The sequence below is a fragment of the Shewanella psychropiezotolerans genome, assembly GCF_007197555.1.
GTDB classification, from domain to species: Bacteria; Pseudomonadota; Gammaproteobacteria; order Enterobacterales; family Shewanellaceae; genus Shewanella; species Shewanella psychropiezotolerans.
In genome coordinates this window covers 5,183,475-5,241,145 of sequence record NZ_CP041614.1, presented here as the reverse complement: position 1 = coordinate 5,241,145, position 57,671 = coordinate 5,183,475, and the positions used below count along the sequence as shown (strand labels likewise).

54 protein-coding genes and 3 pseudogenes (2 of these 57 cut by a window edge) are annotated in these 57,671 nt (G+C 44.8%); 26 read left to right on the top strand and 31 right to left on the bottom strand.

Translation table 11 applies throughout. The annotated features are described in order from the left end of the window. From FM037_RS22985 to lptD, 7 genes and pseudogenes are all read right to left on the bottom strand, one after another. Positions 1-23: the 5' portion of a methyl-accepting chemotaxis protein gene (locus FM037_RS22985; RefSeq protein ID WP_144047922.1), read on the bottom strand. Its footprint begins 2,005 nt before the window's first position; 23 of the gene's 2,028 nt are visible here — the first part of the coding sequence; its start codon is at positions 21-23; its stop codon lies beyond the left edge, outside the window. Positions 24-159: 136 nt separating this feature from the next. Beyond that, positions 160-984 (bottom strand): symmetrical bis(5'-nucleosyl)-tetraphosphatase, encoded by an 825-nt coding sequence (locus tag FM037_RS22980; RefSeq protein ID WP_144047921.1) that lies wholly within the window; start codon positions 982-984, stop codon positions 160-162. Positions 985-1,003: 19 nt separating this feature from the next. Beyond that, positions 1,004-1,384, bottom strand: coding sequence for a Co2+/Mg2+ efflux protein ApaG (apaG, locus tag FM037_RS22975; protein ID WP_144047920.1), 381 nt, complete (start codon positions 1,382-1,384; stop codon positions 1,004-1,006). Positions 1,385-1,481: 97 nt separating this feature from the next. Then, positions 1,482-2,300, bottom strand: coding sequence for a 16S rRNA (adenine(1518)-N(6)/adenine(1519)-N(6))-dimethyltransferase RsmA (gene rsmA, locus FM037_RS22970; protein WP_144047919.1), 819 nt, complete (start codon positions 2,298-2,300; stop codon positions 1,482-1,484). A gap of 11 nt (positions 2,301-2,311) precedes the next feature. Next, positions 2,312-3,298, bottom strand: coding sequence for a 4-hydroxythreonine-4-phosphate dehydrogenase PdxA (pdxA, locus tag FM037_RS22965; RefSeq protein WP_144047918.1), 987 nt, complete (start codon positions 3,296-3,298; stop codon positions 2,312-2,314). Between the two features lie 5 nt (positions 3,299-3,303). After that, a pseudogene (gene surA / locus FM037_RS22960) lies at positions 3,304-4,607 on the bottom strand (peptidylprolyl isomerase SurA). A gap of 124 nt (positions 4,608-4,731) precedes the next feature. Further along, complete coding sequence (gene lptD / locus FM037_RS22955) at positions 4,732-7,056, bottom strand: LPS assembly protein LptD (RefSeq protein ID WP_144047917.1); 2,325 nt, start codon at positions 7,054-7,056, stop codon at positions 4,732-4,734. A gap of 153 nt (positions 7,057-7,209) precedes the next feature. On the opposite strand from lptD, the pseudogene FM037_RS22950 reads away from it, so the two are divergent. From FM037_RS22950 to FM037_RS22915, 8 genes and pseudogenes are all read left to right on the top strand, one after another. Then, positions 7,210-8,228, top strand: a pseudogene (locus tag FM037_RS22950) (aminoglycoside phosphotransferase family protein). Further along, a complete protein-coding gene (gene murU / locus FM037_RS22945) occupies positions 8,225-8,911 on the top strand; it encodes an N-acetylmuramate alpha-1-phosphate uridylyltransferase MurU (RefSeq protein WP_144047916.1) in 687 nt (228 codons plus the stop codon). Before FM037_RS22950 ends, murU begins: the two are co-directional and overlap by 4 nt. Positions 8,912-8,976: 65 nt before the next feature. Beyond that, the gene (gene djlA / locus FM037_RS22940; protein WP_144047915.1) at positions 8,977-9,756 is read left to right on the top strand and encodes a co-chaperone DjlA; all 780 of its coding nucleotides are present in this window, start codon (positions 8,977-8,979) and stop codon (positions 9,754-9,756) included. 61 nt (positions 9,757-9,817) lie between these two features. Further along, on the top strand, positions 9,818-10,447 hold the full coding sequence (locus FM037_RS22935; protein WP_144047914.1) for an outer membrane beta-barrel protein: 630 nt from the start codon (positions 9,818-9,820) through the stop codon (positions 10,445-10,447). Between the two features lie 38 nt (positions 10,448-10,485). Then, positions 10,486-11,457, top strand: a complete 972-nt coding sequence (locus tag FM037_RS22930) for a D-2-hydroxyacid dehydrogenase (RefSeq protein ID WP_144049093.1) — start codon at positions 10,486-10,488, stop codon at positions 11,455-11,457. Positions 11,458-11,767: 310 nt separating this feature from the next. Beyond that, positions 11,768-12,160 carry a DUF3302 domain-containing protein gene (locus FM037_RS22925; RefSeq protein ID WP_144047913.1) on the top strand — a complete coding sequence of 131 codons (393 nt, stop codon included), beginning with the start codon at positions 11,768-11,770 and terminating at the stop codon, positions 12,158-12,160. Between the two features lies 1 nt (position 12,161). Further along, on the top strand, positions 12,162-13,298 hold the full coding sequence (locus FM037_RS22920) for an HlyD family secretion protein (RefSeq protein WP_144047912.1): 1,137 nt from the start codon (positions 12,162-12,164) through the stop codon (positions 13,296-13,298). Between the two features lie 108 nt (positions 13,299-13,406). Next, a complete protein-coding gene (locus tag FM037_RS22915) occupies positions 13,407-14,876 on the top strand; it encodes an AAA family ATPase (RefSeq protein ID WP_144047911.1) in 1,470 nt (489 codons plus the stop codon). A 240-nt stretch (positions 14,877-15,116) separates the two neighbouring features. On the opposite strand, the gene FM037_RS22910 is transcribed toward FM037_RS22915, so the two are convergent. Beyond that, on the bottom strand, positions 15,117-15,656 hold the full coding sequence (locus FM037_RS22910; RefSeq protein WP_144047910.1) for a DUF4136 domain-containing protein: 540 nt from the start codon (positions 15,654-15,656) through the stop codon (positions 15,117-15,119). Positions 15,657-15,826: 170 nt separating this feature from the next. On the opposite strand from FM037_RS22910, the gene FM037_RS22905 reads away from it, so the two are divergent. Beyond that, positions 15,827-16,138: a DUF1289 domain-containing protein gene (locus FM037_RS22905; protein WP_144049092.1), complete on the top strand. Its 312-nt coding sequence runs from the start codon at positions 15,827-15,829 to the stop codon at positions 16,136-16,138. Positions 16,139-16,148: 10 nt separating this feature from the next. On the opposite strand, the gene FM037_RS22900 is transcribed toward FM037_RS22905, so the two are convergent. The 5 genes from FM037_RS22900 to FM037_RS22880 all read right to left on the bottom strand — a co-directional run bounded on the left by FM037_RS22900 (position 16,149) and on the right by FM037_RS22880 (position 20,560). Beyond that, on the bottom strand, positions 16,149-17,429 hold the full coding sequence (locus tag FM037_RS22900; RefSeq protein WP_144047909.1) for an ATP-binding protein: 1,281 nt from the start codon (positions 17,427-17,429) through the stop codon (positions 16,149-16,151). Positions 17,430-17,468: 39 nt separating this feature from the next. Then, entirely contained in the window at positions 17,469-18,182 is a 714-nt protein-coding gene (locus FM037_RS22895; RefSeq protein ID WP_077754570.1) for a response regulator, read from the bottom strand. Further along, positions 18,182-18,595: a DUF3019 domain-containing protein gene (locus tag FM037_RS22890; protein ID WP_229380991.1), complete on the bottom strand. Its 414-nt coding sequence runs from the start codon at positions 18,593-18,595 to the stop codon at positions 18,182-18,184. The genes FM037_RS22895 and FM037_RS22890 overlap by 1 nt, the downstream gene beginning before the upstream one ends. Before the next feature lie 23 nt (positions 18,596-18,618). Then, entirely contained in the window at positions 18,619-19,500 is an 882-nt protein-coding gene (locus tag FM037_RS22885) for a MipA/OmpV family protein (protein ID WP_144047907.1), read from the bottom strand. Between the two features lie 220 nt (positions 19,501-19,720). Next, complete coding sequence (locus FM037_RS22880; protein ID WP_144047906.1) at positions 19,721-20,560, bottom strand: LysR family transcriptional regulator; 840 nt, start codon at positions 20,558-20,560, stop codon at positions 19,721-19,723. 165 nt (positions 20,561-20,725) lie between these two features. Here FM037_RS22880 and FM037_RS22875 point away from each other — a divergent pair, with 165 nt between their 5' ends. The 3 genes from FM037_RS22875 (at position 20,726) to FM037_RS22865 (ending at position 25,322) form a co-directional block, all read left to right on the top strand. Further along, positions 20,726-21,901 carry an acyl-CoA dehydrogenase gene (locus FM037_RS22875; protein WP_144047905.1) on the top strand — a complete coding sequence of 392 codons (1,176 nt, stop codon included), beginning with the start codon at positions 20,726-20,728 and terminating at the stop codon, positions 21,899-21,901. Between the two features lie 72 nt (positions 21,902-21,973). Further along, positions 21,974-24,217, top strand: coding sequence for a dehydrogenase E1 component subunit alpha/beta (locus FM037_RS22870; protein WP_144047904.1), 2,244 nt, complete (start codon positions 21,974-21,976; stop codon positions 24,215-24,217). A gap of 1 nt (position 24,218) precedes the next feature. Further along, complete coding sequence (locus FM037_RS22865; protein ID WP_144047903.1) at positions 24,219-25,322, top strand: ACP S-malonyltransferase; 1,104 nt, start codon at positions 24,219-24,221, stop codon at positions 25,320-25,322. Positions 25,323-25,426: 104 nt separating this feature from the next. On the opposite strand, the gene FM037_RS22860 is transcribed toward FM037_RS22865, so the two are convergent. From FM037_RS22860 to FM037_RS29755, 4 genes are all read right to left on the bottom strand, one after another. Further along, entirely contained in the window at positions 25,427-26,641 is a 1,215-nt protein-coding gene (locus FM037_RS22860; RefSeq protein ID WP_144047902.1) for a response regulator, read from the bottom strand. Continuing rightward, positions 26,631-26,978, bottom strand: a complete 348-nt coding sequence (locus FM037_RS22855; protein WP_144047901.1) for an Hpt domain-containing protein — start codon at positions 26,976-26,978, stop codon at positions 26,631-26,633. Before FM037_RS22855 ends, FM037_RS22860 begins: the two co-directional genes overlap by 11 nt. A gap of 69 nt (positions 26,979-27,047) precedes the next feature. After that, positions 27,048-28,178, bottom strand: coding sequence for a response regulator (locus FM037_RS29760; RefSeq protein ID WP_229380990.1), 1,131 nt, complete (start codon positions 28,176-28,178; stop codon positions 27,048-27,050). Then, entirely contained in the window at positions 28,166-29,362 is a 1,197-nt protein-coding gene (locus tag FM037_RS29755) for a PAS domain-containing protein (RefSeq protein WP_229380989.1), read from the bottom strand. Before FM037_RS29755 ends, FM037_RS29760 begins: the two co-directional genes overlap by 13 nt. A gap of 656 nt (positions 29,363-30,018) precedes the next feature. Between FM037_RS29755 and FM037_RS22845 the strand changes: the two genes are divergently transcribed. Beyond that, positions 30,019-30,318: a GNAT family protein gene (locus tag FM037_RS22845; protein WP_144047900.1), complete on the top strand. Its 300-nt coding sequence runs from the start codon at positions 30,019-30,021 to the stop codon at positions 30,316-30,318. 30 nt (positions 30,319-30,348) lie between these two features. On the opposite strand, the gene FM037_RS22840 is transcribed toward FM037_RS22845, so the two are convergent. After that, positions 30,349-30,819, bottom strand: coding sequence for a YcxB family protein (locus FM037_RS22840; protein WP_144047899.1), 471 nt, complete (start codon positions 30,817-30,819; stop codon positions 30,349-30,351). 140 nt (positions 30,820-30,959) lie between these two features. On the opposite strand from FM037_RS22840, the gene FM037_RS22835 reads away from it, so the two are divergent. The 3 genes from FM037_RS22835 to FM037_RS22825 all read left to right on the top strand — a co-directional run bounded on the left by FM037_RS22835 (position 30,960) and on the right by FM037_RS22825 (position 32,193). Beyond that, positions 30,960-31,262, top strand: coding sequence for a DUF1971 domain-containing protein (locus FM037_RS22835; RefSeq protein WP_144047898.1), 303 nt, complete (start codon positions 30,960-30,962; stop codon positions 31,260-31,262). Between the two features lie 194 nt (positions 31,263-31,456). Continuing rightward, the gene (locus tag FM037_RS22830) at positions 31,457-31,792 is read left to right on the top strand and encodes a DUF1971 domain-containing protein (RefSeq protein ID WP_144047897.1); all 336 of its coding nucleotides are present in this window, start codon (positions 31,457-31,459) and stop codon (positions 31,790-31,792) included. A 152-nt stretch (positions 31,793-31,944) separates the two neighbouring features. Then, positions 31,945-32,193 carry a hypothetical protein gene (locus tag FM037_RS22825; RefSeq protein WP_144047896.1) on the top strand — a complete coding sequence of 83 codons (249 nt, stop codon included), beginning with the start codon at positions 31,945-31,947 and terminating at the stop codon, positions 32,191-32,193. A gap of 98 nt (positions 32,194-32,291) precedes the next feature. Here the strand turns inward: FM037_RS22825 and FM037_RS22820 are convergent, their stop codons facing one another. Together FM037_RS22820 and FM037_RS22815 are read right to left on the bottom strand one after the other, a co-directional pair. Continuing rightward, on the bottom strand, positions 32,292-32,717 hold the full coding sequence (locus FM037_RS22820; RefSeq protein WP_144047895.1) for a VOC family protein: 426 nt from the start codon (positions 32,715-32,717) through the stop codon (positions 32,292-32,294). A 61-nt stretch (positions 32,718-32,778) separates the two neighbouring features. Next, a pseudogene (locus tag FM037_RS22815) lies at positions 32,779-33,398 on the bottom strand (NAD(P)H-dependent oxidoreductase). 141 nt (positions 33,399-33,539) lie between these two features. Here FM037_RS22815 and FM037_RS22810 point away from each other — a divergent pair. The 3 genes from FM037_RS22810 to FM037_RS22800 all read left to right on the top strand — a co-directional run bounded on the left by FM037_RS22810 (position 33,540) and on the right by FM037_RS22800 (position 36,072). Continuing rightward, a complete protein-coding gene (locus tag FM037_RS22810; protein ID WP_144047894.1) occupies positions 33,540-34,181 on the top strand; it encodes a helix-turn-helix transcriptional regulator in 642 nt (213 codons plus the stop codon). A gap of 10 nt (positions 34,182-34,191) precedes the next feature. Then, on the top strand, positions 34,192-34,902 hold the full coding sequence (locus tag FM037_RS22805; protein ID WP_144047893.1) for a pseudouridine synthase: 711 nt from the start codon (positions 34,192-34,194) through the stop codon (positions 34,900-34,902). 597 nt (positions 34,903-35,499) lie between these two features. Continuing rightward, entirely contained in the window at positions 35,500-36,072 is a 573-nt protein-coding gene (locus FM037_RS22800) for an acetate uptake transporter (RefSeq protein WP_144047892.1), read from the top strand. An 82-nt stretch (positions 36,073-36,154) separates the two neighbouring features. Here the strand turns inward: FM037_RS22800 and FM037_RS22795 are convergent, their stop codons facing one another. After that, positions 36,155-37,687: an MFS transporter gene (locus tag FM037_RS22795; protein WP_144047891.1), complete on the bottom strand. Its 1,533-nt coding sequence runs from the start codon at positions 37,685-37,687 to the stop codon at positions 36,155-36,157. Positions 37,688-37,986: 299 nt separating this feature from the next. Between FM037_RS22795 and FM037_RS22790 the strand changes: the two genes are divergently transcribed. Next, the gene (locus tag FM037_RS22790) at positions 37,987-38,550 is read left to right on the top strand and encodes a GNAT family N-acetyltransferase (protein ID WP_229380988.1); all 564 of its coding nucleotides are present in this window, start codon (positions 37,987-37,989) and stop codon (positions 38,548-38,550) included. A gap of 312 nt (positions 38,551-38,862) precedes the next feature. Then, positions 38,863-42,654, top strand: a complete 3,792-nt coding sequence (locus tag FM037_RS22785) for a methyl-accepting chemotaxis protein (RefSeq protein ID WP_144047890.1) — start codon at positions 38,863-38,865, stop codon at positions 42,652-42,654. A gap of 80 nt (positions 42,655-42,734) precedes the next feature. On the opposite strand, the gene amrA is transcribed toward FM037_RS22785, so the two are convergent. Both amrA and amrB read right to left on the bottom strand, forming a co-directional pair. After that, positions 42,735-43,355 (bottom strand): AmmeMemoRadiSam system protein A, encoded by a 621-nt coding sequence (gene amrA, locus FM037_RS22780; protein WP_144047889.1) that lies wholly within the window; start codon positions 43,353-43,355, stop codon positions 42,735-42,737. Next, positions 43,333-44,151: an AmmeMemoRadiSam system protein B gene (gene amrB / locus FM037_RS22775; RefSeq protein WP_144047888.1), complete on the bottom strand. Its 819-nt coding sequence runs from the start codon at positions 44,149-44,151 to the stop codon at positions 43,333-43,335. Before amrB ends, amrA begins: the two co-directional genes overlap by 23 nt. Positions 44,152-44,216: 65 nt before the next feature. Between amrB and amrS the strand changes: the two genes are divergently transcribed. Next, the gene (gene amrS / locus FM037_RS22770; protein ID WP_144049090.1) at positions 44,217-45,329 is read left to right on the top strand and encodes an AmmeMemoRadiSam system radical SAM enzyme; all 1,113 of its coding nucleotides are present in this window, start codon (positions 44,217-44,219) and stop codon (positions 45,327-45,329) included. 172 nt (positions 45,330-45,501) lie between these two features. On the opposite strand, the gene FM037_RS22765 is transcribed toward amrS, so the two are convergent. From FM037_RS22765 to FM037_RS22750, 4 genes are all read right to left on the bottom strand, one after another. Then, the gene (locus tag FM037_RS22765; protein ID WP_144047887.1) at positions 45,502-48,417 is read right to left on the bottom strand and encodes a valine--tRNA ligase; all 2,916 of its coding nucleotides are present in this window, start codon (positions 48,415-48,417) and stop codon (positions 45,502-45,504) included. Positions 48,418-48,432: 15 nt separating this feature from the next. Next, positions 48,433-48,903 (bottom strand): DNA polymerase III subunit chi, encoded by a 471-nt coding sequence (locus FM037_RS22760; RefSeq protein ID WP_144047886.1) that lies wholly within the window; start codon positions 48,901-48,903, stop codon positions 48,433-48,435. 251 nt (positions 48,904-49,154) lie between these two features. After that, the gene (locus FM037_RS22755; protein ID WP_144047885.1) at positions 49,155-49,874 is read right to left on the bottom strand and encodes a substrate-binding periplasmic protein; all 720 of its coding nucleotides are present in this window, start codon (positions 49,872-49,874) and stop codon (positions 49,155-49,157) included. 671 nt (positions 49,875-50,545) lie between these two features. Next, the gene (locus FM037_RS22750) at positions 50,546-51,442 is read right to left on the bottom strand and encodes a LysR family transcriptional regulator (RefSeq protein WP_144047884.1); all 897 of its coding nucleotides are present in this window, start codon (positions 51,440-51,442) and stop codon (positions 50,546-50,548) included. 147 nt (positions 51,443-51,589) lie between these two features. Between FM037_RS22750 and FM037_RS22745 the strand changes: the two genes are divergently transcribed. Continuing rightward, positions 51,590-52,195, top strand: coding sequence for a short chain dehydrogenase (locus FM037_RS22745; protein ID WP_144047883.1), 606 nt, complete (start codon positions 51,590-51,592; stop codon positions 52,193-52,195). 129 nt (positions 52,196-52,324) lie between these two features. On the opposite strand, the gene FM037_RS22740 is transcribed toward FM037_RS22745, so the two are convergent. After that, positions 52,325-52,528 (bottom strand): hypothetical protein, encoded by a 204-nt coding sequence (locus FM037_RS22740; RefSeq protein WP_077754540.1) that lies wholly within the window; start codon positions 52,526-52,528, stop codon positions 52,325-52,327. A 284-nt stretch (positions 52,529-52,812) separates the two neighbouring features. On the opposite strand from FM037_RS22740, the gene FM037_RS22735 reads away from it, so the two are divergent. Together FM037_RS22735 and FM037_RS22730 are read left to right on the top strand one after the other, a co-directional pair. After that, complete coding sequence (locus tag FM037_RS22735; protein ID WP_144047882.1) at positions 52,813-53,202, top strand: DCC1-like thiol-disulfide oxidoreductase family protein; 390 nt, start codon at positions 52,813-52,815, stop codon at positions 53,200-53,202. 105 nt (positions 53,203-53,307) lie between these two features. Further along, the gene (locus FM037_RS22730; RefSeq protein WP_144047881.1) at positions 53,308-53,751 is read left to right on the top strand and encodes a VOC family protein; all 444 of its coding nucleotides are present in this window, start codon (positions 53,308-53,310) and stop codon (positions 53,749-53,751) included. A 41-nt stretch (positions 53,752-53,792) separates the two neighbouring features. Here the strand turns inward: FM037_RS22730 and FM037_RS22725 are convergent, their stop codons facing one another. Further along, entirely contained in the window at positions 53,793-54,434 is a 642-nt protein-coding gene (locus FM037_RS22725) for a LysE family translocator (protein ID WP_144047880.1), read from the bottom strand. Between the two features lie 127 nt (positions 54,435-54,561). Continuing rightward, positions 54,562-55,458 (bottom strand): LysR family transcriptional regulator, encoded by an 897-nt coding sequence (locus FM037_RS22720; RefSeq protein ID WP_144047879.1) that lies wholly within the window; start codon positions 55,456-55,458, stop codon positions 54,562-54,564. Positions 55,459-55,627: 169 nt separating this feature from the next. Between FM037_RS22720 and FM037_RS22715 the strand changes: the two genes are divergently transcribed. Next, positions 55,628-56,620: a zinc-binding dehydrogenase gene (locus tag FM037_RS22715; RefSeq protein WP_144047878.1), complete on the top strand. Its 993-nt coding sequence runs from the start codon at positions 55,628-55,630 to the stop codon at positions 56,618-56,620. 212 nt (positions 56,621-56,832) lie between these two features. On the opposite strand, the gene pepA is transcribed toward FM037_RS22715, so the two are convergent. After that, positions 56,833-57,671, bottom strand: partial view of a leucyl aminopeptidase gene (gene pepA / locus FM037_RS22710; protein WP_144047877.1) — the 3' portion only. Its footprint extends 670 nt past the window's final position; 839 of the gene's 1,509 nt are visible here — the last part of the coding sequence; its start codon lies beyond the right edge, outside the window; its stop codon occupies positions 56,833-56,835.

The window sequence follows — 57,671 nt, the reverse complement described above, 5'->3', positions numbered from 1 at the left end:
CGGGTAGCGACATTCATTTTCATAGGGTTCTCCGATTATTATTATATTTTATTGTAACAATTAAGTTACTTTTCCCTAGTAAAAAGCTCTTTAAAATTCAAGGGTTGGCAGAAGATAAGTGTTTCCACTCTTGTTATATCGGCCAACTTATGGGCTAGTTTAACTCTTTTTTAACTTATTTTGGGTAATTTTTTGATCTGACTCCATATGCCATAACGTCAGATGCTCCCCCCAGCAACAGCCGGTATCCAGAGCATAAATGTTAGCACTTTCCACTTTACCCATCACAGTGGCCCAATGACCAAAGACTAAGGTGTGTGTTTTCTTGGTTAACCCATCACAGTTAAACCAAGGTGTCAGGCTGGGATCGAGGCAATCGCTCGGAGATAACTTACAATCGAAATCCAGCCCACCGTCAAGGTGTAGAAAACGCATGCGAGTCAAGGCATTGATACAATATATGTTCCCTTGTAATTCTGAGGCGTTAGTATCCCAAATATTAGCTTCTTTGGTGTACATTTTTGCGATCAAAGATGGAATATAATCTTGGGCTGTTAAGGCATTACTGACGCGTTGAGCCTGGCTTCTTAGGGTCTGAATATCCCATTGGGGAGGGACGCCCGCATGAGTCATCACGATATTATGCTCGGGAAGCTCCTGCACCAGAGGTTGTAACCTTAGCCAACCAATCAATGAGCCTAAATCGGCCGCTTCCAGGAGTGCTCCCAGCTGGTCTTTAGGGTTTACACGTTTAATTTTTGCCGACACCGCCATAAGGTGGAGATCATGGTTGCCCAATACTACCTTAGCCGAACCATCAAGCTGCTTGAAGTATCTTAGGGTGGGAAGTGAACCCGGGCCTCTGGCAATGAGATCGCCGACGGCCCACAGCACATCTCTGGAAGGGTTGAAATCAACTTTGGCAAGCACTAGCTCTAGCTCTTCAAAACACCCCTGAATATCGCCGACAAAGTAGTTAGCCATCTAGTACAGCGCCTTTAAATTAGTGAAGTAACCCTGGAACGGATAATCTAAATGGATGAATTGTAGCTTGGAATTGTTCACCGTCATCGGTCACCATAGTGTAGGTGCCTTGCATGACTCCTAGCGGTGTTTCCAGAACCGTGCCACTGGTATATTGGTATGCGGTGTCAGGTTCTATTCTCGGGGTTTCACCGACTACACCAGCGCCTTGAACTTCACTCTTATGGTCATTAGCATCGGTTATACGCCAATGGCGACTTTCTAATGTGACCGCAGCTTGTCCTAGGTTGATGATGGTGATGGTATATCTAAAAAGGTATCTCTCTTCTTTGGGAGATGACTGTTCTTCAATATATTCAGTTATTACTTCAACCTTGATGGTCGACCCGAGCTCAGACATAAGTTACCTTTATGACAAAAGAAAGGAGGGCAAGCCCTCCGATTCTATTTCTATGTATTCTTGTGTTCATTCACAATCAAGAGTCCGAGAGAATGAACTAAGTTTGCTCATCAGCCTTCTTCTCTAAGAGCATGTTCGCCATAGCAACATATTGCTCAACTGAGATCTGTTCGGGTCTCAATGATGAATCTATGTTGAGACTCAGGAACTCTTCATCAGAAATCATATGCTTTAAGTTATTACGTAAGGTCTTGCGACGCATGTTGAAAGCCGTAGTCGTCATATGTCTAAGAAATTCGACATTTTTACATGGCCAAGGTTTCTGTTTGTAAGGGACTAATCGCACGACTGCAGAATCTACCTTAGGCGCTGGTGTAAAACACCCAGGTGGTACTTCGAGTACCGGCATAACCTGGCAATGATACTGAGCCATAACGGTCAAGCGACCATAGGCCTTAGTTCCGGGAGTGGCAGACAGCCTTAATACGACCTCTTTTTGTAGCATAAAATGCATGTTCTTGATGTGTTCGGCAAATTCGAACAGATGAAACATCAAGGGAGTAGAGATGTTATAAGGCAAGTTGCCGAAAACTTTAAGTTCTTTGCCTTCTTCTATCAGTTGGCTGAAATCAAAATTTAGGGCATCCCCCTGATGGATTTCTAATTTATGTTTCAGAGTCGGGTGCTCTTGTAGCCTTGCAACCAGATCTTTATCTAGCTCAACCACAGTCAACTTATCTATGGAACTGGCAACCGGCTCTGTAAGTGCGCCTAGACCCGGGCCAATTTCGACCATGACATGATCATTGTCCGGTGCGATAGCACCAACAATACGGTTTATGACATTATGATCAGTCAGGAAATTCTGTCCGAAACGTTTTCTGGCGGTATGGCCTAAATGTACTCTATTACTCATCTGCTATTCTATTATCCAGCTTTTACTGCCAAATCTATGGCTTTGTTTAGTGCGCAGACGAAGCTTCCAATGTCTGCAGTACCCGTTCCGGCGAGATCTAGCGCTGTGCCATGGTCGACGGAGGTACGAATGTAGGGGAGTCCTAAGGTAATGTTGACCGAACTACCAAACCCCTGTGATTTAAGTACTGGAAGGCCTTGATCGTGATACATGGCGAGTATCACATCAGCATCTTCGAGATACTTAGGTTGGAAAATGGTGTCAGCCGGCAGTGGACCTACGATACTCATGCCAAGTTCACGTAACTCTTCGAGTGCCGGGATAATGGTATCGAGTTCTTCACGGCCCAGATGACCATCTTCTCCTGCATGGGGGTTGAGTCCACATACATATATTTTGGGTTGCTCTATTGCAAACTTATCGATGAGATCTGTATGCAATATTTTTATTATCTGATGTAGGCGGTCACGAGTGATCGCTTTAGACACATAGGCCAAAGGGATATGCGTAGTCACGAGTGCCACATGCAATCCTGGAGCCGATAACATCATGACCACATCCTGGCAATTTGCTTGATTAGCAAAAAACTCGGTATGACCGCTGAATGGGATCCCAGCCTGGTTAATGATCCCTTTATGCACTGGACCCGTCACCACGGCGTCGAACTCGCCATTCATATTTTTCTCACCGGCATAGCGTAATGTGTCGACGACATAAGTGCTATTTTGTTCATCGAGTTTACCGCATACACTGGCAACAGCCAGAGAGAATGGGGCGATAGTCAAGCTGCCGACTTCCTGCGCCTTAGGCGCTTGGTTTGGCTGATAGGGCCGAAGTTGAAGTGGCAGGCCGAGATTCTTGGCTCTCGATGTTAATAAATCAGGATCAGCACAAACAACTAGCTCAGCAGGCCAAGCCTGCTGAGCTAGTTGAATAACTAAATCTGGACCGATACCTGCGGGTTCACCCGCAGTTATGGCAATACGTTTAGTCGTCAATACGTTTAACCTCTATTGAAATCAGCTTCAAAAACTTCGATATAAGCTTCTGCTCTCATCTCGTCTAACCAAGTCTGTAGCTCTTCATTAAATTTACGACGGAAGATAAGTTGATGTGCTTTATTGGTATTAAATTTATTCGTCGCATCTGTTCTGCGACGTTCTTCTAACTGGACTATGTGCCAGCCATGGCTAGAGCGGAAAGGCTCACTGATCTCATTGACCTTAAGTTCTTTCAGCGTCTGAGAAAATGCCGGAACATAACTCGTTGGATCGGCCCAACCGAGTTCACCGCCTTTGGTCCCAGAACCCGGATCTTCTGAATACTGGCGAGCAAGAGCTCCAAAGTCGGCATCACCTGCGCGGATCTGCTTCACAAATTTATCTAGCATGGCCTTAGCCCGCTCTTCTGAAAGAATAGGTGAAGGCTTAACTAAAATGTGGCGAGAGCGTACTTCATCAACTTCTTTGGTTTGTAGGCCTCGAGCGTCCATCACCTTGATGATATGGAAGCCTGCTCCACTTCTGATCGGACCTATTATATCGCCTTTCTTGGCATCGGATAACACTTCAGCGAAAAGAGTCGGCATCTCGTTGATGTTCATATAGTCCCAGATACCCCCTCGAGGGCTTTGGGGCCAGCGGAAGCCGCGATAGCCGTACTGCGAAAATCTCCACCATCTTTAACACGACCCAATACTTTATTGGCACGGTTACTCGCTTTTTCCAGTTGCTCACTAGTGGGATTATTGGGTATCTCAATCAAGATATGGCCTATTTGGAACTCAATCTGTTTCAACCCCTGTTCTTCAATCATGCTAACCAGGTTGTTGATCTCTTGTGGTGACACCTGAATGCGGCGCTGTACTTGAATGCGCTGAATTTCACCTAAGGTGATCTCTTCCCTTAATTGCTCACGATATTGACCCCAACTCATGCCTTCGCTGCTAATTTTTTGTCTCATCTGCTCGACGGTGAGCTTCTGCTCCTTGGCGATATTACCTATGGTTTGATCTAACTGTAGGTCACCGATATGAAGGCCTATTCTATCGGCCATCTGCATCTGCAGGCGCGTCATGATTAAACGCTCGATAACTTGGGTTCTTAAAGCTTGATCCGAAGGCAGAGATTGACCCGCTGCTGTGGCATTAGCCTTAACAGTTGCCAGCATGTTGGTGACTTCACTCTCCAGAATGATGCCTTCATTTATCTGCACCGATACCCGGTCTAATGTCGTGTTTTCGGCTTGAGCCATGTGGCTCATGGCCAAGGTAAGAATCGCAATAATCAAATGTTTACAGGGTTTCATCCACAAAAATCCTTGGCATATTAATATCAGCTGCAGCGTAAATTAGTGCTGACTGGAAAATCTATTTCATGATTGGACTATAAGTCTTTCTCATGGTTCATAACAATATCAATTAATTGTTTAACTAGTTTTTAAGGTATAAAGGTTTTCTATAGTTAAACAACCCATCATCTAGCATATCAGTCACACCCAATGGGCCGGAACCACCTAGTCCCTTTATCACGAAGTTAAGGTAAATTCCTTTTTCAAATAGCTCTCTGTCATCCACTATTGGGTTAAAGTCATCTTCATAATTGGTCTTGATTCGGTAATGATAACTTAAACGTATGGCCCAGCAACATGATTCGTATTGGAAGCCAGCGTATGTCTCAACGTTGCGGCTCTCATTGAGATCATAATACCAGTTTCCAACCAAATAGAGATTATCACTCACAGGCCAGGCACCTCGCATGCCAGCCTGAGATATGTCGACAGACTCATTGGTGTTGGTGTTGAGCAGGTCGGGCACATAGCGATAACTCAGTTGCAGTAGCTTGTTCGCCCCGGGACGAAAATCTAAAGTGACTTCACTCTTCTTGTTTTCACTCTGCTTAGTATCATACTGAATTGCTCCACTCATATACCAGTCTTTGTAGATTTGAGTACTCAATTCTGCCGCTAGAACAGAGTTAGAAGTATTTTCCTGAGTGAAGGTTTGAGTCGACATTCCGGGTTCATTGATCCCGACGCGGCTATCTTGAAAATAGAATATTTGTCCCAGACTAAACTTAAATTTCTCCACATTATGTTCGTCAAACAAACGAGTGGTTAATCCTAAGGTCATCTGGTTCGCATCGGCGATTCTATCGAGCCCAGAGAAACGTCTCTCTCTAAACAGGCCGTAATAATCCTCCTGCAGTTGGGCTGTATCATAGATACCGATATTAGATTGATCTTCATAACCCACGTAGAGGTATTGAAACTGTGGCTCTAAGGTTTGGCGATAATTTTCATTGAAGTAGTCTGTAAAACGCTCGAAGTTAACCTGGCCATGGATACGAACCTGAGGCAAGGTACGGCTGACTTGATCGTCTAACTCCTCGTTTTTGGGGTTACCTTGGTCATCCTGCCAATAATAGGTCTGTAATAGTTTGACTTCACTGGTTAATGAGCCCGCTGGTCCCTGGATCGGCAATGAAATGCTCGGTTCTATATGGAGACGAGTCGCGGTGGAGAATTCATTTTCTTGATGTTTGAAATTGGTAATTTCACTCATCAAATCAAAATCTAAGCCATTCCAGAGTGACGGTGCACGGTAGTTAAAGTTCAATTGTGGCATGACCTGATACGGGATCTCATCTTCTCCCAACACCTTGATGTCCTGTACTCTGGCGCTAAAGTCCCAATTTTTTTCAAAATAGCTGATCTCACCTATGCGTGATAGCTGGTTATCGGTTGCAGATTGGACATCCGAGTTCATGTCGTTGAAATAGTTGTTATCGGAAACTTGGGTGAAATTGGCTAATACTCGCCAATTTTCGTTGATTGCGCCCTTGTGCTGCCAATGATAGAGATAACGATCTGCGTTGTTGCTCATCATGTTATCGTTGCCCAAGTATTCGACGTTGATCTGGCCTTGCTGTGATTCACCGGCTAAATATCTGAAGTCAGTCTTTAGAAATAAGCCTCGAGCCGACATGTAATGAGGTGTAAAGGTCAGATCGTATTCGGGGGCTATGTTCCAATAATAGGGCGTCGCAACCTCGACACCATTGGTGGTGCTGGTGCTGAATTGCGGGAAAAGAAAACCGGATTTACGTTTATCCGATACCGGGATCGTCATGTAAGGGATATAGAGTATAGGTATACCGCCAATTTTTAGCTTGGCATCCCAAAGCTCCCCCCACTCTTCTGTACTGTCGATCTTGATTCTTTCGGCTTCGAGCAACCAGGAAGAGTCTCCCGGAGGACAGGTAGTGAAATTTGTCTTGGTGAGGTGTAAGTTGTTATCGGGCGTTATTTCAAGTTTTTCAGCATCACCGTGGATCTGTTGACCATGAAGCCAGTACTGGGCACCGGTAAGGGTGGCACTATTATCTCGCATCTGAGCCACAAGTGAATCAGCTGTGATGGTGAACATCTGATCCTGAAAGACTAAATTTCCATTAGCATCCAGGCGCTCACTCTCTTGATCGAGTATGGCCTCATCTGCTGCTATATGGCGGCCGCCTTGGCTGAATGAGACGTTGCCATTAAATTTGGCTTGCTTGCCCATCTGAGCTTCCGAGCGATCTGAGAGTATGCGTATCTCTTGAAGCGCTAATTCAGAGGCGTCGGGATCTAAGTTGGCCATTCTAGGCACAGGAGGCTCTACCAAGCATTGTATGCTGGCATCGGGCTCGGAGGTGGTTTCTTCAGCCAAGACTAATTGGGGAAGTAGGCTTAATGCCAAAAAATATCGGATATGCATCTTAAGTCGTTTATTATGATTTCTTAGTCTGGACAAATATTGGTGAGAAAAGTTGCACTTTTACCAGGCAACTCAGCTAAATATCAACAATGAGCTTTTTAGCTAATTCCATTTTGCTTTATAATAAAGCAATTTTTACGTAAGAGCCATGAGGTGCCCTTGTCAGATCTTAGATTTCTTCAGTTAAATACATGGCTAAACCAAGTTTTTGCTACTCAATTACACCCATCTCTTATCTCTGGAGATGCGAGTTTTAGACGCTACTTTAGGGTGTTTCATGATGAGAAGAGTTACATAATAATGGATTCGCCACCAGAACTTATCCCTGTGACTCCATTTATAAAGTTAGCCAAAGCCTATGGTGATCTTGGTGTTAATGTCCCGCAAGTTATTGAATCAAATGTTGAAGATGGTTTCTTACTCTTGAGTGACTTGGGGATGTTCAGCTTATTTCACGGCTAAACGATGAGAGCGTCGCAGCATATTACTCTCGTGCATTAATGCTTTTAGACAAGTTTGCTGCTTTCAAGGAAAACGCTGAAGTGGGCTTACCCCTGTATGATTCAGACTTCGTTCACAGAGAGTTAGATATTTTTACCGATTGGTTGATAAAACATCATCTGAAGTTAGTTATTGATACAGATACCCGAAAGATGCTCGAGCAGGCCTTTGATTTGTTAGTGGCAAATGCCGAAGAGCAGCCAAAAGTGGGTATGCATAGAGATTATCACAGCCGCAATTTGATGCTCACTGCCGATGAGTTTGGCATTGAGCAGCTGAGTGTGATTGATTTTCAAGATGCCGTCATAGGCCCGGTGACATACGATGCTGTGTCACTATTGCGGGATTGCTATATTCGTTGGCCCGATGCGCTGGTAGAGGGCTTGATGAAAAAGCACTATGTTAGTCAGCAACAAGCCGGTCTAGTTGACAGTTCGATAACCTTAGAGACGTACCGTAGATGGTTCGACCTGATGGGGATACAGAGGCATATTAAGGCGGCAGGTATCTTTGCCCGCTTGAACTATAGAGATGGCAAGCCTGCCTATATGGCAGACATTCCTATGACACTGACCTATATCGGTGACATCTCGGCACGTTACCCTGAGCTAGAGGACTTTAGCGCTTGGGTGGCTACTACCTTAGTGCCCGCATTTGAGGACAAACAATGAAGGCGATGATACTTGCGGCTGGGCGAGGCGAGAGGCTGAGGCCGCTAACCGATTCTCTGCCTAAGCCCTTGGTGCGTGTCTGTGGCAAACCTCTGATTGTCTATCATATAGAGCGACTCGCTGCAGTGGGGATCGATGAGATAGTGATCAACCATGCCTGGCTGGGGGAGAAGCTAGTCGAGCAGCTTGGTGATGGCAGTCGCTGGGGCATTCGATTGCACTATAGTGCGGAGAAGAGTGCATTAGAGACTGGCGGAGGCATTAAGCGTGCACTGCCTCTGCTTGGCGACGAAGCATTCTTGGTGATAAACGGCGATGTGTATATGGATGATCTTCCTCAAGATATTGAGGCTGCTCTGGTGCAGATCAATGCCGGAAAATTGGCTCACCTCTGGTTAGTGGATAATCCGAGTCAGCATCCCCAGGGTGACTTTCCTCTGTATCATGGCTTGGTTGATGCGCATAGAACCGCTGGAGAGATGGCGTTGACTTTTTCTGGACTGGGTCTGTACCATCCTTCGCTATTCGATAACTCCCCCGAAGCAGGCTTCCCATTAGCACCGTTATTGCGGGAGAAGATGTCATCTGCTTTGGTATCTGGTAGTCATTACTCTGGCTATTGGTGTGATGTGGGCACAATAGAACGACTCGAGGCTCTGGAGCGTCGATTACAAGCAAACTAGTGTGATTCTTGTATTTGATATTTGTCACTGTGATAACTTAATTTTTGATAGCTAAGGTTTTTTAGATGCGTATTTGGGGTAAGTTTTTTGGTTTCGCCATAGGTTTTATGTTTGGTCGAATCATTGGAGGCCTGATTGGTCTCTGGTTAGGCCATTTATTTGATAAAAAGAGCGCTCAGTTGAGTGGCATCATAGGCAAAGGTGCCAATAGGCAGACACTTTTCTTTAATACGACATTTGCTGTGATGGGGCATGTAGCGAAAGCATCGGGTCAGGTGACTGAAAACGATATTCGTATCGCGACTATGTTGATGGATCAGATGCAGCTCAAAGGTGAGGCAAGGCAAGAGGCTCAGAGGGCATTTAGCGAAGGTAAAGCCAGTGATTTCGATATCAAGGCTTGTTTAAAAACCTTTAGAATTATCTCCATGGGGCGTAAAGAGTTATTGCAGATGTTTCTGGAAATTCAGATCCAGACTGCTCTGTCCGACGGTGAGCTCGACCCCAATGAACACGCGATCTTACTGACTATAGCCCAGGAGCTAGGCTATAGCCGAAGCCAGTTAGATGAGTTGCTTAAGCGTTGGCAAGCCGAGTTTAACTTCCATAAAGGAGGCAATGGCAGTCAGACGAGTATCGAAGATGCTTATGATCTCCTGGGCATGGCCGAATCATCATCGGACCAAGAGGTCAAACGTGCTTATCGTAAGCTGATGAACGAGCATCACCCAGACAAGCTAGTCGCTAAAGGACTTCCTGAAGAGATGATGGAACTGGCCAATCGTAAGGCGCAAGATATACAACTCGCGTACGATCGGGTTAAGTCAGACAGAGGCATGCGTTAGTCTTGTTTGCGTTAACTCGGCTTATGGTGTGATAAGAAAACAACCACAAAAGGGAAGGGATATGAAAAAGTATACTCAGTTACTGCTCACGGCTTGGATTAGCACCGGTGCCTTGTCTGCGGCATCCGCATCGGCCGAAGTTTTTGTGGCCCCTTTTGCTGGTTACAGCTTTGCAGCCAGCGAGTTCGATGTGACTCAGACTGATACTAATGAGCAGGGGAAAGTCAAAATTGCTGAATCGGCTAATTATGGTGTGATGTTCGGGGTTACCACAAAAGATCCCGGTAATATCTATTTTCTCTATAGCAGTCAGAGTACAGATCTTCGAAGCGGCGGTAACTTTAGTCCGGATTCAGTCATAGATCTGACTGTCGATTACTTTCATATAGGTGGATCGCTATTCTTTCCTAATGGTCATTTTAAGCCTTATGTTACCGCGAGTGTGGGCGTGACTAATATGCGCCCCAGTGGCGATTATTCCAATGAATCACGTTTCTCCATGGGGTTTGGTGCCGGGCTTGAGTATGAAGTGACTTCTACTGTTTCACTGTTTGCCGATGCCAGAGGCTATGCTACTTTCATCAGCAGTGATAACGCACTTTTTTGTAATGGCGGTCAGTGCATATGGAATATCAATGCCGATATCATGTGGCAAGGACAAGTCAATGCAGGAGTTAAGTTAACCTTCTAACCGACGTTTGGTGTCAAGAATAGAGTGAGGGAGTGATGATGAAGATAGTTGTACTGGATGCCTATACCTTAAATCCTGGTGATCTAAGCTGGCAAGCGATCGAGCAATTCGGTGACTTGACCTGCTATGACAGAACCGAGCCCGAGCAAATATTTTCCCGGGCAAAGGATGCAGAGGTCTTATTCACCAACAAGACCATAATCGATAAGAATACGCTGACTCTATTACCTAAACTGAGGTACATAGGCGTTCTGGCAACTGGGACCAATGTTGTCGATCTACATGCCGCAAAAAATCAAGGCGTAGTGGTCACTAACGTACCCGCTTATGGCCCGGATGCGGTCGCTCAGATGGTGTTCGCCCATATTTTGCATCATACCCAGAGAATTGCTCTTCATCATGAGGCGGTAGTTAATGGTGTCTGGTCAGATTGTGATGATTTTTGTTTCACCCTGTCTCCATTACAGTCTCTAAAAGGCAAGACTATCGGCTTGATGGGTTATGGCGCCATAGGTCAGCGGGTTGCCAATATCGCCCTGGCGTTTGGCATGAAGGTCATGGTTAACACCCGCAGCCAGCTAACAGCTCTTCCTGCCGGCATAGAGTGGAGTGGATTGGAGCCGCTGATCTCCAAGGTCGATATCCTCTCACTACACTGCCCGTTAACCGAGGCTAGCGATAAGGTCATTAACAGCAGAAGCCTTAAGCAGATGCGCTCTAGCGCTATATTAATCAATACCGCTAGAGGTGGGTTAATCGATGAGGCTGCTTTAAAGCAAGCCTTGGCCGATGGCGAAATAGCGGCTGCCGGCATCGATGTGCTATCGACCGAGCCACCCGAGAAAACGAATCCACTGCTCAGCGCTAAGAATATCAGCATCAGCCCCCATAACTCATGGGCGACGCTGGAGGCCAGACAAAACTTACTCAATATCGCGAGTCGAAACCTGGAGTGTTTCCTATCCGAAGCCAGTAAGCCTGATGGAAAGTTTGACAATCAGGTCAATTAATACCATTCCTAATATTTTGTCGCTAAAACGAGGGCCTACCTTTCTTATAATGCCCACCTCATTAAATATCACTTCTCTTAGGCTGTGAATCAGTATTTATTCATTGCCTAATTTATCTCCTCACTTGTTACTTCTTACTCATATTTCTCATTTGGTATTATCTGCATTGCTGTGTTCGAGTTCAAAATTGCTGGTATTGATAACAAAATGTTGAGAGAATGTTTTTTCTGCGCAACCGTGTATTAACTAATGATAATGACGACCTAAATGTTGAGGATACTGGATAATATTTAGGTATAAGGAGAGAGTCGTGTTTCTAGATTACTTTGCATTGGGCGTGATTTTCTTCGTCGCTATATTCATATTCTACGGAATCATAGTCATTCATGATATTCCCTACGAGATTGCCAAAGAGCGTAACCATCCGCAACAAGATGCGTTGCATATCGCCGGCTGGGTGAGCTTGTTTACCTTGCATGCAATTTGGCCATTCTTATGGATTTGGGCAACCTTGTATCGAGAAGACAGAGGCTGGGGCTTTAACAATGTGGTGCAGCGAGAGCTGGCATTGGAAGATGAAGTGAAACAGCTTAATAAGACAGTTGCTCAATTAGAGATTCGACTTCTGTCCATAGAACAAGGCTCAACTAAGCCTAATGAACAAGCTGTTGTAGCGGCTTCAACGAATGGCAAGGAGGCATAAGATGGATCTGTTACTTATTCTTACCTATACCGCTATCTGTATCGCGATATTTAAGATTTTTAAAATCCCACTCAATAAGTGGACTGTGCCAACGGCTATTCTTGGTGGTGTCTTCATCGTTGGTGCGCTCGTGCTCTTGATGAACTATAACCATCCTTACACACCTTTTGCGAAAGAATACTTCGTCACAACCCCAATTAACCCGGCGGTTAAAGGTGTCGTCATCAGTGTTGAAGTAAAACCCAATACTCCGATAAAGAAGGGCGAGGTGTTATTTAGACTCGATCCGACTCCTTTTGCCGCTATCGTTAAGCAGAAACGTGCCGCATTACTTGCCGCTGAGCAGGAAGTGCCGCAACTAGAGGCTGCCTGGAAAGCGGCAACGGCCAGCGTTACACGCGCCGTTGCCGATAAAGATAGGACTAAGTCGGCCTATGATCGTTATGCCAAAGGGAAGAAGCGGGGCGGTGTAAACTCGCCATTTACCGAACTTGAGCTGGATAATAAGCGTCAGCTCTATCTCTCTTCTGAAGCTCAGCTAACGGCAGTCAGAGCCGATGAACTGAGAGTGCGCCTCGCCTTCGAATCTAATATAGATGGGGTCAATACTAAGGTTGCAGGTATTCAGGGTGAGTTGGAGAAAGCTCAGTTCGATCTCGATATGACCGTCGTCAGGGCGCCAACCGATGGCATAGTGACTCAGATGGCTTTACGTCCCGGTATTGTTGCCGTGCCCATGCCGCTACGCCCCTTGATAAGCTTTATTCCCGATGAGCAGAAAATGTTTGCTGGTGCTTTTTGGCAAAATTCACTCTTGAGACTGAAAGAAGGGGATGAGGCCGAGGTGATTTTAGATGGTGCTCCCGGGCAGGTATTTAAGGGCAAGGTTGCTAAGATCTTACCCGCAATGGCAGAAGGTGAGATTCAATCATCCGGCGCACTCATCTCTTCGCGTCACCTGATGCAGCGTGGCCGTGTTATCGTCTTGATAGAGCTTGATGATCATGAGATAAGAGATAGATTCCCCGCAGGTGTTTCGGGACAAGCGGCTATCTATACCGATCACTTCTCCCATGTGGCTATTATGCGTAAGGTGTTATTGAGAATGCAGGGATGGCTGAACTATGTGTTTCATTAAACCAAAAAATTTAATGTGAGCTAAAGTGGATGATTAAAGGGACCGAGTGTCCCTTTTTTATTCACTGCTTTTTGTAGATAAATAATGTTTTAGTTAGAAGGAGTTAGGATGCAAGATATCAGGGATCTTACTGGGGTATTGAGATCTAATACTCCGATAGTGATCATCGAAACCTATGAGGAATATCGGGTCATCGAGCTGCTTAAAAGGGTATCGGCAGTCCTCTATCAGCCATTGTTTACCTGGAGCATTACTCAAGGTTTGACCCGAGTCGATCGCGCCATGGGGACACAGAAATTCAACAGCGAGCCTGCCGATATTTTAGGTCAGATAAAATCCACGCCACAGCAAGGCATCTACGTCTTGTGTGATTTCCACCCCTTCGTCGATAACGCGCCAAAAAATGTGCGTTTACTCAAGGAGATAGCACTCGAGTATGAATCACTTAAGCATACTATCGTCTTAGTCAGTCATGCTTTCGAGATCCCACCTGAGATCCAAAGGTATTGCGCACATTTCAGGCTCTCATTGCCTAACACTGAGCAATTACAAAACCTGATCTATGAACAGGTGGAACAGGTAAAAAGTGAAGGCATGATGCTAACGGTCGATGATTCGGCGGTTGAGCTGCTGGCGAGTAATCTGCGCGGCCTCACCTTCGATGATGCAAAGCGATTGGCCCATAAGGCCATAGTCGATGACGGTGCGATTACTCATTCGGATGTGGATATGGTGAATCGTGGCAAGTTCAAATTACTCGATATGGAAGGTGTGCTGCAGTTTGAATATGACACCAGTGATTTCTCTCAGGTTGCTGGCTTGCATAATCTTAAGAACTGGCTCAAGCAGCGGATACCATCGGCTCAAACCCGCTCCTTAGAGGATCAACCTAAGGGTATTCTATTACTCGGCGTACAGGGAAGTGGCAAGAGCCTGGCGGCAAAGGCTGTGGCAGGAATGTGGCAAAGGCCCTTGCTTAGGATGGATATGTCGGCCCTTTATAACAAGTACATAGGTGAAACGGAAAAGAACCTGCGTAATGCCTTGGAGCTTGCGGATTTGATGTCTCCCTGTGTGCTGTGGATAGATGAGATTGAGAAAGGGTTGAGCAGTGGCAGTAGCGACGATGGCACCTCAAAACGGATATTGGGTACTATCTTGACCTGGATGGCGGAGAGAAAGTCTGATGTCTTCCTGGTGGCAACCGCTAATGATATTTCGGCATTGCCTCCCGAGTTGATGCGCAAGGGGCGTATGGATGAGATCTTCTTCGTCGACCTACCCGATGATGAAGTACGTCAGGCCATCTTTCTTATCCATGCTAAGCGCCGTGGATTGGATGTTAGCCGTTTAGATCTGGCTCAGTTATCTAAAACGAGCCTAGGTTTTTCCGGTGCAGAGATCGAACAGGCCGTTATTTCGGCAATCTATAGTGGCAAAGCGACCGAGAGAGAGGTCGATCAGGCACTCTTGATCCAGGAGTTAATGAAGACCCGGCCATTGTCTGTGGTAATGCGTGAGAAGCTGCAGGCATTAAGAGATTGGGCTTCGGGCCGAACCGTGAATGCTCACAGGTAGTACACTTCTACTTTGAATAAGGGCATGATTATTTCTTGAACTAGGATAGGTGTCGTACCTGGATATGGGTATCCCTCCGGTTTTAAGGAAGCTCACTTAAAGTTGTCTGTGCTGGATACCGACAAGCAGAACCTGCGAATGCTCATTAGTTACTTGCTGATTTTATCTCCGGATAAAAACAGTTATCCGGTTCAGGCGAGTTAGCTCAAATACCTGTATTCGAGTCATGCTCGCCACGGGTCATTTTGTGTGAGGTGGGAATTGAGATAAGATTTTGGCGACGGTTTTCTTAGTTTCTTCGGTTTTCTTCTCACCGCCTGCATCGATGTTAAATTTATCTGTGCCGCGCCAGATCAATTTGTTGGTTTTCGGGTTGATTATATCTATCTGTATGGTCTGGATTTGAGCTGTATCACTGCCAATAGGGACGCCCACACTGGTTCCGACACTCACGCCACCACCACTGCCCCAAGTGCCTGTTCCTAAGCCTATGGATAGACCGGACTTCTTTGGCTTATCTTCTACTTTGAAGGAGTAAGTGACGTTAAAGTCAGCTTGCTGTTGAACCATCACAAACCCTTGGTTGCTTAGTGCTGCAGCGATCGAGTCCTCGATGCGCGATGAGCTTAGTGGGTAATCATTTTGGGAGGGAGAGACGGTTTCGAAGCTGTTGAGCTGGCTAAAATCATATTCGGTATCATAGTCACTCTTAGGCTTGCTGGTACAGGCACTAAGCATTAAGCATGAAATGAGCAGGGGGATGAGGGCTGGGATCTTCATTTTGTTGCTCCTAAAAACATTTCTTCCAATTTGAGACTAACCGGCTCTATAAGCAAGGTATTTTATTCAAGCTTAATCTTGGCTAGTGTGAAAATTAGCCAGTTTAGGGTAAATAAGTTATGTTTAAACTAATACTCTTTTAAACAGGTGATCCGCCGATAAGTGTAATGATGGAACAACTAGAGTTTTTTGAGATCTCCAGCCCATGTATCGGTGTGTGTCAAACCGATGCCAGAGGCTACTGCAAAGGCTGTTTACGTAGCAGAGATGAGCGCTTTAATTGGCTTGAGTTTTCTAATACCAAGAAAACTGATGTGATCCGTCTGTGTAAACAGAGAATACGCCGTAGAAAGCTTGTTATTCTCAAAGCTAGAAAAGCTCATCTCACTCAAGAGCAGGCTCAAATTAATCCCGTTTTAGACTTTGGGACTCATGAAGACGCTGAACTTAACTTAGCTCTCGATGATTTTTCATTAGATTGAGTCGCATTCTCTATTTAGCTGTTCTTGTTGACTTAATTTCTGGCCAGTACAAGGTAAAACAGGTGTGTCCTGCAGTGCTTTCGAGTGTCACCTTACCCTCATGTCTGTCCATGATACGTTTGATTATCGCTAATCCTAAGCCGTGGCCTTTATTACCATTCTGAACCGATTGGCTGCGGTAGAAAGGTTCAAATATCTTACCTTGATCTTCAATTGGGATCCCTTGACCATCGTCTGTGATTGATAGAGACACTTGTCGTTCACTCTGCTCAATTTCGACCTTAATAGATTGACGACCAAATCGTTGTGCGTTGGTGATTAAGTTTTGTATGGCTCTCTCTACCAAAAGGGGATCACCCATGATGAAGGCAGGCTTATCAGATTTTTTTAATGTGATTGGCGCACTGACGCTTGAAGACAGTTTTTCGACAGTGTGCTCGGTTAGAGCCTCAAGGTCGCAATGTTCAAATTGAACATTTTTCTGTTTCGACTCTAGGCTTGCATAGGTTAATAGCTCTTCAAGTAAGTTCTCCATCTCTTTGACATCTTGCTGCATTTCATCGAGAAATTCTTCTCTGCGTGCTGGATCTGAGTTGGGTTGGCAATATTGTGGCATTAGCGCTAAAGCAAATTTAAGTCTGGCCAGAGGCGTACGGATCTCATGGGAGACGGCATTGGATAAGTGCTTTTGATTTTCGATCAGTGTGCTGATCTGTTGTGACATTTCGTTAAACGTGATCGCTAGAGGCAATACCTGAGAGCGAGGTGAAAGTTCTATTTGAGTATCCCATTTAGCTTGGCCAAATTCACGAGTCGCACTCTTTAGGGTCTTGAGATCTCTCGACAGGGGCCAGACCCATATCAAGGCGACAAAGGCTAAAGATAGATAGAAAAATAGCGTAAACAAGCCTCTTAGGCGAGCTCTGGGATCGATCTCAATGGGGCCAGCGATCAATACCTGTTGGCCGACTTTAATGAAGTGGAGTTCGTGATGATCACCTTGGGATGTGATGAGTAAGTGCTCAGAAGTTAACTCGCTCTCTGGCGATAGAGCGATCTGACTGGCATCGACTAATTTGAGTGGATATTCGGAGTTGTGATCGAGTTGTTCCAGATATCTTTCGCGGTCTTGCTGTGGAATTTTTGCCAGCAGCTGAGCAAATGCAACCAGTGGTGCATCCATTGCACCACTGTCTTCGACACTGTTCTGCCAAATACTGTCGAGTGTCCAGCCTATCCCTAAGAAGCTAAGGCTTACCAATAGGTAGAGGCTGATAAAAAGTCGCTTCAACTTTTAGTTCCGTAAAATTAACTGTCGGCTAATCGAGACTTAGCTAGTCCAAGCTTCTGGTGCAAACAGATAACCTTGGCCCCAAACTGTCTTGATCCTGAATGGTGTTTCAATATTATCCCCTAATTTCTTTCTCAAGCGAGAGATACGCACGTCAATTTTTCTGTCTTTACCATCGAAATCGATATTGAGTAGGTATTGATAGATATATTGGCGGCTCAATACTTGCCCGGCTTGAGAGGCCAGTAGCCATAAAAGTTCGAATTCATGGCTAGTCAAGTCGACCTCAATATCGCCCAAGCGAATCGCTTGCGTATGAGGATCTATGCTGAGTTTACCAAAACTTAAACAGTGAGACTCCACTTTTGGTGGCTTAGCGGTACGACGTAGTAGATTGTTAATCCTAGCGATAAGCAGAGCCGGATCCACTGGTTTAACCACGTAATCATCGGCGCCAAGCTCTAAGCCTTTGATCTGATCTTCATTAGAGCCAAGTGCGCTCATCAGTAAGATAGGACCGGCAAAGTAATCGGGTAGTTTCTCACACAGGGTTAGGCCGTCCATTCCTGGCAGCATGATATCTAGCAAGATGATATCGGGCTTATAGTTGATCAACCGAGTTAATACAGTATCTCCTCGGCGTTCGACTTCAACATGCATTCCATGCGACTTTAAATAATCCACAATCAAATTGGCAAGACGAATATCATCCTCTACCAGTAATACTCTATGGGTAGATTGGGGGTCGGTCATTAGAATAAACTCCATGGGTTGCGGTAGCGTCGTCGCACTTTTGGCTCTGCGGCCGGTGTGACTTTGAGTTTGACTCCAGCTAGTGTTTGGTGTGTTTCTTTATCAATCATCACAAATTGAATATCGTCAGTTGCACTGATGGTTAATGTTAATGAATGAGTTTCCGCTGACTCGGCACACCACTTTGCCATCTCTTTGTAGTCAGACAAGATACAGATGGGTCTAAAAAATTCATTTTCCCACTCTAGCACTAAGGTAAGCTCGCATACATTTTCATCTGCAGATGTGATGCAAAACTCAGGGGAAAGTTTGAGTATGGAACCTAGTTCTTCATCCTCATCTGCGGCAACGACAGAGCCACTCAGCAGTGAGAGAGTAAAAATTCCAATGGGTAACAATCTAAATAATGACACTAATACCTGATTCAACACGTGTATTAAAACCTATAGGCAGTGCCGACAAAAAAGGTACTGGTATAATCTTCATTCAGCAGGGGACTCGCAACAATTTCATCGGCGATTTGAGTGTACCTTGCCAGAAAAAGCAGCTCCCAATGTTTCGTTAATACATAATGGCTGGTCAATTCTATGCCTGTATTGATGGCCGATTTCGCCTTGTAATGTTCACTCCAGTGAGCACTTTCAGAGGGCCTGATACCGTAATAGTAGTCAACGACATCTTCACTTTTCCAATCGAGTACTAGAGCCAATTCAAATTTCCACTCATCTATCGAAAGGTTGTAAAGCCACTTTAATTTGGCTTCTGTGCCTTGGTGAACATTGAGCAGATCGTGGGCCAGGGACAGGTTGAGTATCCCTATGCGAGTGTATATATAGGCTTCAACCCCACCAAGATAGGTAAAATGGCGAGTCTCGAGTTCATCGGCAGTGGGGACGCTTTGCTCTTCTCCCATAACTGTTACTTGAGTCTTGGTAGAAAAAGCACTTGGCTCGAATTTATTGCTCCCTGTAAGAAATATGTTAGCGGGATCCCAGCGATGGAAAAAGGCGCTGTCTGCACTGAAACTGGTGGTTAGATTTATGGTGTATTTTTCATCTTCGACTAATGTATAGCCAATATTACCATTGTCGAAATACCAAGAATCGCCGTAATAAGCGAAGGTCGGCACTAAGTAGATAGGTATATCGTCATAATCTTTAAGAGGATTACTGCGTGAGCCATAACCGAGTGCCAGGCCTATATCCCATCTGCCTATTTCGATACATTCATATTCGCTTCCGCAGGAGTCGACCGTATCGGCCCATGCAGAAATAGGAAAGAAAATACAGGTTAGCAGGAGCATAGTTAGGTTTTTCATCTTGCTCGTTTATATACTCATCACAGAATTAACATATTGAGTAACAGAGTATCACCTGTGGTAGTTTTAGGGGTTTTTTCACTTCATTTGATGCAAAGTGATACAGTCTGGGTGCTATTGTTTCTCTCAGGTATGCCTTATGTTTTTCATTGTGAGTTGTACGGTGGCTTAGGGTTGCTGCCATGTTTTTTCTTTGTATTGTTTCTAGCCACTTTCTCGCTTAATGCCTGGGTTGTTTGCATACTTGGAGTAATTGAACTTGTTGCTCATTTAAGCTGGTATCTCTAGGTAGGGCTAACCCAACAGTTCTCTTAAGCTCAATATCCTGAAGTGGTCTAAAGGTAATATTTCTCTGTTCAAGCAAAGCGGGGAGAGCTGGCACTAAGGCGATACCCAGACCAGCTGCGACTAAGCCAACCGCGTATTCGACGGTCTGAATTCTCGCTCTTACCTGTACTTGTATACCTTCCAGATCCATCAATTGTTGCAGACTCGACAGTGCCTCACAGGGAGCTCGGTGAATAAAGGCTTGTTGATCTAAATCCTGTAGGCTTATTTGTGTTTGTAAACTCAAACTGAATGAGGAAGGAATGGCCAGTAGATAGTCATCATGCCAAATAGGATAAAAATCTTCCCTTCTGGTCAGATCGCTGGTGGTAATGATCCTCGCTTCGGCATCTTCATTGGCTTCTACCAGAGTGAGCTCCATATCGGCACAGGCGTTGGTAAAATCTTTCAGCAACCCACTCATCCTATGGACTCCTAAGGAGCGAATCAATCCGAGTCTAAAGGGAGTCTGCTCTTGAGGTTGTTTGAACAGAGATTCGATGGCCTGAGATTCATTGAGCAGTTTCTGCGCCAGAGGATAAAGCCTAAGCCCCGAGTCTGTCGGACTGACACCTTTTCCATGACGATGGAATAGTTGAGTATCTAGCCGAGTCTCCAATTGCGATATTGCGGCTGAGATGGAGGGCTGAGCGATAAAACACTCTTTGGCGGCACCGCTAATGCTGCCTCTCTCTACCACAGCGACAAAATATCTGAGCGATCTTAGATTCAAGTTAACCTCTAGGTCAGGTATAGGCATTGCCTATAGATGATAAAGAAAAAGAATATTTCTCCTAATGGCTAATTATGCCTATGCTAAGAAAATTAGGAAATGGTTATTTTGTATACCCTTAATTCTCTATTTTCAACAATCAGTAACAAATCAAAGGACAATATCATGGCAAGAGTGCATTTCGATTGGACCGATCCCCTGCAGTTTAACGCCTTACTCTCGGAAGAGGAGCGCATGATCCGCGACAGTGTTCACGATTATGCTCAGGACAAACTCATGCCCAGGGTGTTGATGGCCAACCGAAATGAGCACTTCGATCGGGAGATCATGAATGAGTTAGGCGAACTCGGCTTACTGGGAGCCACCTTGCCTGAAAAATATGCCTGTTCCAATGTCAATTATGTCAGTTATGGCCTGGTGGCTCGTGAGATTGAGCGCGTCGACAGTGGCTATCGTTCAGCCATGAGTGTGCAGTCCTCCTTAGTCATGCACCCCATCTATGCTTACGGTAGTGAAGAGCAGAGGCTCAAGTACTTGCCTAAATTGGCTAAAGGGGAGTGGATTGGTTGTTTCGGTTTGACTGAGCCCGATGTTGGCTCAGATCCCGGTGGAATGAAGACTCGCGCCGAGCGTATCGATGGCGGCTATCGCCTCAATGGTGCCAAGATGTGGATCACTAACTCACCCATTGCCGATGTGTTTATTGTCTGGGGTAAGCTCGAAGGAAAAATCCGTGGCTTCATCCTGGAAAAAGGCATGAAGGGCTTGAGTGCGCCTAAGATTGAAGGCAAGTTCTCCCTTAGAGCTTCCATCACAGGCGAAATTGTGATGGATAATGTCGAGGTACCTGAATCTGCGTTATTACCCAATGTCGAGGGGTTGAAGGGCCCCTTCGGTTGCCTGAACAAGGCTCGTTACGGTATCGCTTGGGGCGCACTTGGCGCCGCTGAGTTCTGTTGGCATGCTGCACGCCAATACACCTTGGACAGGATCCAGTTTAACCGCCCTTTGGCGGCAAATCAGTTGATCCAGAAGAAATTAGCGGATATGCAGACCGAGATCACCTTAGGCTTATTTACCTGCTTACAGGCGGGACGTCTGATGGATCAAGATGCCTTACCTGTAGAGGCTATCTCGCTGATAAAGCGCAATTCCTGTGGCAAGGCGTTAGATATCGCCCGTATGTCTCGGGATATGCACGGTGGTAATGGTATATCAGATGAGTTTCATGTCATACGCCATGTCATGAATCTGGAGGCGGTGAATACCTATGAGGGCACTCACGACATACATGCACTTATCTTAGGTCGAGCGCAGACCGGCATTCAGGCATTTGGATAAGTAGCAAAAAAGGAGCCTAAGGCTCCTTTTTTGTCTCTAGTATTGGAATTGGTATCATCATAGGTAAGTATTATGGAAGATAGAGCCCAGGTATTGGATCGTCGTTTCCTCGAGCGAGTACAAAAGCAGGAGTTTAGCGATATCGGCGAAGGTTGGGACCACCACAAATTAGGTTTAGCCGACAGTGATTTCATCGGCATGTTCGAGTCTCAGCTTAAGAGCCGCTTATTGGATCTCGAATCGAGGAAAATGAAGGGCCGCAATCAGGGGTTCTATACCATAGGCAGCTCAGGGCATGAGGGAAATGCCGCCTATGGACTGGCTTTTAAACCCACAGATATGGCGTTTCTGCATTACCGCAGCTGTGCCTTCATGCTGGAGCGGGGTAGACAGGTCCCGGGTGAGACCTTGTTATACGATATCTTGCTGTCATTTGCAGCATCCAGTGACGATCCGACCTCGGGTGGCCGTCATAAGGTGCTTGGCAGCAAACGCCTTAATATCCCGCCGCAGACTTCGACCATTGCCTCTCACCTTCCTAAAGCCGTTGGAGCAGCCTTGAGCATTCCGTTAACAGAGCGACTGTCATTGGCATCGAACATGCCTACAGACAGCGTAGTCTTGTGTAACTTCGGCGATGCTTCGGCCAATCATGCCAGTGCCCTGAGTGCGATAAATTCGGCTTGTTGGGCCGCGTACCAACAAGTGCCTATGCCCCTGGTGTTTATCTGTGAAGACAATGGTATCGGCATATCCACACCGACTCCCAAGGGCTGGATCTCGGCTAACTTCAGTCAGAGACCTGGACTTAAGTATTTTTCTTGTGACGGTAGGGACATTCTCGACTGTTATAAGGTCAGTAAGGCGGCGGCTGACTTTGCTCGTATGCATCGAAAACCTGTATTTTTGCATGTTCGCACCGTTCGCTTGATGGGCCATGCAGGCAGTGATGCCGAGATAGCTTATATGAAGAAACAGCAGATCTTCGATAATGAATCTCAAGATCCCTTATTGGTCACGGCTCAGCAACTCATTGAAGCGGGAGTGATGAATAGCGAGCAGATAGTCTCTCTCTATCTCAGCCTCAAGGCGCGTATTCAGGCCATTTCTCGTATCGTCGTGACAAAGCCAAAACTCAGAGACGTGACTCAGGCTATGGCGGCGATTGTGCCGCCAAAACGTAGGCTAGAACCTGTAGCTTACTTGGACCTGGAGCGCAGAAGCACCTTATTGAAGGCGGATAAACAATCCCTAATTAAGCCATTGCACATGGGTAAGATGATCAACTTGGCGTTGACAGAGTTGATGGCCAGGTACAGCAATATTGTGGTGTGCGGCGAGGATGTGGGTAAGAAAGGCGGTGTGTACCATGTAACTTCACGTCTGGTTGAGCGCTTCAGTCCTAATCGAGTGATCAATACCTTGTTGGATGAAACCTCTATCTTGGGTCTCGCCATCGGCATGGCTCATAACGGTATCTTGCCAATCCCAGAGATCCAATTTTTGGCCTATGTACACAATGCCGAAGATCAGATAAGAGGCGAGGCGGCGACCTTGCCTTTCTTCTCCGATGGCCAATTTACCAATCCTATGGTGATCCGCATCGCGGGCCTGGCTTATCAGAAAGGCTTCGGTGGGCATTTTCATAACGACAACTCCTTCGCCGTGTTCAGGGATATCCCCGGACTCATCATCGCCTGTCCGTCAAATGGCCACGATGCGGTCGAGATGCTGAGGGAGTGCGTTCGCTTAGCCCGAGAAGAGCAGAGGGTGGTGATCTTCCTCGAACCTATCGCCCTGTATATGACCAAAGATCTGCACAATAAAGATGACGGCCTCTGGTCCAGCCGCTATCTGCCGGAACAAGAGACTGAGCCACTTGGGTTAGGTGAGATCGCTCAGTATGGTGAGGGGAGAGACCTATGTATCATCAGCTATGCCAACGGTTACTACCTGAGTCGTCAGGCGGAGAAGTTGTTAGCGGCAACGGGTCTTAAGGTGCGTGTACTCGACATTCGTTGGCTGGCGCCGCTGAATATTGAGGCTATTATCGACAGCGCCAAAGGGTGTCATCACATTCTGATTGTCGATGAATGTAGAAAAACGGGTTCCATCAGTGAGGCGTTAATCTCAGGTTTCCATGAAGCACTCGGCAATGAATGCCCACCACTGGCCAGATTGACTGCCGAAGATTGCTTTATCCCACTGGCTGATGCGGCAACTTTACCCCTACCTAGCAGAGATACCATAGTCGAGGCGGCTCTGGCCTTGATTGGTAGAGAGCTTAATCATCAGTTGCTTAAAGAGGCCTTGTAACATGACTATCAATATGGAAAAGCAAGTGGCAGCAAACGATCTGGCCGACCAAGTGATTAATAAACCAAGAGAGAGAGTCGTCGTCGTTGCCCCTGGCCGGGGTTGCTATAACAAGGATGAACTGGGATATCTGCAACGTTTTCATTCCGATAAGCAGGCGTTTATTGCAGCTATAGATCAATACCGAGAGGAGCTAAAACAGACGGGGATAGCTAAAATTGATGGCGCGGCTAAATACTCCTTTAAACAACATACGCCTGGAGAAAATGCCTCTGCCCTTATTTATGCCTGCTCTGTATGTGACTTTATGGATATCGATACCGAGCGCTTTGAGGTAGTTGCGGTAACCGGTAACTCCATGGGCTGGTATATTGCCATGGCCTGCGCAGGTGCTCTGGATGCCGATGCCGCCATCGATGTGATCAATACCATGGGGTCAATGATGCAAGATGGCCTCATTGGTGGCCAACTCATCTATCCCGAGGTAGATGCTCAGTGGAGACGCGACAGTGAAATATCTTCCCTTATCGACAGGACAATCGAGACCATCTGTGCTGAAGAGGGATGTGAACTTTTTACCTCTATCTACCTGGGAGGCTATCGGGTGCTTGCGGGAAATGAAGCCGGGCTGAAACGAGCCGAGGAGATGCTGCCCCAGGTGGATGAACGCTATCCTATGCGTTTATACAATCATGGTGCTTTCCATTCTCCCTTGTTAGAGCAAGTGTCAGAGAAAGGCTTCGCTTCTTTGGGGGAGTTTCTGTTTTCTAAGCCCCAGATTCCCCTGATCGATGGAGAAGGCAGAATTTGGACTCCCTATGGCGCAGATTGTTCGAAGCTGAGGGAGTACACCTTAGGGGAACAGGTCACTAAGCCCTATGATTTTTCCAAGGCTGTGCAGGTGGCGGTGAAAGAATTTGCCCCTGATAAGATTATCGTGCTTGGCCCGGGTAACACTTTAGGTGGGCCTACTGCGCAAGCGTTAATCGATATCAACTGGTTTGACTGGACGAGTAAAGGTAAGTTTTCTGCAGCTCAGCAAATATCACCGCAAATGCTAGCTATGGGCAATGAAGAACAGCGAAGTTTATGTAAGATTAAATAGGTGAACTTAGGCCATCGGAACCATACATACGCTTAAATAAGTGAACTTAGCCCATCGGTAGCATACATTATTGGCTCGATGGGCTATATCCTATGTTTATAGGTTTAGATTGCCGTTCGACTGACGGCTTCCAAAATTTCTTGCTTAGAAGAAGGTTTGAGAATATAGCCTTGCAATCCCTGCTCCGCCCACTTTTTTATGAGTTCTTTATTCTTGTTTCCAGTCAGTGCAATAACAGGGATTTCTTCTCCGCCATTGATGGTCTTAATCTGCTTTGTGGTATTAATACCATCTAAATTAGGCATAAAAAGATCCATTAGAATGAGTGAGTACTGATTACTTCTTATTTTTTTTAGCGCACTCAAACCATCGGCAACTGCGTCGACTTGATATGCTTCTTTGGCTAACACTTTCACCAACATATCTCGGTAGATTTGGTTGTCTTCCACGACTAAGATGCGCTTCGATACACTAGCGTTACTGACTATATTTATGGCTTCATCGGTGCCACTGTTTTCTGTCGATAGCACTTCTGAGACGACTTGTGGATCTGGAGCCTTTTTAGTGCCCATCTCAAAAGATCTATTTTCTAGTTCTTTGAGTCCGAGCTGCTTCGCAAGTATCTGCTGAAGCATGCTATTTAAGCCTACTTTTATGTTACTTTCCAGTTCTGCAAGTAGAGGTTCAATATGAGTTTTATTTATTTTATCTATGAGTGCTTTGGAGGATGTTTTTGCGCGTTCAATCTCTTCGATGAGACTCTCTTCACTCTCTTTCATCTGCTGCTTACATTTGGATATTGAGTCGAGTAGTGATTGTTTGCACTCTCCACCTGCATCGATCAATGCTGTTAACTCATCATCGATAGACTCAAACTGTTCTTCATTAAATCCCTTATATTGTTCTGCAGATTGACTGATTCGTAATCCATTATGGACTATCATTTTTAGTCGAAACTTTTCGTACAAAGGCTGGTAAACAAAATAGTTATCGAACAACCCCTTGATACAACACCTGAATGCGGCTCCTGATTCTCGATTCTTACACAAGAGAATACCGTAGTGAGGGTAATTTAAATGCAGATCATTGATGAGCTTAGTATAGAGTTCAATGCTACGCTGAACGTTGGCGAGAGCGAACAAGATGACCGAAGGCTTTATGATCTGTATTTTGTCGCCGATTTCGCTATTAAGCATAACGGTTCTATATTCATCAACTTGATCGGCGATGATACTCGCGGCCCCAAGAATGTCATCTTCATTTTCATAAATCATGATCACCTTAGGCTGCCGACAGGCTAGCCTGGCTTTATTGGTCATTGGTTATCACTCCATATATTTGTTGTAGTGCCACTTTAGTTTTTAAAATCAGTTCTCTGCATTCTGGTTTATTGTGTTCTGAACCCGATATTTCTAATGCCTGTAGCAGATGGGATATTTGTTCGGCACCAACGGCTTTTGCCGATGTTTTAAGAAAGTGGGCTTCTTCTTTAATTTCATGCAATTGATTCGTGTTATACATATCGGCCATTTTTTGTAATGAGACTTTGGCTTGATTTAAAAAATCGATTTCAAATTGTTTAATGAGATCAGGTTCATCTCCAATGAGATCAATCATGATATTTCTATTTAAGATATGACGAGTCCCTTCGTTCATCGTTAACCTTCCTTATATTTTTCAATGCTTAAAGTCTTGTTTAGAGAACATTCAGCTTCATCGTTTATTTCATTCTCGGTTATTTGCTATGTACCATTTATTCATTACAGCCTTTAAATCCTTTAATATCATTGGCTTACTTACGAAGTCATTCATGCCAGTAGAGTAGCAATGCTCTGCATCCCCACTCATGGCGGCTCCAGTGATCGCGACGATTGGAATGGCTTGTCTTTGCTCTTGCAGCTCAATCAATCTGATTTTCTTTGTCATGTTGTAGCCGTCTAGGTTAGGCATATGACAATCGGTAAGAATGATTTTGTAGTCGATGGAACGCCACTTTTCTATGCCATGCAGTCCATCGTTTGCCAGATCACACTGGTAACCTAAAGTGGCTAGTTGTTTAGCTATAAGCTTTTGATTCAAAGGGTTATCCTCCACGACTAAGATGTCTGCACATTTATTTTTATTGGTGGATTGCTTGATGCTCGTCATTAAGTTATTGGTTTTAATTTCATCGAGTGATAAGCATATTTCTTGATCTATGACTTTTTTAATTGATGCGACTAACTGGCTACGAGTCATAGGATCGATTGATACCAATAAACTTTGTGGCATGAGTCTTCTGGTTTGACTTATTTGTGAAGAAAGCACACCTATGATCAAGTTTGAAGCGAGTCTATGGTCTTGGTATATATCGAGGAGGGTTTGTTGGTAAGCATCTAAATTACAGCATAGTAATAGTACAGCATCATTATCAGCGATTGCTAAATTAATATCTGCAATATCGTAGTGAGCCACTCGACTTTTTTCAGCGATTAAGTGTTTTCTTATATTATCAGAGCGCTGCTCTAAGTGACCACAAAGCTGAATGAGTGCAATCTTAGAGCTTGCTAATTGAAATTTTTCATCTGTTTTTTTAGAGTGCCAGAAGGGAAGTTGAACTCTGAAAGATGAGCCTTCGCCAAGTGTACTAGACAGTTCAATTTGTCCGCTCATCAAGTTAATCAACTTTCCACAAATGGCTAAACCTAACCCGGTTCCTCCATATTTACGGGTGGTAGAACGCTGAGCTTGAGTGAATGGCGTAAACAGCTTTTTTTGAGTCTCTTTATCTATGCCTATACCATTATCAGTAATGGTAAAGGCAATTTGGTATACCGTATTATTGTGTTCAACAACTTCGGCTTTTAAATTGACCACCCCCCTTTACCATCGAGACTCGAGGTGAATTTTATGGCATTACCGAGTAAGTTAAATAGCACTTGTCGAACCCTAAGTGCGTCCCCTTCTACAAATCGGGGAATAGATGGATCTTCTTCAACATTAAGAACAACGCCTTTCTTGATTGCTACTGGCTGAAATATTTTTACGACATTATCTATGGTATCGGCGATTGAATAATCTCGCGCTTCGAGTTGCAACTTACCAGACTCAATTTTAGTGATATCAAGAATGTCATTTAAGATAGTGACTAAACTATTGGCCGATGTGGCTGCTGTTTCAATTAAATCTGTGGACTCAGGGCTTTGCTTAGAGAGAGTTAAAAGATCTAAGGAGCCTATGACGGCATTCATGGGGGTTCTGAGTTCATGACTCATCATGGAAAGAAACTCACTCTTAGTTTGGTTAGCTTGTTCGGCTCTTTCTTTTGCCTGTTGTAGCTCTAAGGTGCGTAAGTTGACTCTGGCTTCGAGTTCATCATTGATCTCTTGTAACTCTTCCTGAGCCTTGAATATGGGAGATTGATCGATGCAGATCCCATCAATACGAGATATTCTATTCACCTTATCCCGACCCACTTTGCCTTTTCCTAATATATGTTTTATTTCGCCGGAGGGTAATATGGTGCGGTATTGTTTATTAAAGCTCTCTCCCGTTTTTAAAGAGTGTTGTACTGCTTCTAGCACTGCATCGGAATCTTCAGGGTGCAGCCTATCAACCCATTTTTGAAGATGGCCTATATCTGAAGGTTGTAGGGCAAACATGTCGTTAGCTCTTAAGTCCCAGTCCCATGCCCACTGTTGATTTTCATCTAGCTCTGCCCGCCAGTTGCCAATATTGCCAGCTTCTAGGGCTAAGTTCTTAGACTCGATAGCATCTCTTAATGCAAGTATATTCTCTTTTTCTTCGGTGCAATCAATTAAAGAGCCTGTAATGGTGAACTTTTCTCCGTCGGATAAGAATGCTTCGCTATTAAGTTTGAACCAGCAGGGTTTACCTGCTTTATAGATACGAAATTCAAAGCTGAGACGAGTACCGGGTTTACATTCTTGTTTAGTTAGGAGTTCAAAGTTAGCCTTGTCTTTATTTATGACCAGCGCCTTAAATTGTTGCCAGCTAAGTTGCGTATCAGGTTTTATTCCTATAATTTCTTTTAGTTTCAATGAGAAGTAACTTGAATTCGTTTCAGGAGTATATTCCCAGGTCCCTATATCAGCTCCCTTTATTGCGTGATTTAATCTGTGTAATTTGTTTTTTATTAAACTGGTTTGTAGTTGAGACTCGCAGCATGGACTAACTAATAGCCAGTATTCTCTAGGATTGTCTGGATTGAGGCTAATATTAACGCTAACACTGAATTTTTTGGTATTAATCACCAGATAAGAAAGAAAGCTATCTCTGTAATTGAGGTGTTCTAAAAAAAGGGGCTGGCAGGAGGTAAGGCCGATATCAAAAAAACTAAAGAGTGTGTGGGCCATCATTTGATTGAAGTTATTTGATGGCGCCTTAAAAGTATCCCTAAAACATCGATTTGTGCCCGTAATCCCCCCAGTTTATTACAAACAAGAATCGGAAAGGGAATAAGGTTTAAGGGGGATTGTTGGTACATATCCTTTGTACTCTTTAGCGGCACTTTATCCATAGAATAAGCGTAGCACTTTTAGATATTTTCGCCTTACTGAGTAAATGAGGGTTTTAATTTTATCTTTAGGTATTCATTTTCAGAGAGAGAGGTTAATAACGTATTTAAATGTTCCATTAACAGTGTAAGTTAGAGGGAATAGAAAGGTATGGCTAGATAAAAGTTGAAGGGGCCACGGTGGATATACGAGAAAGTAACATCATTGAAATTCGTCATAGTGATATTGAGGACATAGTAGCGATTAAGAATATCTATTCTCAGCCTTCATGTTATAGCGGAACCTTACTGCATCCTTTTCCCTCTTTGCTACGTTGGCAAAAGCGGCTCAGTGAGCTTCCGGAAAACTTTCACAGCCTGGTGGCTGTCGCACTCTATAAGCGTAATGGCTTCATCATAGAGGGAGAAGCCAGAGATTACGCCTTTAGAGATGGAGAATATGTGGATGCGTTTATCATGGCAAACGTTAAAGATGGATAAAATCGTTAAATGCTATTTTTGATGTTATATCTAAACTTTACGGTCTATAAAGGCTAGCGCGGTTTCATTGAGTACTTGTTTAGAGACATAGCTGGTGCCACCTAGATGTTTAATGAGAAAGCCCCTGTCTGTGGTTATTATCTCAGAGACATCACTCCACAATATCTGACTCTTAACATAGAAGGAGTAGCTGCTGATCCCTTGTTCATCTAAGGTTAGCATCACTTCATTTCCGGCTGCTTTACTCATCATCTGTCGCCAGAGCCACCAAGTTTTTTTAAACTTCACATTTCCCCATTCCAATGCTCCTAGTCCGATAACAAACCAAGAAGCATAGGCATTCATGCCTGTAAGCAATAAGGCTACACCGACGAAAAAGAAGCCTATTGCTTTAGTGTAGGCACGCCACGTGGTGTCAATTGTGACAGATTCATCGAAGCATTCACTAAAATGAGCCTTATCGAGACTGTATTGGGTCGTGTAGCTGAAAGGGGAGGTCATGAGACTAAGCTATTATCAAATTTAGCCAGAGTTTAACGCATCTCAGCTCAAATCTCTTGGCCTATCTGTGGTGATACCAATATATGCAGCTAGACTTAATGTAATTAGTGTTATGAAGCTCTTTTCTGGTGAGGTGTAACATGTCATGTGTACCTAAAGGTTATAAGAGTTACAAGTCGATCGGTGTTTTTACAAGAGGAACTATCCCTGAAACACTTTCACAGCCTCATTTTACGAAGACAGGGATCTACGAACAGATCCATGTTTTACAGGGAGAGGTCAAGTTTTACGGTTATCAAGGTCAACATTTACAAGCAGAAAAAGAGGTTTTGGTTAAGGCCGATGAAACGGCGATATCTCATCCTAACTACTGGCATAAAATTGAACCTTTGACGGAAGAGACTCAATTTGAAGTGACCTTCTATGCTAACCCCAAGTTATAATAACTCCTTGTTTATGTCTAAAAATTTATAGGTCTAGCGAATCTGCATTGAAGATACGCTATTTATTGTATTTTTCATTTTTTGCTTATTATCCTCATGGTTAATAGCCTGAAGTTGATGTAGATTGTCTGAACATCAACTATCAATTAGCTAATACCAATCGGTATAAGTCAGTGCTAAACCAGAGGTGTTCTATGGCTCAAATTCCAAGTGATTATGTTAATTACAAATCAACACAAGTCTTCACTATCAATAATGTCCCTAAAATGTTTCTTCATTTGCATAATACTAAAGCCGGTGTTTATGGACAGATCAATGTTATTAGCGGCGAGTTAAAGTTTTATGGTTTTACTGAGCGTCGAGGTGAAATAGAGCAGACTCTGATTATTCCTACCGGAGGCGTTGCCGTATCTCCTCCAGAGTATTGGCACAAGGTGGAATTTCTTACAGATGACACCTCATTTAGGGTCTACTTTTTTGCTCAGAAGGACTCATCGATAGTGAAAGAAAATCAATCGGAACGGGCTTAATATGGAGTCTATAGGCTGAATTAGTCCTTCTGTCGAGTGTCTCAAATTAAGGGGATATTCTGAGGATACCTACAGTTAACAAATCTTAACATGACATTTACAGTGAGGGCGGGTACAGTGAATATTCGTCGATAATAGATTAAGGAGAAGATATGTTAATGGGTAGCATAGCCGAACTGTTCTTCTGGTTTTTCTGGGATTTTTTACTTTCTTTCATTTTATACACGACTGGTGCCGTGGTGTTAAGAGTCGTGTCGTTTGGGCGAATTCAGAAGCCTCTTTTCGCTCCAGGTGTGTTCAGCAGTGAAAAAAGGTTAGCGAGAAATGATTTTTTCTCGGCTTATATCTCAGGTTTCTTCTTCTATTTAGTCTTGCTAGCATTAGTTATCTGGTTAAAGTGATGTGTTTGCTACAGACCTCTTCTGTCACATTACCTAAGATTGGGCCGTATCTTTTTCAATCTGATATGGCCATATTATCTAGTTCCTAGTTCTTGCTATTAAGTTTCATCATATCGATTTCTTTGTGTCGGGATATCACTCAGGTACTGCACGAATTCGACTTCATAACCGTTTGGATCTAGGTAATAGACGTTTCTTCTAAATTCATCGACGGCGCCATCTTTGTCAGCGAGGAAGCCCGCTTGAGCTAAGCGTGCAATCACGGCATCGATATTATCGGTAACGAAGGCAAAATGAGCCAAGCCGACCTGATGACCTGTGAGGTCTCGGTTTTGACTAACACCATCATCATTGAAGGTGAGATATTGATAATCGTCGCCAAAATGTACCCAGTTCCTGGGTTTCCCGTGCCATGTACCTTCTCCGCCGCCACGTACTGACCAGTGGGGAAAAGCTGCTCGATAGAAGTTGAGTGTCGTTGGGATATCTTCAACGACTAAGTTTAAATGTTCCAGATGTAGCATAACTTACTCCTCATTTTTCATTTTATTATTCGATGGTTTACCTAGTTTCTAGTGCCGGTATTTACATGCCGTAGCAGTATTCCTGCTGTTTGGGGTATGGCTCATGCCTGTGTCTATGTCTGATTGTAGTTAAGGCTTGGCTATACTGGTGCAGCATATGCAAGCTGTAATCTATACGTTGCCTAAGATCTTTTTCTCGCTGGTCTTCTTCTAATACGCCTTCATGTGAATGATTGAGAACTTCAGTGACATTACGAATGATTAAGTGATCGGGTAGGGCCACTAATTTGTTATTTTTAAGTGCATTCATTCTTAGTTCTGCAATGGGGTAGGCGCCGCTTATTCCGCTGACCACAGAGACTAACAGTGCCGGTTTATGGGCCGTGTCTTGGTTGTCACACATAAGCAGGAAATTTTTGAGTAGGGGTGAGGCCATTCCCCCCATTCTGGAGTGATCAAAATTAGCGCGTCGGCTTTTCTGACCTTGTGACTTATCATGGTCCAAGGGCTAGCCTCGGCATACTTACTCTCCTGCTCACCGTCCCAAAAAGGTAGGTCGTAATGGCAAAGCTCTATATGGCTCACCTCTTCAAATTCAACAGAATGTTTAGCTAAATAAGTTGCGACTTTAGCAGTTTGTGAATCCATTCTTTGGCTACCACTGACGATGAGTAACTTCATTTAATAAACCTTTTACCTTATTAAGTGTTTTGTAATGTAAATGCTTTACATAAGTTTGTAAAGGCTAAAGTAAATAAAAATGTTTACTTAATGTCTGGATGGGTAATAATGTAAGGGTGAAGAAAGGTGTAGAGAGGCATCATGAAAACCAGCGAAAAAATCATTCAACTGCTCAAGACTCAAGGTCCCCTCACTGCTAAGGTTTTAGCCAGTGAATTATCTCTGACAACCATGGGTGTGCGTCAGCATATGCAAGGTTTAGAAGATGATGGCGATGTGATCTTTGAAGATAAGAAGGCGGCTCGTGGTCGTCCGACTCGATTTTGGTCCCTGACTTCTAAGAGTAATAGCCACTTCTCCGATCGCCATGAAGAGCTCTCGGTTCAGTTGATAGACTCCGTTATTACCGTATTTGGTGATAGCGGACTGGAGAAGTTAATAACACATAGAGAGCAAGCCTCACTGGCACTCTATCAACAGAGCATGTTAGACAAAACCAGTCTTATCGATAAACTTAATGCCTTAGCCGAGCTGAGAAGCCGTGAAGGATATATGGCTAGCATAGTCGAAGACGAGTCATGTTATTGGTTAATGGAAAATCATTGTCCAATCTGCGCCGCTGCCAGCAAATGTCTTAATTTCTGCCGCTCTGAGCTTAACTTGTTTCAAACGATATTAAGCGATGAGGCTACCGTCAGCCGTGAAGAGCATATCATCGAGGGAGCTAGGCGCTGCGCCTATAGAGTGACTCCTCTACCTGCAGTTAACGCTTCGACTCAATAGGCAAAAGGAAATGGAATCCAAACGCGCCAGATTAGACAGGTTCCTCAGCAGTGAGCTTAAGATCAAGCGTAAAGATATACGCTTGATGCTCGCGCAGAATAGGGTCAGAGTCGATGGCATAGTGGCCAAAGACATACAGCAGCTGGTGGATGAATTTTCCCATGTGTCACTCGATGACAGAGTGCTTAAGAATAATACCCCCAGTTATGTAATGCTCAATAAACCTGTGGGGGTGGTGAGTGCGACCAAGGATGTTAAACACAAGACAGTGATCGACTTGTTAGAGCATCCTGCTAAATCTGAGTTGCATATCGTAGGTCGGTTAGACTTGAATACCTCAGGGTTAGTGCTTTTGACCAATGATGGTCGCTGGTCCAGAAACTTGATGTCTCCAGAGTGTAAAGTTGAGAAACGTTACCGAGTGACACTGCAAAACCCACTCTCTGAAGAGTATATTCATGCCTTCGCCAAGGGGTTTTACTTTGAATTTGAAGATATAACGACTCAGGCGGCCAAGCTTGAGATTATCGGTGAGTATGTTGCAGAAGTGACCTTGACCGAAGGTAAATATCATCAGATTAAGCGTATGTTTGGTCGTTTTCGTAATCCTGTCATCGGGCTACATCGCTGCTCGGTTGGAGAACTGACATTAGATGCCTACTTAAACGAGGGAGCGAGCCGGGATCTTACCGCCGCAGAAGTTAATGGTATATTTGGCTAGACGGATCAGTTTCAGAACCTGAAGACTCCTCGTTTAATGCTGCTCGTTTACGCTATATTTATTGTTTTGGTCTTTTTTGCATAGATAGGGAAAGTGATTGCTGCTTTTGACGACCTGATCACACTCTTTTTTTATTTGGGGCGTAGATCACTTAAAGCTGGTTATACAAGCAAATGAACTAGTTCATCAATTACTTAAATACCTTGTAAGTGTGAGTCATGTCGCTATTGCTTGGTTTTTGTGATTGAGATCTCTCGGGTTCGGTTTAAGGGCTTGTGCTTATCTAGATGAAATATGCTATCGACTTGAAATTAAAAGGGTTAGTCATTAATCAGATGAAATCCCTTCTTGAGCACTTCTGAATTCAACCTCATCATATCGTTTTGAAAATTAAAGGTTATAAATTATTCTGCTCGTTAATTGAACCGAGTCTATTCAAAGTGACTCTTAGCCTGATCACCGATTGCTCCTGTTTGATATGCACTATTCCATCCTCTAAGATGCGCCGCGCAAATTCAAATTCAAATTAAATTTCATTTATGATGACAACTTTTTTGTTGGCATCATAATTGTTGGAATACTCCTTAGGGGAACTCGATGTCGACAAAACTTGCTAACCCAGCACCTTTAGGCCTGATGGGTTTCGGTATGACCACCATCCTATTAAATATCCATAACGCTGGCTTCTTCCCGATCGATTCTATGATCTTGGCCATGGGTATTTTCTATGGTGGTATCGCTCAGGTTATCGCAGGGATGATGTGTTTCAAGCGTGGTGATACTTTCGGTACTACGGCTTTTACCTCCTATGGTATGTTCTGGCTAACGTTAGTCGGCCTCTTGATTATGCCCAAGCTTGGCCTGGCAGAGCCTAGTCCTGCCGAATTTATGGCTTGGTATCTGCTACTTTGGGGCGTCTTTACCGCTTTCATGTTTGTGGGTTCACTGCGTTACCCCAGGGCTAAGCAAGTGGTATTTGGATCGCTCACTATCTTGTTCGGCTTGTTAGCTGCAAGAGATTTTACCGGCAGTGAGTTAATTGGGACCATAGCTGGCATAGAAGGGATCTTCTGTGGTGCTAGTGCCATCTATTTTGCAATGGCTCAGGTACTCAACGCCGAGTACGGTCGTACTATTTTGCCTGTAGGTGAGATCAAGAAATCTTCATAGATTGCTATTTTTAGCAGTAAGAAGTAAAAATAAAAAGGGGCGCTAGCCCCTTTTCTGTCAATCAGTTAGGCCTCTTAGCTTCTTAACTTCTCTGTAGCTTCAATAACCACTTGCCATACAGGAAGATACCCACGGCGGAAATGGTGCCAATGGCGGCAATGATATACCAGGCCATGCCTATATTGTGGGTATTGTAGAGTAGAGTCGTTAGCTCTTGAGCTGGCTCTCCTGTGTAGGCCACGAGTGTAGTAAAAGCTTCACCCTGTGGGATCGCACTCACATCACTGGCACTCATTCCGCGCTCTTTGAGCAGGTCTAATGAGAAGATCTCCTTCGATGCATACATCTCATAGAGTTTAGGACCGAAGAAACCTTCGAGTGTCCAGCCTATGCCTTGGGGCAGCATCACAAAGCCCAGATACATGGCTTTCTTGCCTTCCGGGGCTATGTTACCCATAAACTCATTCTTCTTCGGGCTAATCATCATCTCACCAAACGAGAACATGACGATGGCCAATACCATCATCCAGGCCGCGTTAGTGGCGCCAATCACGACGAAAGCCAAGATACTCAGCAAACAACCAGCCAGCATTGCCGTGGTGATACGATATTTAGCCGTAAGGGCGGCAACCAGGAAACAGGTGGTCATTATCATGCCGGCATTAAGGTTGAGCATGCCTTCTGGCATGACCTTAGTCCCGGTGTTATCCAGTCCCAGCCAGAATTGTAAGATCCCGTTTGATGTCCCTTCCGGGCCAAATAATGAGGTCACGATAACGCTGGTATCGACCCACTCGGCAATATGGATTGGCAGAACATCAAACAGTGAGTTAAATAGGAACCAGAACCCCGCAAATACCAACATGTAGTAGATGACGATAGGTTTCTTCAGTTCGTGGAGGGCATCTCTCCAGAGCGCGACCTGATGGATTTCACCCGATTTAATCTTACGGTTACGCTCTAAGCGTGCCTCTTTGCCCGGCTCTTTATAGGCAAGCAAGAAAAGGAAGTTAAATGAGATTATGGCTGCACAGGCGTAGAACACATTATCCCAGGATAGCTGACGCATATGCACGGCTACCAAGGGGCCTAAGAAGCCGCCAATATTCACCACCTGATAGAATATACCCCAAGCCATAGAGGTGTTCTGCCTCCCCGTCGAAAGGACCAATGTCCCCTGGATCCCAGGTTTAAATATCCCGGTACCAGCGGCGAGTAATATGGCGCCGAAGAGGAAACCATAGAAACTGGGGAAGAAGGCCATCACTAAATAACCGCAAATTTTGATTATGGTTGATGCAAAAATGGTTTCCTTGTAGCCGACTCGGTCTGAAATGCCGCCGGTAAATACCGGGACAAAGGTCTGCATCATTGCCCAAATTCCGATAATCACACCATAGTCGCTGAGGCTGATCCCTAGGCCGCCTTCAGAGACAGGTGCTTTTGCATAAAGACCCGCACTGGCCTTAACACCATAGTAGGCAATACGTTCAACGAGCTCCATGCCGCCGACTATCCAGAAAATATAACTTAAGCTGGCTATGGAGGCCCACATGCCTAGCTGCTTCACTTCCCGCAGATCATTGTCTGCATAAGCATCTTTGGAATTGCTCATCTTCTTCCTTCAAATATTATAATTATTAGTTTGTTATTAAGCCTGCTTGCTACTAATGATGTGTCTATGTTGATTTTTATGTTTTAAACGCACATCTTGACTGTTTTTAGGTTGTTCGCTTGTGATAGCAGTCGACACTGTACCTAATTTACTGCAAAACACCAAAACCAATCGAGTAAACTTCACGAAACAGCGGTATCACTGGTTTTTTAAGGTGTGGGGTCTTGTTGACCTTATGTGCTATTTTGCGATATGGCTTAGATTTTTTCTGGCAATTATTTAGTGTAAGGAGCTTGAGCGTGATACTTGATAAGACACGAAGAATGACCAAAGAGATAAGACTCATACAAGAGAGTGAGTTGAGTCTATTTTTTGACTATCTAAGTGAGCAGATTGCGGAAAATGGCCAAGGTGATATTCCTCTGTTTCAGCCAATGTCACGTGAACTTTCTGCTATGTCTGAGCAGATGAAACAGAGGTTCTCAGATGGGATAACACGTACTTTCGGCGATGAAACCTGGAGGAAACTTTGGATAGCAACCGATGCGCAAGATCGGATCTGCGGCCATATCGATCTCAGACCCCTAGTTGAGCCTCACACAGCTCATAGAGCCCTGTTGGGCATGGGCGTCCATAGCGATGCCAGACGAACAGGCGTAGGTAAACAATTGATTAAAACCGTAGAGCAATGGGCTAAAACAGAAACGGATCTGCAATGGATTGACCTCTGGGTCATGTCTAACAATTTGCCAGCTATTTCGCTCTATAACAAAACCGGTTTCATCAAGAATGGTGAAATTGAGGATATGTTTAGGATAGATGGCAGTTCCTATTCATATACCAATATGAGTCTAAAACTATAATTTATCCTGTTTTTTCATATGCATAACAGAATGTCTAGTGATTATTTGTTAGCTAGGGGCTTATTGATAACGAGTCAATCCAATTGACGATTTTAGTTCATCGTTTTAAATAAAATAGCGGCTACAGTTAGCTGATATTTAAACGGTTTTAACCTCTAGATAAACAAGCCCATGCCAATTTCAAGTCAGATTTTGCTGATTTACATTTATCTTCTTTCCTCTTGAACTATAGTTAATCGGATATTTGTCAAAACGACAAGCCCCAATAGGTATGGGGCTTTCGACTATCTGTGTCATGAAAGGAGGCAGGACATGAGCCATTATTTTAATAATATGCCACTTGCGAGAAAGTTAAGCTTAGTTCTCTCTATTGTCGGACTCGTTCCCGCGATTATTATCGCTTCGATCGCACTTTTTAATAGTTCTCAGGCCCTATCAAATGATAAATCCTCGGCGCTAACTGCGGTGGCTGAGTTGAAGACGAGTATTATTAGTCAATATTTCACTACCGCTCAGTCACAATTAGAAAACCTGAGTCGTAGCGGCATGGCTCGCAATGCGCTCAGTGGTTTCTCTAAAGGCTATCATAGCTACCTGGATGAGCATCGAGTGGTCGATACCAGTACATTAAAGCAGTATTATCGGAACGAGTTTGGTGCGAAATACTTAGCTGATACCAGAGACCAAATTGATGATACAGCCTTAGTATCATCGCTTTCAGATGTAGCTATAGCATTGCAAACTAGCTATATAAGTTTGAACCCTTATCCTCTGGGGGAAAAAGACAAATTGATTGATAACGGTGACTCTACCCTCTATGACCGTACTCATAATCAGTATCATCAAGATTTCAGCAGTTATGTTTCTGAGTTTGGTTATTACGATATTTTTCTTATCGATGCCAAGAGTCATGAGGTGGTCTACTCTGTCTACAAGGAGTTGGACTACGCGACGAGCCTAGAGTATGGTCCCTATAAAACAAGCGGTTTATCTGAGGCTTACCACGAAGCTGTGCGTAAGAGAGAGTCGATATTTATCGATTATGCTCCCTATACGCCATCCTACGAAGCCGCTGCCAGTTTTATTGCCAGTCCTATTTTTGAAGGTGAGCATCTTTTAGGTGTATTGATTTTCCAGCTGCCCCTAGATCAGGTCTCTCAGGTGATGAGTTCGACTTTTGGGCTAGGTGAAACGGGTGAGTCTTATCTGGTGGGCAGTGATAAGAAGATGCGCTCCGATAGCTTCTTCGATCCTAAATATTCAGTTAAAGAGTCTTTTAATTCCCGCAGTAATATTTCAGTCAGTACTCCTCAAGTTACTAACGCCTTGAACAATGAGTCTGGTTTTATTGAGAGCCAAAATTATTCGGGGCATCGAGTCGTTGCGGCTTATGCTCCCTTAATTGTGATGGGGAGCCGATGGGCTTTGGTGGTGGAGCAAAGCAAAGGTGAAGCTTATGCCGCCATCTCCTCTCTGAGATTGTTATTTATCGTGATGATGCTGGGGTTACTGATACTGACTGTGTTAATTGCCATAAAATTCGGCCGCTCCATCGCATCACCCATACAGGACTTGTCTGCTTTTATCCTTGATTTAAAGTCTCAGTGGCGATTCTCAATGCGCACTAAGGTCAATAGTACAGATGAAACCGGCCAGGCGGCCAAAGCGCTTAATGAGATGCTTAGTTCCCTCGATTCGGCCTTGCAGGACATCAATGGCACAGTCGAAGAGTTAGCAAAGGGTAATTTCAAACATAGGGTCAAGACTGATATGACGGGAGATCTCGATGATCTTAAGTGCACAATCAATGATTCGGCCACAGCGATTACTGAGTCTATTGACGATATCGGTCGAGTGATGAAGGCGATAGAGGTCGGAGACTTTACCCAAAGAGTAGAAGTGAATGCTCAAGGACAGTTACTCGAGCTTAAAACTACGGTCAATACTACAGCTCAGAGTACCGCCATGTTTATTGAGGATGCCGTTGACGTGATGCAAGGCGTTGAGGCTGGGGATTATAGTGTCAGAGTCTCTGTTAATGCCAAGGGTGAGTTAGATACTTTTAAACAAGTGATCAACCAGAACATCCAAAATACCGAACTGGTCATTAATGATATTGGTCAAGTGATGCAGGCTATTCAGCAGGGAGATTTTACTCAATATGTCAATGTGCCTGCACAAGGGCAATTACACACCTTAAAACTAACCATTAATCAGACAGCGGAGGGGATGGCTAGCTTTATTAAAGATGCGACATCTGTGATGCAGCAACTGGAGGCTGGTAATTATAGTGTCAGAGTTGATGTTGATGTTGCTGGAGAGCTGGCAACCTTCAAGCAAGCAATCAATCAAAATATTGAAAATACCGAGTTGGTTATCGATGACATTGGTGCTGTGATGCACTCAATTCAACAAGGAGACTTCTCTCAAGTGGTGCAAGTGTCTGCACTGGGACAACTAAATATCTTGAAAATGACGGTCAATGAGACTGCAGAGTCAATGGCATCATTTATCAAGGATGCGACCAGTGTCATGCAGAGACTAGAAGGCGGAGACTATAGTGTCAGAGTCTTGGTTAACACGGCTGGTGAACTGACTACTTTCAAAAAGGCCATCAACCAAAACATCATGAATACTCAAACTGTGATATCTGAGATCGGTTCCGTGATGCAGCAAATTCAGCAAGGTGTCTATGGCAAGCAAGTAGAGTGTGATGCTAAGGGGCAACTTGCTCAGATAAAAGACAGCGTCAATGCGGCCTCTAAGATCACAGATGATATTGTTCGTGAAATTATTCAAGTGATGGAATCACTCGCCCAAGGGGATTTTAGTCATCGGGTCTCTGTTGATGCTAAAGGTGACTTAGCTAAGCTCAAACAGAGTATTAATCTGGCAGCATCAGGCACTAACGATGTGATTAATAATATTATTCAGGTGATGAAGAAAGTAGCCGAAGGTGAGTTTGACGAGCAAGTGACAGTCGATGCCAAGGGACAGCTATTAGATCTAAAATTGGGGGTTAATGCGGCGGCAAACTCATGCGACCAGGTAGTGAAGGCAATCTCTCAAGTCATGGAGTCATTAGCACATGGTCGGCTTGATCAAAGGGTTACCATTCAAACCTTTGGTGATTTCAATCAACTCTCTGGTGCTGTTAATCAGACCTGCGAAGCAATAGAAGCCACACTCAATGAGTCGAAAGAGGTAATGGAAGCAGTTGCGCAAGGTAACTTATCCGAATCCTTTAGCATGGCAGTAGAGGGCGAATATGCTGCTTTGAAGCTGAGTATCAACCGGACTGTCGATAATCTTGTTGCTATGATCGATGAGATCCGCATCGCAGCTAATGTGGTCAATCACAAGACTCAGGAAGCTTCAGATGAGACATTCGGCCTGAATCAACAAATAGACGAGCAAGTTGCCAGCGTGGAGAGCATCGCCAGTGCCATGTCTCAGATGCAGGCATCCATTAGTAACACCTTAGATAAGGCTCATCAGTCGGCAAACATGTCCTTGCAAGCCCATAAATACGCCATCGAAGGTGAACGTGTGGTCGATAACGTGATTTTGGCGATGAATGGGATCTCTCAGTCCAGCGGTAAGATGTCAAACATCATAGGTGTTATCGATGAGATTGCATTTCAGACTAACTTACTCGCGCTCAATGCAGCGGTCGAGGCAGCTAGAGCTGGAGAGCAAGGCAGAGGTTTCGCCGTTGTCGCCGCAGAAGTCAGAGTTCTGGCCCAGCGCAGTGCTAACGCTGCCAAAGAGATATCTCATCTCATCAATGACTCAGTAGAAAAGGTCAATACCGGCGCCGAACTGGTGACTGAATCAGGACTGCTTCTTAAAGAGATTACGGTCTCGAGTGAAGGGGTGAAAAATAATGTCGATGAAGTGACATTAGCAATGAAAGAGCAGCAGAGTCAGGTGGTATATATTTCTGAGGCGATGGAAAATGTCGACAGTACAATCCAGCAGAGCGCGGCTATGTTAGAGAACTTGAATCAGAATGTAGGAGATGTCAAACAGCAAGCTATGAGTCTGCTCAATTTGATTCAGAAATTTCAGACTCAGTCTCCAGGAATGTTAAAGGCAGTTTAATTTTAGGCACTCATAAACGAGTGCCTAGGCTTTAGGTCCTGGAATTCATTTTTTAGCAAACAATCAGGTATGAGCTGGTTTTATCTGTTTTCGCTGAAGTGGATAACCTTAAATAGCTCAACTTCTATCTTGTCTGACCAATAATTTTCGGGCCAGCCACCCTTCACTTTCAGGGCATCGATAAAAGTTTTGGGGCCAGAAAAGTGCTCCCAGACCTGAGGAAGAAACACGGCTCTTAATCCATCTTCTTTAAGCACTACACCATAGTGATCCTGAGCTAAGTATTCCTCAAGCTGAGCCTGACTTCTGACGTTTAAGGGGGTAAGAGGTGAGAGCAGAGATATCTCTATCGAGACTCGACTTAACTGAGGCTGCCGCAGAGGTGAGAAGCGACTATCGTAGAAGGCACTGCTGGTGGCAAGATCCGGGATGCTGTTAGCCAGAGTTCGCTCACCTTCTATGCAGCCCATACAGCCTTTTAATTCACCATCGAGTGTCAGGGTAACGAAACAGCCTAGCTTTAACTCGATAACTGCTTCATCGGGGAGTTTACTGTGTGAAGTGGGGAGTTTATGGTGTGAAGTTAGAGGGAGCTTGGCTGCTGGGTCTGAGCCAAATGAATCGACTAAGGTGCTACGCGCCAGTGCTAACAACTGACGTTTCTCGGGTTCGGTGAGGTTAACTGATGGCAAAGCTGGCATAGCCGACCACCCGACTCTTATCACTCGCATCGCTTGTCGCACAGTCACCCGAGTTTTGATAACTCAGCTGAGTTATGTTGAGGTTATGACGCATAATCTGGAGAGAAAGCGCATTAAGTGAACGGCCTCCGCAGGCTTGCTCGGAAGATATGTCACTGTTATTGGCTAGGATTTTCTGGCAGGTTTCCCGGTCTAATTGCTTAGCTTCATCATAGGGATGAAAGTGGCTTAGATCTGAGCTGACGACAATTAAGGTTTCGTCTCCACCCCAGACTAATTCCAATAGTTCGGCCATCAGTTCAGGGGCTATGTCACCTACTAGGATGGGGAGGAGTGTAAATTCATCCAGGCAATGCTGTAGGAAGGGTAGCTCGACCTCCAGACTGTGTTCATTTTTATGCGGGATATTGGAGATAGTCACGGCATCATATGCAGCCAATTTTTCAGCGCCAGAACTGTCTATGGGCAAGTTGCCCAGAGGCGTGGAGAAATGGGTGCTTTCGGGGATGGCGCAGCCTTGCAGATAAAGGGTATGGGCGGGACCGAGTAAAACCACACGCTTAATTTTGTCTGTGATGGCACTAATGCAGGAGAAACCATGGGCTGCCACGAGCCCTGAATAGATATAACCCGCATGGGGCACGATTATCGCCTTAGGTATCATTTTAGGTGTCGAATGTTGAATTTTATGAAGTGACGCGTGACTCATATAGCTGGATAGCTCAGCGGATAGCACAATAGGATCTGCCGGATAAAACAGTCCTGCGACGGCGGGAGGGCGGATAGAACTTAGCATCTGTTACCTGGCCAGTCTTTTTAAACTAGGCTTTAAGTATAGGCCAAGGCGGACATATGCTGATGATGTCTAAATCGAGTACAAATACAGGTGAAACTAATGCGGTAGAAGCGAGTACGGTAGACACTAAGTACTGGCACCAACTGGACGACGGTAGGGTGCAATGCGATTTATGTCCCAGACATTGTCAGCTGCGTGAGGGCAAGCGTGGGGTCTGTTTCGTGCGCCAGAATATAGATAATGAGATAAAGCTTACTAGCTATGGTCGCTCCAGTGGCTTCTGTATCGATCCCATCGAGAAGAAACCTCTGAATCATTTTTATCCCGGTAGCTCTGTACTTTCCTTTGGCACCGCAGGCTGCAATCTTTGCTGTAAGTTCTGTCAGAATTGGGACATCAGTAAGTCACGTGAGTTCGATACTTTAGGCTCGAAAGCCAGTCCGGAATCATTGGCGGCAACGGCCAAGCGCATGGGCTGCAGGAGCATCGCCTTCACCTATAACGATCCGGTTATCTTCCTCGAATATGCCATTGATGTGGCTCAGGCCTGTCATGAGCAGGGGATCAACTCGGTGGCCGTTACAGCAGGCTATATCTGCCCCGAGCCCAGGGTCGAGTTTTATCGCTATATGGACGCCGCCAATGTGGATCTAAAAGGTTTTACTCAAGACTTTTATCACAAAATTTGCAGCGGAAATCTCAGCGATGTGCTCGATACCTTGCTCTACCTTAAGCATGAGACTCAAGTCTGGTTTGAGATAACCACACTCTTGATCCCCGATGAAAACGACTCAGTCAAAGAGCTGGAGCAACAAACCAAATGGATAGCCGATAATTTAGGTTATGATGTTCCACTGCATTTCAGCGCCTTTCATCCCGACTTTCATATGTTAGACAAGCCCAGAACGCCAGCATCGACACTGATGCGGGCCAGAGAAATTGCCCTGGCTCAGGGGCTCAACTATGTCTATACCGGTAATATTCATGACACAGATGGAGGCAGCAGTTACTGCCCGTCATGTCATAAACTAGTCATCAATCGCGACTGGTATGAGTTAGGCGAATATCATCTAAATCATAGCGGCAAGTGCCAATATTGCGGTACACAAATACCGGGACGTTTCGATGGGCCCTGTGAGCATTTTGGCAGAAATAGGATCCCGATTTCGATAGGATAAGCTCTGCTTTCTGTAGGAGCTGCTTTAGCTGCGAGTTAAGAGGCTCGAGGAATTAGATCTTAGGAACTTAAACCTTAGGCACTAAAAAGGGCTGTCACGATGACAGCCCTTTTTAGTGTTAGTCAAAAGTGCTTGTTCCTAGTTTCTCGCTCCTAGGAACTCGACACTTCCTTTAACCTTCTAGCTTAGCCAACTCTGCTTTCTGCTCGGTTAGCTTTTCGATATCACGTTGATATCCGACTTGCTTAGCACGTTCTTTCTCAATCACGACTGCAGGGGCTTTAGCCACGAAACCTTGGTTAGAGAGCTTACCTTCGATGCGCTTAAACTCACCGGCAGCCTTCTCGAGCAGCTTGTCGATACGCGCGACTTCTTTAGCTACATCGATAAGACCCGCCATAGGGATAAGCAGCTCCATATCACCAATCAACTGAGTGGTAGACATAGGTGCAGTCTCGTCGTCGCTGAGGATAGTCATAGACTCAAGCTTAGCCAAGGTCTTGAAGAAGGTTTGGTTCTCTTCCAGACGAGCCTTATCTTGCTCGCTAACACCGCGTAATAGGGCGTTAAGCGGCTTAGACGGGGCAATGTTCAGCTCGGCGCGGATGTTACGTACCGCAGTGATGACCTGCTTAACCCACTCGAGGTCTTCCATCGCCTGAGCATCAACTTTATTGGCTTGATATTCAGGGAACTGCGCCAACATCAGAGTATCGCCGGTAACGCCAGCCAGAGGCTGTACGCGCTTCCAGATAGTCTCTGTGATATAAGGCATTATAGGATGCATCAGACGTTGCATCGCCTCTAGCACTGTCACTAGAGTATGGCGAGTGCCACGCTTTTGAGCTTCGGTGCCAGTCTGCATCACAGGCTTAGTTAGCTCTAAGTACCAGTCACAGAACTGGTTCCAGGTGAACTCATAGATGGTATTTGCCGCAAGGTCGAAACGATAGCTCTCCATGTGCTCGTCATAGGCTTTAACTGTCTGGTTAAACAGGCCTATGATCCAGCGATCTGCAAGAGAAAGTTCCATTTCGCCTGGCTTGCCGTCAGTTAGAATCTGACCGCAATCTAATGGCTCGCCTGCGACATTGCTGTCTTGATCTTCTGACTGCACTTCTGTGTTCATTAACACATAGCGTGAGGCGTTCCAAATCTTGTTACAGAAGCTGCGGTAACCGTCGAGACGTTTCATGTCCCAGCTGATATCACGGCCTGTGGATGCCATAGATGCTAGAGTGAAACGCAGGGCGTCGGTACCGTGTGCTTCAATGCCATCGGCAAATTCTTTACGTGTGCTCTTCTCGATTTTTGCAGCAAGTTTTGGCTGCATCAAGTTAGCGGTACGCTTGGTCACCAGTGACTCGAGGTCGATACCGTCGATCATATCTAACGGGTCAAGTACGTTGCCCTTAGACTTAGACATCTTATTACCGACTTCGTCACGAATGAGTCCGGTCACGTAAACGGTCTTAAAGGGAACCTGTGGCTTGCCGTTTTCATCTTTGATGAAGTGCATGGTCATCATGATCATGCGGGCAACCCAGAAGAAGATGATGTCGAAGCCAGTGACTAATACATCGGTTGGGTGGAAAGCTTTAAGCTCTTCGGTGTTCTTCGGCCAGCCAAGGGTCGAGAAGGTCCAAAGTGCCGAGCTAAACCAGGTATCGAGTACATCGTTGTCTTGGCGTAACACGACCGAGTCGTCAAGCTTATGCTTAGCACGTACTTCGGCTTCGTCGCGGCCAACATAGACCTTACCCGCTTCGTCGTACCAGGCCGGGATTCTGTGTCCCCACCAAAGTTGGCGTGAGATACACCAATCGTTAATATCGCGCATCCAAGAGTTGTACATGTTCTCGTACTGCTGCGGCACGAACTTGATGTCGCCATTATCGACCGCTTCCATGGCAGTTTTCGCCATAGGGGCAACAGAGACATACCATTGATCGGTAAGTAGTGGCTCGATAACTACGCCGGAGCGATCGCCATAAGGCACTTTCAGTCCGTGCGGATCTATCTTACCCAGTAGTCCAAGGGTGTCGAATTCTGCGATGATGGCAGTTCGTGCCTTGAAACGATCCAGACCTGCATAACGCTCGGGCAGGCTGTTATCTAATTCGGTATTGCTGGTGCCATCTGTGTTAACCACTTCGGCTGAGCTACGGATAGCCGCATCGAAAGTTAAGATGTTGTACATAGGTAGGTTATGACGCTTACCGACTTCGTAATCGTTAAAGTCGTGAGCTGGAGTTATCTTCACACAACCTGTACCGAATTCGATGTCGACATAATCATCGGCAACGATAGGAATAAGACGGTTAACGATTGGCAGCAGGATAAACTTGCCGATCAAGGATGCATAACGCTCATCATCGGGATGAACCGCAACCGCGCTATCACCTAGCATGGTTTCGGGACGAGTCGTCGCCACTTCTAAATAGTCTTTGCCATCGGCAGTCAATGCGCCATCGGCCAGCGGGTAGCGGAAATGCCACATGCTGCCTTGTTTCTCTTTATTCTCTACTTCGAGATCTGAGATCGCCGTGTGAAGAGCCGGATCCCAGTTAACCAGGCGCTTACCACGGTAGATGAGGTCATCTTCATAAAGACGGACAAAGACCTCTTGTACCGCTTCAGACATGCCTTCGTCCATGGTGAAACGCTCGCGATCCCAATCCACTGAAGCGCCGAGGCGACGTAGCTGCTTAGTGATGGTACCACCGGACTCTTTCTTCCAGTCCCAGATCTTGTCGATAAACTTATCGCGGCCAAGATCGTGACGTGTCTTGCCTTCTTCGGCTGCCAATTTACGCTCAACCAGCATCTGAGTCGCAATACCCGCATGATCTGTACCTACCTGCCAAAGGGTGTTTTTACCCTTCATACGCTGATAACGAGTCAGAGTATCCATAATGGTATCTTGGAAGGCGTGACCCATATGCAGACTACCCGTCACATTTGGTGGCGGGATCATGATGCAATAGTTGCCTTTGGACTCGTCGCCATGTGGCTTGAAGTAACCTTTCTCTTCCCAGCTTTGGTAAAGAGACTGTTCTATAGACTGCGGGTTATATGTTTTTTCCATGGGAGCTAGTTTTTCTCAAACAAAATTAAGTGGTTGTTTCGCTAAGTCCTGAGTGCTCAATGTCACTCCAAGGCTCTTATACTGACGGTAACGATCGCGTGCGATCGTCTTATGCCCAGCATCATTGGCAACGAAATCGATAATCTGGCCAAAGTTTACCGCAAATGAGGGTACTTGGTCTGCAAGATTAATCAGAAGATGACGATTTTTATTGGGCCCTAAGGTGTCGAAACCGATTTCCACAGGCGCACCTGTGACCGGGCCTTCACCTTTGAGGTTATGGGGCACAAAAGAATTTGGCTCAAATTGCCATAACAATTCATCGACAGCATAAGCCTGTTCTCTATCCTGAGTATGGACATAAACTAGTTGCTGATTAACGTATGCATTCTGTGCAAGTTCACAGGCTAATCTGTGTACCTGCTGCGTCGCCTCGGTGGGGCTATTGGCCTCATCAGGCATCACGTAAAATAGGGCATTTGGCATAGTAGGCTTAGTCTTGGCTTTCAGTTTTAGTGAATAGGCTTGATTTACTGTCGAAGCAAGGGATTTTACACCAAAACCTATGCTTTAAACCAGAGTGGAGGCTAGTGTTCAGCTTCTTTTTTGTCGATTTTAACTTCTATCATATCAATACAGCACCATATCCTTATGCAGCGGATGTGCAGTAACGACAAAGTGAAGCCGCTAGTGGTCTGGCAACAACTTTGAGCGGGATTAAGTTTTGAGTTAAATGGTTATTCATCCACTTTGGACATTATATTTTCAAATGTGCCGTCGTTTTTCATTTCAACCAGGGCTTTTGAGAAGAGTAAGGCTAGTCGTTGGCCCGTTTTATCTGATTGAAATGCGTAATAGACATTTTGGCGGGACAATGGTTGTTCAGAGTCGTAACTAATATTGTTCTTGCCGCTTTGTTCTATTGCTTTGAGCCCAGATTTTTCTTCAACGACAAAAACATCAATATGGCCTGCATCTAGCATTATTATGTTATTAATATCACTTGGGGCAGTACTAGTGGTGAAGGATAAATTTGCAGTTATTTCTTTTGAATATGGGTATCCGAGAGTCATTCCAATATGCTTCCCGGTAAGGTCAGTAATCGATTTGACCAGAGGTTGACCCTGTTTAGTAAAACCAAAATCTTTTTTGATATAAATTGATTCTGATTTGGATATTTTATGGGTAACCATGACATCCAGAGCTGGAAAAAAGCCATGGAGTATATTTTCAGCGAAATAGGTGGTGATTCTTTTAGGTGGTAATACTTTTATAGTGATTTTTATTTTACTACGCTTAGCAATTTCTTTAGTTAACTCAATAAATATCCCGTTGTCTTTATCTTCTACCATTAATGGGATTGGAAATGTTCCAATCAAATAGGTTTCATCTGCAGCGACACTAACACCTGTGAAAAATAAGAAAAAAATAAGTAGGGATTGAATATTTTTTTTCATGGGAATCACTTAGCTACAATAATTTTTTTGTAGAAAATAGGGTCAGTGTATACTGAAGCCTAGTACATGCTGGAGGAACAATATAATAAATAATTCGAATGGGTTTGTTCTAACACTTAGCTGTAATGACTCCTTACGCGGCTCAGTTTCTAGGTTTGTGGGCTGGTCAAAAGTAGTTACAAATTGGGGCTGAAAATTGAGTCAGAGTAAAACTTTTTCAAACCTAACGGCTTGGATTTTTTGGAAAGTGCTTGATTGGTGGCAAGGTGCGGGCAAGGGGGGCCTAGCTAATTAATCTGTATTCGAAGTTATGACCCCGTTACTATGAAGTCGACTAGCAAGATAACTCTGCTTGTGAATAACTCGGTGTAGATGCGGCTGCGAGCTTAGGTTTCAGGGTGAGGTATCACCTAGTAGTACTCTTCGAACGAGAGGTGTGGATGCCGAACTGGCCGTTAAACACTAAGTTGTTGGAAACCGCAGAGCGGCTATGGATGGCTTCACAGAGTCTTGCAGACCCTTGTCAAAGTAAATAGTGCATATGCCTCGCCGGGCAGTCGGTAAGTCGCTATGAAGGTAAGATCTTCAAACCAACTACCAACGATCCATAGAGAAAATGTAACCAGCCTTCATCCGTAGGGAACCTATTTTTCATTCTGAAAACACCTAGGTTACTCAAGCTCAAGTAAGGAGATGACCCATTTTTGCAGTGGGTCATCATTGTAGCGAGGGTGCCAAGCTGCAATCACATTGAAACTATCAGGTGATTGCTCTAAAGGAATGGTCACGATATCCAGGCCTTTGATGGCCCTGGAAGGTAAAAAGGCGATGGAGTCGGTTGTTTCAAGATACATAGGCACAATAGAGAAGCAGGGAGCTGACACGACAATATTTCTCTTTAAGCCAAATTGCGAAAACCAATCATCAATTGAGCCTTTAAAATTTGGCCGTGATGGCGAAGCGATAATCGTTGGGTAACTTGCGATTTCAGCTAAAGTTGGCGTCGTTTGTGACATCTTTTGTGAAATAGTTGAACTCGCAGATGCCACACAAACATGGTGCTCTTCAAATAATTTAATCATGGGGTAGCTGTCTGGAATGTGCTCAGGGCATGCGATAGCCAAGTTCACTTTACCGCTCACCATCAGTTCATGCAGCTTATCGATTTCAAAATCTCTGACAATCAATTTCAAATTCGGCGATTGTTTTCTTAGTTTCGCAATCAATACAGGTAGCACTATTTGTTGTGCATAGTCGGTGGCTGAAATAACAAAAGTGCCACTGGCCTTTTCGGGGGAGAAGGTGTTCGGTGACAACAGCAACTTGAAATCAAGCAGCAGTTTATCGACACCTATCGATAACTCTTTAGCGAATGGTGTCGGCACAAATCCATTGGTTTTTCTAACAAACAATCTGTCATCAAACACGTCTCGTAGCTTTTTTAAATGCTCACTAACCGCTTGCTGAGTCAAACCGAGTTGGTGCGCAGCTTTAGAAGCATTTTCTTCGCGTATTAAGGCTTGAAAAACCCTCAACTGTTTTATGTCTAATCGATCTAGCTTACTCACTATGACTTCCTCCAATATCAAGCTCTTACTTCAACCTAACACATAACCAAAAAACCTTGTATCACTAACAAATAATGTTTGTTTCTATTTGTTCATTGCGGTTGTTAAGCTTCTTGCATCAAGTTAATTCAACGATTGGAGATAAAAATGAAGACAGTAATTTTAATTGGTGCACTAGGTAAAATGGGTCAGGCCGCGTTAACAGGGCTAGGTAGGCACAAGGTTATTACGGCTGGCCGCTCAGGGGATGTCGATCACCTTGTTGATATTACCGATGAACAATCTATTGAAGCGCTCTATGAGAAAGTGGGGCACTTCGATGCTGTGGTCAATACGGTTGGTTTTTGTGAGTATGCCAATTTTACCGAGATGACAGAAGTTCAATGGATGACAACGGTCATGAGTAAAATGATGGGGCAAATTAATCTAGTTCGTATTGGTCAGAAGTACATTACAGATGGGGGTTCATTTACCTTAATCAGCGGTATTTTGAATGTTAAACCTATTCCATACGCCATTGCGGATGCGACAACAAGTGGTGCGATTGACACTTTTGTAAAATGCGTTGCACTTGAAATGCCAAGAAGTACCCGAATCAATGTGGTTAATCCTACCGTCCTTGAAGAGGCCTGGGATGTTTATGGTGAGATGATGCCAGGATTTGAGCCTGTCTCAGGAAAGCGAGTGGGCAAAGCATTTGAACGTTCTGTTGATGGATTCCTTACCGGTGAAGTTATTTTTGTGGATGCTTAGTGATAAGTGTCACATGCTAAAATATTGATGATTTTTCTAAAAGCCAGTAGCTAAACGCTACTGGCTTTTTCATTATGTACTTGGTTAGGTCCTTTCATTCCAAGCTAGAGCTTCTTATATAAAGAAAGGTCAATGGATTATCCTTAATCGATATATCCCGGCTTCAGAGAGGACACATTCATCTTGTCCTACTTGGCTGTTGGGTGATTCAGTATATCTGTTGTTGGTAAAAGCGCGATGGAAGTCCCAGTAGCCTTCTGAGTTTTCCACCCATTCGGGGTATTTCTTGCCGCCTAACTCAATGGTCATTGGACCTTTTCTCAGTTTTTCCATAAGACTTCTCCTATTCACCCTTTTATCAAGGGCCTTGTCACAGTAAATGAATGCATAACAATCTTGAAGATATCGAAGTGGAGCAATGAACCTTTTAACCTTGAGAAGGCATAACATAAGGATTAATAATGAAGGTTCGATATTGATAGGTCTTGATTACAGCCGAGCTGGCTCTAGGTTGAATCCTTTATAAAGCCAGAATTTAAAGATAGGACATTCTGATCACTTTTACCCTAAGTATTTTCACTGAAAAGTGGGCGATATATATCGACTAAACTCAATATATGAACCCAAGTCAGCCAAATTTATATGTCCTCTACGATGGTGCCTGTCCCCGATGCATCAAGGATAGAGATAATTATTCACGTATCGCGGGAGGCCATGCCGATGGGGTCAACTGGTTCGATATTACAGATCAGGACGAGAAGTTAAAGGCTTGGGGGATTGAACCGTTCAAGGCGCTAACCGAACTACATGTGATCATTGGTGAATGCGAAAATGTAAAGAAACCTAGAGTCGTATCTGAGCTTGATGCCTACATAGTCTTGATGCAACGGGTGCCGATACTGAAACCATTGGCTTGGTTGATGGGGCTAAAGTTAGTGCGTCCGCTATTATCAAACCTATATCACAAGGCTGTCTACAGGCGACTTAAATGTGAAGGAAGGTTATAGATGGCGATTACACTGGTCCATTATGTCTGATTGCATGTCATGAATGTTATTGAGCTTTATCGTATAAGCGCTTACCGGCGGCTTAATTGCGAAGGGAGATTATAGATGGCGATTGCACTGACCCATATTGCTTTACACGTCATGGACCTTGAAGCCTGTGTCGACTTTTACTCTTCTTACGCTGGCATGAGTGTCATTCATGAACGCCCCTGCGGTAATAGCCATGAACGGCCAAGCGGAGAAAAGCGTATTGTTTGGCTTTGTGAGCCGGGACAGGAATCGCAGTTTATTATTGTGGTGCTTCCCGGAGGATGTGGCCATAAACAGCAGATGAACGACTTTTCCCACTTAGGTTTTGCTCTGGAGAGTAAAGAAGCCGTGGATAGGGTGGCCAAACGCGCCGAGGAAGAGGGGATTTTGGTTTGGGGGGTACGGAACGATAAATACCCTGCGGGATATTATTGCGGCGTCAGAGATCCCGATGGCAACTTTATCGAGTTCAGCTATGGTCAGCCACTGGGGCCTGGAGCCCCAGAACTCATCAAGTGAGAGTCGCTCCATGAGGCCACTCTCACATCTTGTGCATAAATTTACTGACTTTCACTCAAGGCAATTTTTGCACTTAAACCCACGAGTATAAGACCTGAGCCTCCCTCTATACCTCTGGAATACTTTGCAGCTTTTGGGCTACTAAATAGTATGCTGCCTAAGAAGGAATAGACTAAATTACAGCCTGTAGCCAGAGCGCTGAACAATAGCCCTAAAATCATCAACTCTTTAGTGGCTGATTGAGAAGATATATCAATAAATTGTGGTAAGAAAGCCAGGTAAAACATGGCCACTTTAGGGTTTAGTACGCTAACGACAACCCCTTGTGTAAACACATTTCTAACACTCGTAACTCGAGACTCAGTGTCATTATTGGCAACCAGTTTAGATTGACCTTTGTAACAGTTTATTAGCGAGGTGATTCCCAAATATAGTAGATAGGCCGCGCCTAAGTACTTAACCACACTGAACAGGAAGGCAGAGCTTAGTATTAGCGCCGATAAGCCAAATACCGCGGCTAAAGTATGTACCAAATAGCCAGCACCTAGCCCTAGAGATGCCGCAATCCCCGATTTTAATTTACCCTTCATGGTATTAGATACTATGTACACCACATCAGGCCCGGGGATCAGATTGATGGATAGAGATGCAATGACAAACATTAAGATTGTGCTTAATTCCATATGTACTCCTTGAATTGCTCATCTAAATTTAACCCATATTAGGTTTGCATCTTTTACCTGTATTTTTAGTGTGTGTATATTTTTTTTCAAATTTGTACAAAATTAAAGCTCGAAGGAGCAATCGTCCCTAGATACGGTTAAACAGAGTTCCGTCATGGCTGTGTTGTTGACAAAACGCGATAAAGTCATCGATGAAGGCCTTGCTTAGGCGAGATAGGTGTTTACGGCTTGGGTAGAGTAAGTGTAGATCGATAAGAGGCAAGGGAAAGTCGGTCAACACCTCTACCAGCTCCCCGGAATCGATCAAAGAATTTGCCAGCATAGGGGGGAGCTCACCCAGCATGTTGCCCGTGCGGATGGATGAAAGAATATGGGCATAATCATTGGACAAAAACTTAGGCTTAATCGACTGACAGTGCTCGCCCAGTTGCCATATCACTTCACTGTCTCGAGATATCCAGGCAGCAATAGGAAGAGTAGCCAATTCTGATGGATGCTTAGGCATACCGTAGCGATTGATAAACTTTTGGCTACTGACAATTACATGCCTAAATTGTCCCAAATGCCTGGCTATTGCGGACTCATAATTAAGCTTACCAATCCTGATAAGAATATCGATATCATCTTCGATAAAATCGACTTTCTTCACTGAACTGAACACTTCTAGCTGTATGTCGGGATAGGCTTCATTGAAGGCATGAAACATGTCATCTAGTACGTAGAGCGCCGGAGGAATCGAGATCCTCAGCTTTCCTTTGTATTCTTCCTGTTGCTCATTCATGGCTTGTTTAGCTGCAAAAATTTCATCTAGCCCCACGCAGGCTCTTTGATAAAGAACTTTACCTGATGGGGTCAAGGTCAATTTTCGCGTCGTGCGAACGAGTAGACTTTGCTGCAATTGTGCCTCGAGCTCACTGACTCGACGGCTGATCGTTGCAACTGGAATATTCATTGCCCTTGAGGCCCCTGAGAAGCTGCCTTGCTGAACCACATGTACGAAAATGTTCAATGAGTTGAGATCCATGACTGATTAGCACCTTGATATTTAGCTGTGAAATAAGGTTAATCGGATGATGGTTTCTAGATTACCACTATAAATGGAAAAGTAATTCATGAAATGGTCTCTAATTTTAGGTTAATCGACTCGTTATAGTTGTCCTATCAACAAACATTAACTCCATAGGAAATGCTTTATGAAAGCAATTATAGCAACGCAAGCCGGTGGTCCAGAAGTACTAGAAATTCGTGAGATGAGTGAGCCCGTGACTGCCCAAGGTGAAGTTAAAATACGAGTGAAAGCATTTGGATTGAATAAGGCGGAAACCTATTATCGTAACGGAGCATTTGGCACCATCAACCCAGAATTTTCTCCAGGTATCGAGGCCGCTGGAGTGGTGTTGGAGGACCCAAGTAATACCTTCAGAATAGGTGATAAGGTGGTAACTGCCATGGGCGGAATGATGTTTGCCCGCCACGGTGGGTATGCCGAAATCATCACAGTGAATAAAAGCAATGTGCAAGTCATCAATAGTGATGTGGACTTTGTGTTACTGGCGGCGTTGCCACAAGCCTATTTAACAGTATGGGGAGCGCTGGATAGAACTTTGAATATACGAACGGGTGAAACCTTGCTTATACGTGGGGCGACATCTTCTCTTGGGCTTGCCGGATTAACCTATGCCAAGGCGCGAGGCTTGAGCGTGATAGCGACCACGAGGCAGGAGAGCAATGTCGAACGTCTGAAATCACTGGGGGCAGATCATGTGCTGATCGATGATGGAGAGGTTTCAGCAGCTGTGCGGACTCTTTATCCTAAGGGAGTGGATAAGGCCTTAGAAGTGGTTGGGGCATCGACCGTCATCGATACCATGAAGGCATTGAGGCCCTGGGGAGAAGTGACAGTTGTGGGTTTACTGGGAGGCGCACCTGTAATTGAGAGCTTTGGTTTGATGAGTGATTTACCCAGCTCGATAAAACTGAGTTTCTTCCAGAGTGGTATGTTGGGGAGCGAGGCTCTGCCTCTGAATGCATCACCATTGAATTGGATCGCTGAGCAAGTGGCACAGGGGAGTATGCCCAATATCACATCGGAGGTCTTCGATTTCGATGATATTCGCCAAGCCCATACCTTAATGGACGAAAATAAAGCAATCGGGAAAATTGTAGTGAAGACTAATTCGAACTAATCAACGGTCTTGGGCTTCCTTTTTCTTTGGGTATTAGGATCGGGTCGATTTAGTCTAGATCATAGGCTACAAGAATCCGAACAGATATAAAACGAGTGAAACAGGGAGCTGAGGATTTATACTCATCTCCCTATATCAGGGCGGGACAGAGCCAAATAAAAAGGGCGAAGAGATAATTCTTCGCCCTTTCGGCTTAACTTTTCAAATGTGTGTTATTCCCCTTGAGGAACACCCGCTCGGTTGATCAGGAACTGAGTCAATAGCGGTACCGGACGTCCGGTAGAGCCCTTGTTCGCGCCACTGTTCCAAGCGGTACCGGCAACATCTAAGTGTGCCCAGTTGTACTTCTTGGTGAAGCGAGACAGGAAGCAAGCTGCCGTGATGGCACCAGCGGGACGACCACCAAGGTTAGTCATATCGGCAAATGGGCTTTCAAGATGCTCTTGATACACATCCCATAATGGTAAGCGCCATGCGCGATCGCCACTCTGCTCACCAGCATTTAATAGCTCGTGTGCCAGTGGATTATGACCAGAGAAAAGACCCGAAGCGTGTTTACCCAGTGCGATAACACAGGCACCCGTCAGAGTTGCAGTATCGACAACTAGCTCAGGGTCGAAGCGCTCAACGTAGGTCAATACATCACACAATACCAGGCGACCTTCTGCATCTGTGTTTAACACTTCGACAGTTTGTCCCGACATAGTGGTGAGGATATCACCTGGGCGGTAAGCATTGCTCGATGGCATGTTTTCACAGCCAGCAAGAATACCGATCACATTGATTTTAAGATTCAGGTCACAAAGGGCTTTCATTGCACCGATAACACCGGCGGCTCCGCCCATGTCGTACTTCATTTCATCCATGGCTTCGCCAGGCTTAAGTGAAATACCACCAGAGTCGAATGTCAGACCTTTACCAATAAGAACAATCGGCTTCTGAGTGCTGTCGACTGCGCCCTTGTACTCCATCACAGTCATGATGGATTCGTTGACACTGCCACGGCCCACTGCAAGGTACGAGTTCATGCCCAACTTGGCCATTTGCTCTT

What these genes read in the sequence shown, in the direction of transcription:
- FM037_RS22980 (WP_144047921.1), bottom strand. Translation starts at nt 984, where the DNA reads ATGGCTAACTACTTTGTCGGCGATATTCAGGGGTGTTTTGAAGAGCTA.
- apaG (WP_144047920.1), bottom strand. Translation starts at nt 1,384, where the DNA reads ATGTCTGAGCTCGGGTCGACCATCAAGGTTGAAGTAATAACTGAATAT.
- rsmA (WP_144047919.1), bottom strand. Translation starts at nt 2,300, where the DNA reads ATGAGTAATAGAGTACATTTAGGCCATACCGCCAGAAAACGTTTCGGA.
- lptD (WP_144047917.1), bottom strand. Translation starts at nt 7,056, where the DNA reads ATGCATATCCGATATTTTTTGGCATTAAGCCTACTTCCCCAATTAGTC.
- murU (WP_144047916.1), top strand. Translation starts at nt 8,225, where the DNA reads ATGAAGGCGATGATACTTGCGGCTGGGCGAGGCGAGAGGCTGAGGCCG.
- djlA (WP_144047915.1), top strand. Translation starts at nt 8,977, where the DNA reads ATGCGTATTTGGGGTAAGTTTTTTGGTTTCGCCATAGGTTTTATGTTT.
- FM037_RS22935 (WP_144047914.1), top strand. Translation starts at nt 9,818, where the DNA reads ATGAAAAAGTATACTCAGTTACTGCTCACGGCTTGGATTAGCACCGGT.
- FM037_RS22930 (WP_144049093.1), top strand. Translation starts at nt 10,486, where the DNA reads ATGAAGATAGTTGTACTGGATGCCTATACCTTAAATCCTGGTGATCTA.
- FM037_RS22920 (WP_144047912.1), top strand. Translation starts at nt 12,162, where the DNA reads ATGGATCTGTTACTTATTCTTACCTATACCGCTATCTGTATCGCGATA.
- FM037_RS22915 (WP_144047911.1), top strand. Translation starts at nt 13,407, where the DNA reads ATGCAAGATATCAGGGATCTTACTGGGGTATTGAGATCTAATACTCCG.
- FM037_RS22910 (WP_144047910.1), bottom strand. Translation starts at nt 15,656, where the DNA reads ATGAAGATCCCAGCCCTCATCCCCCTGCTCATTTCATGCTTAATGCTT.
- FM037_RS22905 (WP_144049092.1), top strand. Translation starts at nt 15,827, where the DNA reads ATGGAACAACTAGAGTTTTTTGAGATCTCCAGCCCATGTATCGGTGTG.
- FM037_RS22895 (WP_077754570.1), bottom strand. Translation starts at nt 18,182, where the DNA reads ATGACCGACCCCCAATCTACCCATAGAGTATTACTGGTAGAGGATGAT.
- FM037_RS22885 (WP_144047907.1), bottom strand. Translation starts at nt 19,500, where the DNA reads ATGAAAAACCTAACTATGCTCCTGCTAACCTGTATTTTCTTTCCTATT.
- FM037_RS22875 (WP_144047905.1), top strand. Translation starts at nt 20,726, where the DNA reads ATGGCAAGAGTGCATTTCGATTGGACCGATCCCCTGCAGTTTAACGCC.
- FM037_RS22870 (WP_144047904.1), top strand. Translation starts at nt 21,974, where the DNA reads ATGGAAGATAGAGCCCAGGTATTGGATCGTCGTTTCCTCGAGCGAGTA.
- FM037_RS22865 (WP_144047903.1), top strand. Translation starts at nt 24,219, where the DNA reads ATGACTATCAATATGGAAAAGCAAGTGGCAGCAAACGATCTGGCCGAC.
- FM037_RS22860 (WP_144047902.1), bottom strand. Translation starts at nt 26,641, where the DNA reads ATGACCAATAAAGCCAGGCTAGCCTGTCGGCAGCCTAAGGTGATCATG.
- FM037_RS22855 (WP_144047901.1), bottom strand. Translation starts at nt 26,978, where the DNA reads ATGAACGAAGGGACTCGTCATATCTTAAATAGAAATATCATGATTGAT.
- FM037_RS22840 (WP_144047899.1), bottom strand. Translation starts at nt 30,819, where the DNA reads ATGACCTCCCCTTTCAGCTACACGACCCAATACAGTCTCGATAAGGCT.
- FM037_RS22835 (WP_144047898.1), top strand. Translation starts at nt 30,960, where the DNA reads ATGTCATGTGTACCTAAAGGTTATAAGAGTTACAAGTCGATCGGTGTT.
- FM037_RS22830 (WP_144047897.1), top strand. Translation starts at nt 31,457, where the DNA reads ATGGCTCAAATTCCAAGTGATTATGTTAATTACAAATCAACACAAGTC.
- FM037_RS22825 (WP_144047896.1), top strand. Translation starts at nt 31,945, where the DNA reads ATGTTAATGGGTAGCATAGCCGAACTGTTCTTCTGGTTTTTCTGGGAT.
- FM037_RS22820 (WP_144047895.1), bottom strand. Translation starts at nt 32,717, where the DNA reads ATGCTACATCTGGAACATTTAAACTTAGTCGTTGAAGATATCCCAACG.
- FM037_RS22810 (WP_144047894.1), top strand. Translation starts at nt 33,540, where the DNA reads ATGAAAACCAGCGAAAAAATCATTCAACTGCTCAAGACTCAAGGTCCC.
- FM037_RS22805 (WP_144047893.1), top strand. Translation starts at nt 34,192, where the DNA reads ATGGAATCCAAACGCGCCAGATTAGACAGGTTCCTCAGCAGTGAGCTT.
- FM037_RS22800 (WP_144047892.1), top strand. Translation starts at nt 35,500, where the DNA reads ATGTCGACAAAACTTGCTAACCCAGCACCTTTAGGCCTGATGGGTTTC.
- FM037_RS22795 (WP_144047891.1), bottom strand. Translation starts at nt 37,687, where the DNA reads ATGAGCAATTCCAAAGATGCTTATGCAGACAATGATCTGCGGGAAGTG.
- FM037_RS22785 (WP_144047890.1), top strand. Translation starts at nt 38,863, where the DNA reads ATGAGCCATTATTTTAATAATATGCCACTTGCGAGAAAGTTAAGCTTA.
- amrA (WP_144047889.1), bottom strand. Translation starts at nt 43,355, where the DNA reads ATGCCAGCTTTGCCATCAGTTAACCTCACCGAACCCGAGAAACGTCAG.
- amrB (WP_144047888.1), bottom strand. Translation starts at nt 44,151, where the DNA reads ATGCTAAGTTCTATCCGCCCTCCCGCCGTCGCAGGACTGTTTTATCCG.
- amrS (WP_144049090.1), top strand. Translation starts at nt 44,217, where the DNA reads ATGTCTAAATCGAGTACAAATACAGGTGAAACTAATGCGGTAGAAGCG.
- FM037_RS22765 (WP_144047887.1), bottom strand. Translation starts at nt 48,417, where the DNA reads ATGGAAAAAACATATAACCCGCAGTCTATAGAACAGTCTCTTTACCAA.
- FM037_RS22760 (WP_144047886.1), bottom strand. Translation starts at nt 48,903, where the DNA reads ATGCCAAATGCCCTATTTTACGTGATGCCTGATGAGGCCAATAGCCCC.
- FM037_RS22755 (WP_144047885.1), bottom strand. Translation starts at nt 49,874, where the DNA reads ATGAAAAAAAATATTCAATCCCTACTTATTTTTTTCTTATTTTTCACA.
- FM037_RS22745 (WP_144047883.1), top strand. Translation starts at nt 51,590, where the DNA reads ATGAAGACAGTAATTTTAATTGGTGCACTAGGTAAAATGGGTCAGGCC.
- FM037_RS22740 (WP_077754540.1), bottom strand. Translation starts at nt 52,528, where the DNA reads ATGGAAAAACTGAGAAAAGGTCCAATGACCATTGAGTTAGGCGGCAAG.
- FM037_RS22735 (WP_144047882.1), top strand. Translation starts at nt 52,813, where the DNA reads ATGAACCCAAGTCAGCCAAATTTATATGTCCTCTACGATGGTGCCTGT.
- FM037_RS22730 (WP_144047881.1), top strand. Translation starts at nt 53,308, where the DNA reads ATGGCGATTGCACTGACCCATATTGCTTTACACGTCATGGACCTTGAA.
- FM037_RS22725 (WP_144047880.1), bottom strand. Translation starts at nt 54,434, where the DNA reads ATGGAATTAAGCACAATCTTAATGTTTGTCATTGCATCTCTATCCATC.
- FM037_RS22720 (WP_144047879.1), bottom strand. Translation starts at nt 55,458, where the DNA reads ATGGATCTCAACTCATTGAACATTTTCGTACATGTGGTTCAGCAAGGC.
- FM037_RS22715 (WP_144047878.1), top strand. Translation starts at nt 55,628, where the DNA reads ATGAAAGCAATTATAGCAACGCAAGCCGGTGGTCCAGAAGTACTAGAA.